This is a genomic window from Serratia sp. H1w (assembly GCF_000633355.1).
In the GTDB taxonomy this organism is placed as follows: Bacteria; Pseudomonadota; Gammaproteobacteria; order Enterobacterales; family Enterobacteriaceae; genus Chania.
Window position 1 is genome coordinate 1 of sequence record NZ_AYMQ01000042.1, and the last position, 45,996, is coordinate 45,996.

Below are 45,996 nucleotides of genomic sequence, written 5' to 3' on the forward strand. Positions count from 1 at the left end.
AAGAAAACCGGGGCGGTTCAGTGTTCAATGCCAGTCCACCCTGCAACGACTGATACCTGTCGGCCACAATACCGCCGGTGTAGACGGTCACCAGGTTGGATACCCCATGCTGCCAGGTACCTAACAACAGGCTGGGGACACTGTCGAGCGTGCTGTCGCGGTATTTTCCCACCGAGAGGTTGAAACGTGAAACTCTTGGCCGCAACATCTGGGGCACTGCCGCATACGCTACGGTAAAGCTGCGGGTCTGGCCGTCAGCTTCGGTCACCGTCACCAGTAAATCGCCGGAGTAGCCAGTGCTGTGGAGATCGTCGATGGCAAACGGGCCTGGCGGCACGCTGGTCTCGTGGATCACGTTGTTACCCTGGCGAATGGTGACCTTGGCATTGGAATTGGCAATCCCGCGGATCACCGGCGCAAAGCCATTCTCAGTATCGGGGTTCATACGAGTGTCACTGGTCAACTGCACGCCGGTGAACGGCACGCTGTCAAACTGATCGCCCGGCGTGAAGTATTGCCCCACCGTGAGCTGTGCCTTGAGTGGCGCGATAGAACGCTGAGCATAGGTGCTGATGGATTGATAGTGGCCAGAACTGTCGTTACCGTCAGTACGGGTATAGCTGCTGTTATGACGTAATCGCCAGGCCCCCAGGTTCACCCCGCTGTTAAAACCGCCAAAATACTGGGTAGTATTGCCCGCATCCCGATTATCGCTGCGGAAGGCGTTCAGGTTATAACCGACGAAACCAGCGGTGACGCCGTGGTCCCAGAGTTCAGGTGCCACCACGCCGCGGCGTGAACCGATAAAGGCTTGGGGGACGGTGATCTCCAGCATCAGTTCGCCGGTGTTGGCACTGAGCGTGAAGCCCGGAATGAATTTCTCGGCGTCAAAGCACTTCTCGCTCTTTAACGCCTGTTGGGCCAGCGCCGCCTCAGGGAGTTTGTTGGCATCCAGCCCCCATTGCCTTACCTGTTCAGGCGTAAAGCAATAGTTCGCCCGCGCCTCTGGGACGGTCAGGGTGACAGCGATTTCCTGACGGCCCACCCACAGATCATTAACGTACACATCAAAGCGGTACTGGCCGGGAGTCAAGGTGTTGCCTTTGCTGAAGCGCGAGAGATCGACCTCCTGGCCGCTGAGCCCGCGGAAAAAGCCGGGGTCGAATGCAACCAGCTCCGAAGCCGCATGGACAGTCGAGCTTACCGCCATCGCCAATAGGCTGGTCATGAAAATCCGCCGTGTCTGGCGCGGAGTCACTACATGTAGAAAGCCAGCGAACATGGCTAATTCTCCAAAGATTGGTGGGGTCAAGAGATAACCAGCAATGACCAAATTCCATTTTTCTAAGGGCACCCAATTACAGATGCCCTTAAAAAAAAGGGGATACCGAAACCTCAGGTATCCCCCAGGGGAATTAGTTGTAGTTCATAGAGAATTCAACGTGTGAAACCACTTTACCGGCAGTCGCAGCACCATCTTTAGAGTAATACTGGGCAAAGAACTTCAGCGCCCCGGTTTGGCTGGCGATGGGGGTAGACACGGTGTCTGACGCCAGGTTGAGTACGGTACCCGCAGCATTTAACAACTGAACCTCGACATTGGTTGCCGGGGTAACGGTAGCCAGGTTTTTCATGTTGCCATCAGCGCTGATATTGGTGCCGTTCTCAAAGGTGGCGGTCGCGGTGGAGGCATCACAATCGGTAAATGTGAAAGTGACAGGTACACGGCCAGCCCAAGAGGCTGCACCGGTCAGTGAAGATTTGGACAGGGTTGGCAGAGTGATGTTCTGGACTACCGGGCCGGTGGTGCTACCGTTGATTACGCAGGTGGTTTCCGTCAGTTCGCCAGTGATATTGATTTGCGCATCGTAGGCAAAGGCGTTGCTGGACAGACCAGCCAGGATCAGGGAGGCCAAGGTAGTTTTGATGGTGATTGCTTTCATGTATATATTCCTTGTTTACACTAGTGTTAAATAAACACAGCAAATCATTTGCTGTGCCTTCTTCATTTTTAAACGGACTTAGATTAGTAATGGTTAATATTTCGAACCATTGATTAGTGCGTGGCAGTCTTGACTTCTTATATTCGAGGAGAAAAAGAAAATAAAGGCATCCTTATTTTCACTTTACTACTTCCCTGTAATAAGCTGCAGTTCCGATAACGCAGGAAAATCCTAGCACGAGGCGCAAAATAAAGTCCAAACAATAAATCAAGATTAATCCTGCACGTGAAATCATTATGAAAAGGTAACAAAAATTAGAATGCTAATTATATTTTATTATGGGTTTTTAAAAACCTAATTGAGTCTAGTTATGTTTTTTAATAAAAAAATAGCGCCAGATAAGCTAAGTCATGAGCTGGCGCATTTCGATAATGTTAACCCTGAGCCTACCTAAGTTGCTGGCTTGATAGGACCCGAGCTGCTGCCTGGTTTGATCAATAGCGTTACTTAGTCTCCCCGTTGCTGAAAAACGAATCAATTTTCAGCTCGTGGTTAACTACCTCACCATTGAGAGAACGCACCAGCAACTCACTGCCTAACAGTTGCAATGAGAGTACCGCATCGGGTTTGACCCGTTTGATCTTGTTCATATTCTGGCTTTCATTGACCAATGTGATGGTTTTGGTCTCTGGCCCACCGACTTCTTTCGCAGCCAGGATGATAAATGCGTTAACCGCATCGCTTTCGGTCAGGGCAACAATGTATTTCGCCTTTTCGGCTCCGGCTAATGTCAGTGTTGCAACAGCAGAAGGATCACCCTCAACGACATCCGCATGTTCGGGATAATGCTGCTTGTTACCTGGCTCGCAAACAATGGTCACGTTGCCGCCGTTTTCAATTAATCCCTGATAGACGTTCTGTGCCAATGAAGAAGTACCGACAATAATATAATGATTTTTGCGAGTCATGTGAGAGAACCGCCCTTTGATTATGCGTTGAAGATTTTGGCTGATTAACACGCCAGCAACCGATGCCAGGGACGCGGCAAAAACCGTAATCCCGAAAATAATCACCGTAAGTGTAAACATCCGCGCGGCAACGGTATGCGGAATGATATCGCCAAAGCCGACGGTAGACATGCAGACTACGGCAAAATAAAACGCCGTAGGCAGATCGGTGACCGGAGGGGTGAATTGATCGCCCATATACAGCGTTCCCAACATGCTGTAGACAATCAAAGAGGCGACGCTGGTGACGGCAAAAAAGCTGGTACTTGCCAGTTTACGTTGGTCAAAACGGCGCCAGCAGATTAGCAGACCCACGATAGTGATCAGACAATATCCCACCAACACCGTGATCTGCTTATAGATAACGATATCAACAATGATGATACAGCTGAGCAAGAGTAACGAGAAAAACCAGGCAATACGCGTCTTTAACAGCAGCATACCCGCCATAAAGAACAGCACCGTGCCGATCATGAATCGGGGGATGTCCATGGTATCGAGAAATCCCAGCGCCTGTTGCCAGGAGCTAAATTTTTCTTGAAAATCATTAACATGCTGCAACCCGTTCCACAGGATCGGGCTAAGTATCAAGTAGCCGATATGTGCCACCATTAGCGCCAGGATAATGGTCAAGGGGACGTATTTTTCTATCTTTCTGACGATTTTCATTACGTGCATATTTCTCAACACCAATTCCTGAGTGATGACCTATTTATAGCTGACTATTCGCCAAGTTGGGCCAGCCAAACGGTACGCCCTCCGCAGTCGGGATCTTCGACTATCGTTTTCACCACGCTAAACCCCTGCTCCTGCAGTAACTGGCGATACTCTTCGGGGGCCAGGCTGGCATGATAAAGGGCTTCGCCTTCGAACGTGCCGATGGCTTCACCATTGCTGGTGCCACTGGTGAACATTAATGTGGCCTGACTATTGGCGTGTTGGCGGAAAACATTAAACATCTGACGTTGATCTTCACGCGCCAGATGGAAAAAACTATCCCAGGCAATCAGTCCATCAAACCTGTCCGCCAGTGCCAAGGTTCTCATATCTGCCACTGACCAGCTCTGCTCTGGGAAGCGTTGCAGGCAACGGTCGATCATCGGTTGCGAACTATCCACCCCGGTCACCTGAAAACCCTGGCGGATAAAATAGTCCGCTATCGGCATGCCGTTGCCACAACCAATATCCAAAATCTGTCCATTCACGGGCAGCAGCGCCAGGAAGCGGTCCAACCAAGCCTTCTCAAACAGACTGGTTGATCGTTTCTGCTCAAACGCCCCGGCATGCCGTTGATAAATACCGATGATGTTATCGGCTAGCGGATGGCTCATTAACCTTGCCTCCTCAGGATGAATGTTCTTCTTCATCAACCAGGTTTTTGGCTCGTTGCTTCATAAACACCACCTCTTTCGGACTGGAAAGATTGACGCTATGGGCACGCAACAGCTTCAAGATATTGAACAGCAAATCGCTCTTGGTGGACCCTACCATCCGTGGGCTGGCAACATAACCGGTCACGCTGAGGATAATCCCATCCGGCCCAAGTTGGCTAAAGCGCACATAAGGGGCTGGCGTTTCCAGAATGGAGTCGTGTTCCTGATAGGCACTCAGCAATACATTACGCACCAGTTCAGGGTCAATATCGGTGGGGAAAGTCAGCGCCACGGTGACCACCCCTTGGGCATTCCCCATGGTGGCGTTACGCACGTTCTGCGAGATCAACTGGGAGTTAGGCACAATCATGGTAGAGCGATCGCTGAGCTGGATTTCGGTGGCGCGCACGTTGATACGCCGGACATCCCCTTCAACCCCGCCGATGCCGATCATGTCCCCGACTTTCACCGGGCGCTCCGTCAGCAGGATCAAGCCAGAGATAAAGTTCTTGACGATTTCCTGCAAACCGAAACCGATACCGACCGAGAGTGCACTGACGATCCAGGCAAGGTTATTCCACTGAATACCCAGCGCCGCCAGCGTGATCAGGATCAGCAGCACATAGCCAACATTGCTGAACAGCGTGACAAGAGAGGCACGGATCCCAACATCACTAATGGTTTTTGGCAGCAGTTCGTGGCTTAACCAACGTTGTGTCACACGCAGAATATAAATGCCGATCACCAGGCAAATTACGGCATTAAGCAGATTGCTCGGCACGATATTCAGCCGTTTCAGCCCTTCACCACTCAGAATAGCAACGATCTTTTGCAGCAGGGAATTCGGTGTCGTGGTGCCAAAGGAGCCATTGATCAATGCGACAATCATCAACAATATCAATGAACACTTGGAAAATGCCGTGAAGATGACGGTCATCTGTTCAAGATGGCGATCTTTAAAATGAAAAGATTTCTTCAACGCCCTGCCGCTGGTGGTTTGCGGTGAGAAGATAGCAGCAAAGAAATCGGTAAAGAAGCTCACCAAGAAGTAGAACGACATCACTACCAACGCAACCCAAATCAGCTGATAGGTCAGGAAGCGGGCAAAAGCCACATAGCCGATCAGCAAAGAAAGCAGGATCACCGTTGCTGATACCATAATCACGATATGCACTATGCTGGCAATGGCTGAGCGCTTCTCAAGCTGCATGCCTTGCTGTTCAAGCTTAAAGCGGATACGGCGCGCACGCATCGGCAAAGCAAACAAGATCAATGCCATTAGTCCGGTGGCCAGCCCATTGCCAAGCACCGTGCTGCTCAGACTGGCGCCAATGACGTTATTGACCAGCTCCACCGTACCAAAGATCATCGCTAATCCAGCCAATAGCGGCGACAGGAAGCGAATGCCAGTCGCAATGGCATCATCCATCTGTGCCAGCCGCCAGGATGGACGGCTCAGTGACAGGTACGCTCGGCCTAGTCCGGCGATCAGCGCGCAGAATAGCCCCAACTGTTTAAATCCATCGGCAAAATCCTGGACCTGAGAGGTCATTGGCTGAGCACGAGAAAATGCCAATATCAGCAGGTTCAACGCCAACAGGGTGGTAAACAGCGTAATCAATACCGTAGCCAACGCCATAAAGCTGCGGCGCAAACGGCCATCGGGTAAATAGCGGATACTGATCCAGGCAAACAACTGTTCCAGCAAATAGCGCCCTATGGACCAGCAAGCTGCCGTCAGGATTAGAAAAACAATCGTCCCGTAGCGCCACTCCTCCTGCCAACTGGCGTCCAAGGTTTGCTGCAGTTGTTGATTGAAATCGCTTAAACGGGCCAGATCTTCAACCTGTGTAGCCGTTTCTGGCAACCAGAACGACGAGCTGAGAATACTGCCGGTATTCAACGCCAACTGGGACTTGAAGGCCACGCGGCGCAGATCGGTAATTTGCTGCCCCAAGTCGATCGCCCCGGTTCTGATAGCATGCGAGCGCTTTACGGCATCATCCAACTGCTTTTTGGCGTTGTTGAGCGTATTGCGTTGTTGTACCACGCTGGCGGTTTCGGTCATCGTCCCCGGTTCTGGCTGTGGGCCAAGCACATCCAACTGAGCCTGTAACTTCACCTGCATTGGTTGCAAGTCGGTGGTCAGTTTTTCTGCATCGCTGGCCAGTGTTTGCGTGGCCTCAAACAGTTTGTTCAACTGACCATCGGAGCCAGCCTTGGAAACCTGCTGCTTAATTCTATCTAATTGTTTTTGGTAGCTTTTAATCGAAGCGGCAATATCCTGCGCGCTAAGCTCAACCTGAGTACCCTGCTGTGCCGCATTGACCAACGGAGCCAGAGGTAAACCGAACAACAAAAAGGTGAACAGGAAAATCTGTAATGACTTGATCATAACGGTGAATGCTCAGCATGGGGTTGGCGATAAAACGCAACAGGCGCAACGATGGCTATCACTGCGCCTGAACAACAATAAGCGGCGATTATAATAACAAGCTATTCAGTGAAAAAGCGCATTAATCCGAGAAGGTTAGTAGAAATTTTGGCTGGCTGGGGGCGACACGATTTAATCCTTGGGCGCAGTATGCTCCGCCCCTACGCTGTGAGCCTGGTGAGATTACCGTTCCAGACGTGACAATGATCGATATTTGATAATTTATTATTGTTTTGCGATAATAAAAAGCTAAAGTCACTGCGACTTGTACTCAACGACTCGAGGTTTTTATGACATTAGATCGCCTTACTCGCTTCAGCCAACGTATGGCTACCGTCACGTTGTGCTTACTGCTCGCCATGTTGCTGTTGAATGCTTCCTATTGGCTATTCCCAAGCGTCGCCGCCAATGAGGGCTACGGATTTGAATTTTCCATTTCAAACAGTTTAATCAGCGGCCTGGGAGTCGACTTGTCCAGTTTCCCATGGTGGCAAACTGCCGGTGGCGTCATCATATCGAGCGTACCGCTGCTGGCACTGGCGCTTGGCTTGTATCACTTACGCAAGCTGTTCCAAACCTATGGTCAACGCGCCTATTTCTCAGACATTGCAGCCCACCATCTGGGAAAAATGGGCCAATATGTCGCCATTTGGACCGTGTTAGAGCTATTGTGTCAGCCGGTACTCAGCTATTGGCTGACCATGCAGGAACCTGTTGGCCAACGAATGGTGACGCTCGGCATTGATGCGGGGAATATTGTTGCCCTGTTTCTCGCGGCCTGCATTACCGTCATTGCACAGATCCTGAAGCAGGCCAACAAGTTGCATGGTGAAAATCAACAGTTCGTGTGAGGTAGCCCATTATGTCGATCATCGTTCGGCTAGACGTGTTGTTAGCCACACGTAAGGTCAAATCCAAAGATCTGGCTGCCGCTGCCGGTATCACCGAACAAAACCTCTCACTGTTAAAACAGGGCAAGGTGAAAGGGATACGTTTTGCAACGCTGGATGCCATCTGCCGCTATCTCGACTGCCAGCCGGGGGACGTGCTGGAACATATCCAGGACCCGGAAATCTACGCAGAAGATGAGTGATCGGCGCTAAACGTAACAGGGAGGTTAGCTTCCTGTTACGTCTTCTATTGTCAGCCAGTATCAATCCCCTCTATAATTCGCTCACCTATCAACCTATAACGATGAAAAGGAGGTCCCCAATGCTGTCTTGTGAATGGTTTATACTTTCACATCACCTTGGCGATCGTCGCTGCTCAAGCATTACCGGTATCGTGCTCCGATAACCCAAGCTTGAGCGAAGTGTACTCACATCAAAGTTCTTCCCTCCGGTTTACCGGGTTATCGTCGGCAATTTTTTGACGATAGGCATCTGCATGCCTGTAACCTTGAGTAAGCACCATGACGACATTACTTTCTGCACAATCTGTTGGTATTGATACCGCTTTCGGCCCGCTGCTGGCTGAGGTTTCCTTTAGTTTGAAAAAAGGCGACCGCATCGGTTTAATCGGCCACAACGGTTGCGGTAAAAGCACCCTGCTGAAAATCCTCAGCGGCGATATCCCTGCCAGCACCGGTAGCGTCACCCCATCACATCAATGCCTGATGGCACGCGTAGAACAACACCTGCCCGAAACCTTGTATCACTGCACACTGTTGGAAGCCGTGCTGACTGGTCTGGCAGATGGGCAACATCAGCCAGAACGTTGGCAAGGTGAAGTGTTACTCGCCGAACTGGGATTCGATCGAGCCGCGTGGGATCTGACGGCCGGAACTCTGAGCGGTGGCCAGCATACCCGGTTGTTGTTAGCGCGGGCGCTGATCCGCCAGCCTGATTTACTGCTGCTCGATGAACCCAGTAACCATCTGGATTTACCGACGCTGCTGTGGCTCGAGCAATTCCTCAATGGCTGGAACGGCAGTTTCATCCTGGTTTCCCACGACGGCCGGTTGCTGGATAGCGTCACCAACTGTACCTGGATCCTGCGTGACAAAACGCTACAGTATTTCCGTTTGCCCTGTTCGCAGGCACGTATCGCTCTGCAAGAGCAAGACTTGGCTGATGAACGCCGCCATCAGGCTGAACAAAAGGAAATCGACCGCGTAGAGAAAAGTGCCAAACGCCTGGCTGTCTGGGGCCAGGTCTATGACAACGAAGATCTGTCGCGCAAAGCCAAACAGATGGAAAAACAGGTGGACCGGTTGAAGGATCAGCAAACCACCTTAAGCGCAGGTAGCCAGTGGCGGCTCCGGCTCAGTGGTGAAGCGCTGCCTGCCGACCGGCTGCTAGCATTGGAACAATTAGCCATTCGCCCTGCTTCTGAGGCACCGGTGTTGTTCAACCTGGATCATCTCCAGGTGAAAAGTGGCGATCGCATCGCGCTGGTGGGCCGTAACGGCTGCGGCAAATCATCCCTGTTGCACTTCCTATGGCAGGAATATCAGCAGGCTAGCTGCCAGGGCGTGGTTTTTCATCCTCGCGTTCGCATTGGCTATTACGATCAGAGTCTGCAACAGCTCAACGATGAAGACTCGTTAAGCGATACCTTGAGCCACTTCGCGCCGCTGACCGAAGACCAGCGGAAAATGGCGCTGATCGGTGCTGGCTTCCCTTACCTGCGCCATCAACAAAAGGTGTGTACGCTGAGCGGTGGCGAGCGTTCCCGGTTGCTATTTGTTGGGCTTAGCCTGGCCAACTACTCATTACTGCTGTTGGACGAACCGACCAACCATCTGGATATGGAAGGCAAGGAGGAGCTTGCCGCAACGCTGCAACAATTTGCGGGAGCCGTGCTGCTGGTCACCCACGATCGCACGCTGATGGAACAAAGCTGCAATCGTTATTGGTTGATTGACGATCGTAAATTGAGCGAATGGCACGATCTGTTACCGGTCTACACCATCCTTGGGGGAAACAGTCGAGCTGAACTGGCGGTATCCCTTAATCAGCAGACAGTATCTGAACCGGCAATATCAACTAATGAAGATCACCTGCTGGCAACGTTGGTTGCTCTGGAACATAAACTTGAGGAGGATTTAACGCGTAAGCCCAAGCATCAAAAGCCGCAGTTGCAGCAGCAATGGCGGCGAGAGATAGCGGAAATTAATAGTAAGCTTGGGCTGATTTAACCCATGCAAGCGCAACCCACCTATGACCAAAATTCAGTTCGGTCGTAGGCGGGTTTCGCCTCATCCATTGGTGTTCTCTCCCCACAGGAATACCCATTACTCATCGTGACATAACGACTAAATTCCGTTAAATCTCCAGTGTGCCCACACTAACTTTCCATTAAGAATAATCTCGCAAAAACGCATAATTAGACCAAGAATAAACCTATGCTTTCGGATAATAAGAATATTCCTGCTTCTATTGCTTTATGCCATTTATTGTCGGGTTATCTTTTTTGCATCACATTATGGTCTAAAGCGATGATATAACTAGCCAAACCTTACCACTCAGTAATAATCACTCCAGGTGACTGCCCCAAAGATGTCAGGCTTAAAATCAATGTGATAATTATAGTTGATTGATAATTAATGACTTTAATTCATTCCTTGCAAACGTAATGATTGGTATTAAATAGGTTTTATTTGCCGTATAGCTTAAGGGTTTCTAATCAAATGTCTATAGCGGCAATATTTAACCATCAGTAAAGTTTAATTCCTGTATTTAATTCTTTGTGCTACGCTAGCTCCTATAATGACACACACTTAATAATGGATAAGCACAACCCCATCATCTTGGAAGCTACATCTCATGGAGAGCCACACATTGACCAGCGTCAGGGAATTTATATATAAAAAACATGACGGAGATATTAAAACCTTCGCACAACTGCATAGAACCAGTGTCTACAAAGTAAATGAGTGGATCCGCCGGGATGCGCACATCATTAATGGAAAAATCTGTATCCCTACCAGACATTCCGCCTGATAGCCGGCACGCGATTATGGGGCAGAACTTCCTTGGTATCACTCCTGCCCCTGCTTATGACTCACGGCAATCTTTAGGGCCGTCCCAGCAATCACGGCTCAACGACAGCTTTTATCCCGCCGTGGCTTTTTCGGCATCAACAGATAATCCACGACGTCTTCATCCACACAGTTGTTCACCCCTGTTAACACCAGCATATGGCCATCTCCCTCACGGGTAATGAGTGGGCTTTTAAAGTCTGAGGCCATCTCACGCGCATTACGGTAAGGCGTAACCGGGTCATAGCGTTGGGTAACAAACAGCAACGGTGGCAGTATTGCCGCAATCACCGGAGTATGCGGCTGCTCATGCCCAGGGTATGGCCAGAAATCACAGGTTTCGAGTGGATATTCTTGCAGCGGCAAGTAGTTGGGGAATGACGCTGCGCTATTGATTTGCTGGCGCTGTCGGCGCAGCAACTGCCAATCCGCATTCGGCTTTCCCACATCCGCACAGGTAATCACCGTTCGTGCATCATCAGCATCCGGGGTGTAACTTTCATCGATCAGATTGGTCACCACATCATCAGCCTTGCCTTCATCAATTTTACGCAAGGCGATGGCCAGCTCGGGCCAACGTTCACGTTTCGGCAGCAGATTGCGCGTCAGGGTGATCACATCATCGGCAGAGATTTCATAACCTGAAGGGGTAATAAAAGGGGTATCGTGCAATTTGCGTAGCAATGCGTGATACAGCTGGATTGCCCTGTTGGGTTCGCTGGTTAACGGGCATGAGCCGCTTTTCTCGCAATCATCGGCAAAGCGCAGGAAGCTTTGTTGAAAACCATGCTGCTGGTTAATACGCTGGGTAAAATCATCCTCCTTAAGGTTCACCACACCGTCTAGCACCAACGCGCGGGTTTTCTTTGGGAAACGCTCTGCATAGAGCGCCGCGACCTTGGTGCCGTAGGAGTAGGCCACGGCGGTCAACGCAGGTTCACCCAAGGCCCGTCGGATGGCATCGAGATCGTTAACCGCTTCATGGGTGCCCATATATTGCACCACGTCGACGCCTGTCTGCTTGATGCAGGCCGCCACCATATCCCGGGCCTGCTGCTCTGCCCCGGGAATATCGTTTTCATCCGGTGACGGTGTTTCCTCACTGGCTGTCAGTTGGCAGGAAATTTTGGGCGTCGATTGCCCAACACCGCGAGGATCATAACCGATGATGTCGTAAGATTTTTGCAGCCGCCAGGCGGGCCCCTGTTCGGCAATTTGCGGATTGATGCCAGGCGTTCCTGGCCCATCGGCGATGATCACCACACTGCCTTTTTTAGGGCCTACCGCAGGTAACCGCGTGAGGGCCAACCGAACGGTTTGCCCTGCGTTCTGGTGATTCAATGGCGCTTCGACATAGCCACATTGCAACCCCGCAGGCGGTGGCCCGTCGCTAAACCAATGCTGAAAAGCCGTGCTATCGCAGGGTTGCCAGTCAATAGAGCCTGGCAAGGCAACGGGGGTTTTGAACAAAGGCTTGGCATAGGCCGGCATTTGCGCCGCGATGGCCAGCAACAACAGAACACGAAACGCAGACATGACGAGTCCTTTCAGCAAACGGTTACTCGGAATTTTAACGCGGCTACATTAAACCGCCCGCCAACCGAATGTGGAAGCGATGTTTAAATGTTTTGTACCAAATGGCAGGAGGAGGTCGCTGAAAAGGTGACGTATAACCAGAACCGACGCCCTGCCCACCTAAGGAACGTCGGTTCCGTGATTTCGAGAAGACTAGCTTATGTTACCCACAGATGATGGCATGCAACTGCCCTCTCAAAACCTTTTTAGATATTGCTATTAGAAACGATAGCCGGCACCAACGGTCCAGGTACCTACTTTAAAGTCACCCAGTTTGGAATATTCGTAGTGTGCATCAAGTGCAATATTCGGGGTGACATTCAGTTGTAAACCTGCGCCATAGGCAACGCTGGTTTTGCTTTCGTCGGAGTTAGCAGAGTAACCCATCAGAGAGACATTGGATGTCGCCTTGCCGTGGCCAAAACCGATTAACCCATAGGCGCTGATATAGTCATTAAAACGATAGGCAGGACCTGCGGTCAGGGAGTAATATTTTAAATCCGCATCGCCCACTTTGTAGCTGCCATAATAGTAATCATATGACTGCGTGGTGTAGGTGAAAGAAGTGATAAAACCTAAATTGCTATCAATTTCATAGCGATACTTAAGGTTAAAACCTTTAGGGTTTTCATCCAGGTTATGGTCATCCACCTTCACGTGGCTTTGGGCATAACCTAAAGAAATGGTGCTTTCACCCGCAGCTTGCACACCGAAAGACAACGCCATTGCGCCAGCCAGAAGTACTGATAAATATGTTTTTTGCATTTTAAGCTCTTAGTCCATGAGTAGATAAAATTCGTCCTACCCGATAAATAATATACCTACCAGGCGACACAATGATCTAACCATAAAGTTTGTTGAATGTCTCTATCCAGGTTAACTATCTATGAAGTTTCACAGGGATATAATTTTTATCGCGCGTTAAACGTGAGAATAATCTCTTTATTAGTGAGATTAGTATTGGTTTTCTATGCAGCTACGCATTCTCTGCCAAATCCCCCCTTGCAAACTACCTCAACTGAACAACTTTGCGAACCGTGGTGTGTAATTTTTAAACTACCTATCACAGTCATAGCTAACAAATAAGTTTAGATTTCATTTGAAATCAGTTAGTTGCGATAGATTAAGATTATAAAACACACAACAAGTAGCGACAAATAACGACAATTCACGTCAATTAAATCAATTAGTTACGAACAATAGTGACCTCATTTTTTATTCGCATCACCTCTAACAAGAGCCGCTGCATCTCGGCATACCCCTTTATGAAGAGTGTTCCCTACAGCCCTACGTTTCGACTCCAACGCATTCACGATAGCCATTCTGTCGACAAGCTGGCCAGCATGGACCAGTTCAACAACCACTGCCCCGATTTCTGCGGCAATCATCCCGCATCTTTCATCATCCAGATCCATAGGCACCCCCAGTTATTTTTGCCCAAATTAGCATAATGATGGATGGCAGGATAGTTTGCCGGGATTTCTCCCGGCAGCGCTATTACTCCTTGTTCCCATCGACCAAAGAGGATATTTCACCTGGTGCCGGTTCTTCACCACTTTCCAGATCGGTTACATCGGGTTGCCCTGGTTCCTCTTCCCGCTTTGGCGCCATAGTCTCTGATTCAGATTCAGTTATCGCTGGTTGCTCAAGATCTGGTGCTGTTTCCTCTTCCGATATTGGATCTGGTTCCGGAACGTCGCTTGCTGGCATTTCAACACGAAGATCGATCCACCGGCCAGCAGGGATATCGATTGGCGTGCCGTCTGGCATCTCGACAAAAATCGGCTGCTTTTTCTTGCCCACTTCTCCACTGTCCATAGCTTCAATATTTCGAGCTGAGTATGGACCGGTATTGTATGTCCGGTGATACGTGCGGATCTCGATATCGCCATCGGGCAACACTTTTGATTCCACCCAGATTAATGGCCGTTTGTTGTCATCAACCGGGATTTCAATGCCATTCCCCGCACCGCCCCAAGCACCGTCACCGTTGAAGCCAAGAACGCCAGATACACGATAGACGCCCTCACTGACGCGCTCAGTAGTCACGCCCTGACTTTCGTCGTTGAGTTCGCACTGACCATCGCCGAACAGCTTGACGATCGGGGATGCTTTCTTAACAAAACCATTGGCATCAAACGTTGTATTACCAGTGGAGAGGAATTCGAAACTTTTGGAGTTATAGTGGCTTACAATCCCAACCTTTCCATTTGGCGTGATAATAATATCTGCACATTGGGTAGGGTTTGTTTTCGCCCTCATGATCCGCATACCAAAACCCCATGTGTTACCAACAACCCATGAGGGTACTGTTCCACCGTCAGCAATAGTTCCATCAATTGATGATTTTTCGAATGACAGATATGAGTTCGCTTGTGTCCCCGTCAACGAATTAAAGCGATAGGTACCGGCCCAATTCGGCCCAGGGGAAATACAATCTGCCATTACACCAAAAGTGCTCGGATCGGGAAGTCCTGCATCGTCCCATACTAAATGCCATCCTTGAAAAACCCCATTTCTACAGACGTTGCGGTACTGCCTGTCAAATGAGCTAGGGGCAGTAATGAGCGCCATGGCAAATACGACACCTTGGATACCGCCGGTTGTAGATGCAAGAGTCCAGTCCAGCATATATGCAGTATCAGTGCGAGGCATGCCCTCACTACCAGCCCACGCAGTATACTTACCGCTCATCATTAACTTTACTGCGTTGAGAGTGTCAACGAGAGGTAAGGCAGGCGCAGCGCCCCCTATGCCAAACTCGCCTTTCTTCACCGCGTTAGCTAACGTGGCTGCTGCATTGTTCTCGCTTGTTTTTGCCGCTGCCGCTGATGCAGCCGATTCGGCACGCATCGTATCTACTGTTCTTACTACTTCTGGGGTCAACTCGTCTGGCTTGGGCGGGCTAATGAGGAAATCATTCAACGTTCCATTCACTGAATCCGTCAATACTCTTATGTCGCCAACATGGCCCAAAGTAGAGACAGTGACTTCATATTCACCAGGGAACACTGTCATTGAATACTTACCAGCAGCATCCGTAACAGTTGATGAACGATTGGATGTTAATACCCGCGCAGTGGTTCCTTTTGCCTGCATCGTAATAATTACGTTAGGTTGGATATCACCATACGGGCCTCGTAATACATCACTAATTATTGACATTTTTTACTCTCCTATAAGCACACCCATGCTATACATGGCTACTTTGTTAATACAAATTCCATTTATTATTTAATTTCCAGATTATTTAACCTGTTTTTTAGCTCAGTAATTTGTTGTTGCTGCTCTTGAATTGCACCGGTTAGAACTGATATTAATGGGAGAATATTTAATCCCATTTGACTCGACGGGGTTTCGCTAGTCTCCTCTCCAAGTAAAACCTCACCATAAACAGCTTCTGGAATTGCCTTCGCTACTTCTTGTGCAATAAATCCCCGTTGCAATATTTTGTCAGACCAGACTCCAACATTTTTAAATCTAAATGTCACTGGTCGCAGCTTCATTAATTTTTCAAGATTACCGTCGGCCTCATTGATATCCTTCTTAATACGCTTATCAGATGTATTAAGCGAAACCAAACCAACCATTGTGTAATCAACCCACGCCTCTAGCCCACCAGAAGTCCAGTTAAAGTTAAATTGATAGCCTGTATGCGAGCCATTTACCCCCGGCTTACAACCAAGCGATTTAGCCCTAAACAGGCTTGTGCATGTCAATTTATCTGCAGCATCACAAATCAAGCGAGAAGAAAAATCACTGGTAGAGCTGGCATAATGGAAGTCAATAAAAGGTGTGGCAGCGCTTAGCTCAAGCCCGCCAAACCACGGAACGTTATCCGTTCCTAATTGTAAGTTTTTCCGTGCTGCTGCCTTATCACTTAAGTCAGATAGATTTTTATCTTTTGCTAGCTTACCAGCGGCTGTCTCCGCGACTGCATTAACATCAGTCCGAAGGGATGATAATTGTGCTGCGTAACTGCCCCACGCAGGCCCAGTGAATGTACTACCGTCCGGCAACTTAACGGTGATGTTGCCAGTCCCACTGAACAACTGTTGCCAGTTGTCTTTGTCATAGTTAAGTCCACGCAGCGCTCGTGAGCTTTCTGCTGCGAGCTGCGCGGTGATGGCATTGAGTGTTTCACGCGGTACTGCTGACCAGGCTGCACCCGCTTGTGTAGGGCCATCGTAGACTCGGGTCAGCGTCACCTGCGTCGCGTTATCAATAGTTTTCACTGGTAGCGTATAAGTTACGCCACCCACAACGGCAACAATAAAATCTCCAGGCCTCAGCTCTGTTGTGAATGCCGTCCCGGCGCCCTTAACTACTGCGGAGTTATTGGTAAGCGTGATAGTTCCTGCTGGCATAACCTACCCCTTATTTAAATACTAAAATAATCTGCGGCGTCCATCACAGGCAGATTGATTGTGGTCAGCCGATACTGAATATTGATTTTGCTATGGTCGTAACTGTTTATGTATTTCGTGCGCCAAGCCGTCACACCGCCGCCAGCCATTCGCATTCCGGCATGGCGATAATCAAGATAGTTATTCGATAAATTCATACCATCATGAATGCCGAGGCGGCAGAGTGGCACCAGAGGCTTTGCCGTTGCCATGACGGGGTATGCATAACTTCCCGGTATGCGCTGCGTATTTAACGAATTACCACGGTAAAGCATGGGTGCATTATCAGATGAGAATGTACACTGCCCTGCAGCATTCCATATTGCCAAGCCATACTGAGGCGGAGTCGGATAAGAACCATTTGAAAAGATGCATATCCACATCAGGCAATCTGCACTACCGTCACTGATAACATCATTCCCCGCTTCCCTATAAACATTAATGGTCATGTTTTCACGGTCAAAATCAACGGCACGATCACCCCGATCCCAGTAAGCAAAAACAAGCGCATTGGCGCGATCAGGAATGTCGGGGATTGTCCAGGCACCGAACACGTTAACCACCCCGCGCCAAACGCATTTTCCCGCGACTGCCAGATCGTTAATCTCACTGTAATCTGTTGCATCGATAAGCTGGAGCCCAAAGCGAGGGACACCGCCAGCGCCTGATACCTGAAAGGCATCAAACTCGATGGGCCGCCTGCCTTTATCCTGGCTAGAGTTAAATCCATCAAACCAGGCATGCACCGTATTTCCCGATATTTGCACACCACTGCATGATATTACCCTGGGAACCGCGCCTGTTTGAATAATCGCAACTGTTCTCCTGGGCACAATAAATAACGAAGCTCCAGGCGAAAGGACGGGGTACGACCATGTTTCTCCGTTTTGGTCAAATTCGGGGTCAAAGAAGCCCCGATAGGCGCAGGCTTTAGAACCATTGCTAATATCTACACCCGCACCGCCATCTTTGGGATAAACCACAAGTCCATATCGGCTCAATATATCCTCCCGAGCTTTGTTCTTATTTGCCCCATACCGTCGTAAACTGCCACACCATCGTTATTGACAACCGTTCGCCCAAGGCCTGGTACTGAGCCATTTATTTCAACATATCCATCTCTGAACCCCAGCCTCATACCAATGCTTCCCGGAGAGTAATTATCTGACTGGAGATAGTCCGTAATTTGAGCCGCGCCTATTGAGGCGTTTTTTATTTTTGCTGATGTAATGGATCCATTCTGAATGAATGCATCACTGATAAATACCTGCCCATTAACCACAGCAAAAGGAGAGTATTGGTTATCACCACTACCGCTCATCAGCACAAATTGATTCGCATTAAAACCAACACGAGTAATCACCGGCTGACCTGCTTGTGCCAGAACAGCAATAGACATCCCGGCACTGTAATACACGTCATTAATACGCACACCGGCTTTCAACGTGTGCACCGCTGTTGCGCCAGTAGCATCAACAGTAGCTGTTAGCTTATCTTCTAGAGCTGCGGTAACGTCACCGATCTGCGCCTGTACTTGCGTGGACATTTCAGCAAACGCTTTATCAACCTCTGCTATCGTGGTTTTTACAACCAGAATATCTGCGCGCACTTCGCCGTATTGCGCCCACTGATGATCAACCGTCGCATTGTTGGCCAGGGCGTTCTGCAGAATGGCATCAATGTTGGTATCGATCTGACCAGAAAGCCGATCACCATCGGCAGACGACATAAAACCATCGCCAATCACATGGAGATAGTCGTCAGCATCGCCGTTAGACTGCCCGCGCACCCAATCAATCCAATCACCCTGGTTGCCGGTGCGATCGACGAGCCGCGCACGATACCAGAACTCTTGCCCCGCCTGTAACCCGCTCTGCGTATAGCTACGTTGCGGGTATGGCACATCTGAAAGCAACATGGCGTTATTGCCTGCGGCATTATCAGCATATTGAATTTCGGTTTTCAGTGTGTCCCCGGCTCCGGCAGGAAAATTCCATGAAAGCCCTATACCCCACAATAAGGGCGTTGTTGCGAACCCCACCGGCTTAGGTGGTTTCCCTTCCTTGCCATTTAGCCGAGTTTCCTTTGATGTACCCCAGATAGAGGAAACATCACTGCCATTTATGGCCCGGACCCGCACTAGGTATCGCCCGGCAAAAATATTCTGCACTTCGAATCCCAGGGCCGATGTTCGCGCCACAGAAACCCAGTTGCTATCGTCTCGCCGCCATTCGGCTTCATACGCCACAGCATTATCAACAGCATCCCAGTTGGTTCGCATCGTTGTGATTGCAATCCCTTGGTTAATCTGCGTAAAACTGCTGACCTGAATATTGGTTGGAGGCGCTTGCACACCAGGCGGGATCACTGATATCGGCCGCTCATCCAGTCGGGCACCAGTATCGATCGCATCGTATTTCCCCGGACTATGCCAAACAGCAGAAATGGTAAAAGTGCCGTCATCATTATCAGTAACGTTTGAAACCCGATACTGTTGGACTGCCAGATCACCAGCATCGACGGACCACACGGCCTCCGGTTCTGGATTTGGGTTATAAGCCGTGCTGACCGTGACATTGGCCCCACTGACGGCGGAAACAGTGCGTGCCTGGGAGCTGCCGTTCGGTAAATTGACAATCAGCCGATCACCCGGCGATACATCGGCAACCCGATCCAATTTAATCACCCGGCCATTAACTGCCGATATGCGGCCGCCTAACACACGCCCAGCCAACATCTGATCTGCAACGCCAATGATGCGACCAGGCAATGGAATGTAACCATCCAGCCCCGTTGAGAACGATATTGTGCGGTCGTTGCTATTCGTGAGCAGCGCCCAGCGCCCGCGCCGGTTTGCCTCCGTTTGCCGCGTGCAACCTATGGCGGAGATTTCCGTCTGGTTGATGCCATAGCGTTCAACCAGTTCATTTTCCATAACCGATTCGACTTCATCTTGATAATGATTGTCAGGGTTTGACCAACTCACCATCGCGCTTGAATAGCGGTTTCGATAACTGCCGCCTTGGTAGTGAAATTTTCCATCAATGACGTTTGCACGAGTGTATGTAAAATCCATATCCCTCGGCATATCAGCCAACACGCAAACTTGGTTATTTGCCCAATACGTCATGCCACGAAAAATCGAAGCCAGATCGCGCAGAACGGTAAAGGCTTCATTCTGAGCCTGAATATAAACGTCACATACAAATCGTGGCTCTGTACCGGAGCCGCCACGCCCATCGGGTACAAGTTGATCACAGTATTGTCCTATACGGTACAGTTCTACCTCATCAACTTGGGTTGCATCTAAGCGATCACCAAGGCCAAACCGCTTATTCAGCAAAATATCGTAGAATACCCATGCAGGATTGTTGGAGTAGGCCCATTTAAAACTGCCGTCCCATGTGCCGTTGTATGTCCGGCTTTCCGGGTCGTATGTAGTCGGAACGCGAATAACCCGCCCTTTCGGCTTACAACTGATCTGCGGAATGTTTGGGAACTGTTTCGCATCGAACGAAACAAATAACAGCGCCGTGTTGGGATAACGAAGCTTGGCATCGATCACTTCAGTAATCGCCATCACCCGCGTAAGATCCACAACATTGCTGGATGTTGAATCAGGGGTGATCCTGCGCAAGCGGATTTGCCAGCCTGTTGTTGCTGGCGGCAGATTCACACGGTGACTACGCTCAAAAAGTGACGTAGTTTTGTCGTTTATCACACCGTTTAAAACGGTCTGATATGCGCCGCCATCAGTAGAGAGATCGATCGCATAATCAACCCGCGTTCCCACACGATCCCCATTATCCTCTTGCCTTACCAACGTCTGCCAGCCAAGGCGAACTCTGACAGCAGATAACTGAGTATTATTTATCGCTCTCACCCACGGCTGTGTGGCTTTCAAGTCGACACCCACACTGATCTCGTTTTCTGCACCGGGCATTCCCTGAATATAATTCTGCATCTGGGTGCCTGGCCTGAAATCCCACTCAAAGCCGGGATAGTTCAGGGTTCCATCTGGCGAATAAACCGGTGTGCCATCGAGAAAAATATTTTGCCCATCCAACCCGCCAGCAAATTCACCCTCACCCAGCGCCAGTAAAATCTTCGCCCTCGCTATCGACTGGATGCTGTCCGGGGACTCTGTCGGGGTGTGGCTACTGCCACCGCCACCTTTGCGACCTTGGATCACGTCTGTCATGGTTTCACCAATAAAAAAAGCTCGCATGAGCGAGCCTGATTGAACACTGATATTTTTACTGCTGGTCTTCTGCGTAGATCCCCGCCGATATCACAGCACCGCCGATTTCTCGACTGCCATATAGGACACCAACTGGATTGCCCTGGGTCGTCGAGTTAACCGGGCCACCAAACGCGTATGAAGGTTTGTTCTCAGCGTTCTGACCGACCGACAAGCCACCTGGCTGGGGAGATAACATTTGCACTACTCCACCAAACATCATCGATGCACCGGCCATCCGAAGATAGGGAGATATAGGAGCCAAATACGGGATAAACGAAGCTGCGATAAGGGCGGCACCAAGGACAGTTTGAAAAATACCACCACGCTTACTACCAATTATGACCGGGATAATTCGTATATCGCCATCGCCCTTAGTCATGTCGATCTCTTCTTCACTGACATTCTTACGTCCGACAAAAACAGCAAAAGTCAGCCCCCGGATTTCAGCCTCGTTCATAAAGCGTTCGAAGCCGGGTAACTGCCCCTTTAACGCCCTGATAGCGTGAGGTATATCTCGGGCACGATAAGTAAACTCCTTGACGAACTTCTTTCCGAGAATGCCACCAAGCCTGATTGTTCTGATGGGAATGTCACTCATTTGAATAAATCCTTATACCGCAAGATCCGCTCAGTTCTCTCTTGGAGATACCCGCCATACGGCACCCGCTGACTTAACTGACCGTAGAAATGGTGTAATAGCGTGTTCCCTTCAAGCAAGATCCCCGCGTGATTGGGTACGGACGCTGATATTTGCATAATCACCATATCCCCGGGTTGTGGTGGCCCGTAGAACTCCCGGAAGCCGCATTCAAACCAGTTGTCCATATACAGGTTTTCGCCTTCATCCCACCAGTGGCGCTCCACGCTGTAATTAGGCAGAGTAATGCCGTGCTGTTGCCGGTAATAATCCATAATCAACGACCAGCAATCGGCATGCCCAAGTACGAACTGGCGACCTTCCAACGGGCGATCACCGCGTGGGTTAATCGTCCTGATATCACCCTCAGGCCACGAAGCGATCACCCACGGCAATTCCGTTACGTCACATTGCAACATGTCCAGTTCGCTGGGTTGCGTCGTGGCCCCATCGCCAGTGTGGCTATGTACGATCGCCACTACGGTTCCCCACTCTTCGGCTTCCGCATAGTCCAACGGGGCCAACTCAAAATGTTCTGTAGGCTTGAGGGAAAGATTGGCACAAGGAAAATAACGCTCTACACGTCCCTTTTGTGCAATTACGCCACAGCATTCAGCCGGGTGGCAACTTTCAGCATGAGCCAAGATTGCATCGATAGTTTTTTGTCGCATGGTTACCTCCGAACCAAGGCAGAGCCAGGGAAGCCACCGAAATCCAGCTCGTTATTTTCCCCATAGCGTTTTTTGCAATCCGTCAGCAGTCCCCCACACTCATCTTGCGAAGGATCCTCAGTAGGGTTCCCCTTTTTATCAAACCAGCCGTTCTGCCCCGCGTATGAGCAACCGTCGCCGGTTTTATACTGGCCGCGCATGCACCATGTACAAAGCGCGGTGATCTGCCGCGTTGGGATCCGCCGTCCTTGCAATGACATTGGATCGGACAACGTAAACTCAATAGCCTCGTTGTCTTCCGCGCTTTTGCTGTCGATGTAGAAAACCTGCTTAAATTCTTGGGCTGGGTCTGCTTTGGGGTTTCCGCCGGCAAAGTTTTTGGCATCGAGGTAATGTGCGAAAGTATCGTGGATGGTTACCTTGGCCTGGAGCATATCGTCAAACCGCAAACACAGCGCGGTGATCAGGCTGTCGATATTTGATACCGCCAATTTCGGTGTTGCACTGGCCCCGTCGCTGGATGATTCTAGCCCCTTTAACTCATACGGAAATGCGCCGTATTCCTTTCCCTGCCACCAAATGCTTTTTGGCTTTAACTTGGTTTCATCGCCATCAGACGCAGCAATCTCCGTTGGCGTATGAGGTATGGTTTCATTGTGAAAGCGCAGAACGTCGGCACCAAATTTTGTACCGTCGACTTCGATTAACCGGACCCGGTTACCGGGTTCCAGTTTTTGCACGTCATTTGTGATTGCCACATGGTCTCCTCATGGCGCGAACGCTTGTTCAAATGTCGCAGATACCGTCATAACCGAGCCGCCAACCGGCGTTGCCTTGATGGAGTCAGCAACCACGCGATATAGCCCCTTTACCCCGTAAGGTGGTGTCCAAAAGAATGATTTGGTGGTGTGGGAGCGGGCGAACTCTAACAGCGGAAGCATCTGGGCTTTTTGGCCGGTGAATGACAACGGCCAGGTCTGGGCTTCTATGTTGAGACCATTACCTGCCACCTGCTTATAGCCATCACCGAACTGTGCCGTTCTCACCCGCTGGGCATAGCTGCCCTCTGGCTGCCCATGAATGCGCCAGGTGAAAGTGTCGACTGCCATGTTTTCTCCGTGAATAAAATTAAGTGCAATGCCCGCGGAATATCGGACATTAAAAATTCCTCAGTTAACGGGTTAGCTGACGTCCACAAATTAAAAAGCCACCCGAAATTAGGTGGCTGAACAAAATCAATCCGGTTATCTATTTACAGTCAATAACGGCTCTTTCAATTTTATTGCTGGTCATAGATGGCATACGCTCAAATAAGGAGTAATTAGTTTTTCCTGCCTGTTCCCTTACATCAAGAACAGCATCCGCGCCTGCACCACCGCTGCTCAATATTTGGATGGAAAAGCCATCAGCTAATGGAACTGATGTTGCATTATAATAAGTCTGGTTCCATTTCTCAGCAACGCACGCAGACATGACCTGTGCCGTTTTTTGTGACTGTCCAGTTGATACAGGTTCCCCTTCCCGTAATTCTTGTACTGTAGCGCAACCTGCCAACGCAACCATTATCACGAAAAACCACAGTGCTTTCATTTGATTATTCCTTTTAAAAGAAGTAGCAATATCCAATTATCACGCCTCATTGTTTTTTAATGATTCGGAGCATTCCCTCAAGTTCTACTTCAAAATTTTTCCTGAGGTTTTCCGGGAGACCATCTCTAAGTCGGCGAATCACTGGCTCGTGTGTCACCATTACCGAAAGAGCTGAGTTTTTCGGCATTTCATTATGTAGTTGGTTCGCAAAAGCTTTAATGCCATCATAATTAAGAACAACATCACCGTCCTGGTCTTCAGTAACAAAATCACTGGCAACAAGCGCTTTTGCACTTCCAACCCCCCTCCCTGCGCTTAGAGCACTAACGTCACTCCCACAATGTTTACATTTGATTGCTTCAGCTCTAATTAACTCAGCACAAAGTGGACACCGTACCATCCCTTGGTTTAGTTGTATGTTTTCAATTTCCTGCTTGCTGCCACTGAGGCAAAGAGAGTGGATTAAAGCGACAATGAACAGCAAGAAACCATACAACCACCACGCCCCGAATGACCTACCCTTGCTTTGTGCAATAAAAGCAGGTATTAGACCAAGAAAGGCCGCAATTATCAGAATCTCCACACCGACTTCTCCGTGAATTACAAGTGGCAACATCCTATCACCACTTACAGTCATCAGGCATATCAAGACATCACATTTTCTGATGGTTACCTTGGATTCTGTGCATACCAAATCTGTCCACCCGGCCTCAATTCCCTCGCGATCCCCTCCCTAACGGATAGGTCGATCACCTGCTGATAGGCCTTAGCCACGACATCACCATTCCCTGATTGGCTTTGCTGCTGCCCTTGCTGATTGATGGTTACAGGAGCATTGATCGTTAACTGAGAACCTTCGGAATTGCGTAGCCCATGCATCGGCGCAGAACCAGAAACCGTATTTCCGACCAATCCGCCAGTGGCATAACCGCGCATCATTGCATACAGATTATCAACACCAATGCGATCCGTAGCTTCTTTGGTCATCACAAACTCACCACGATGCACGACGCCGGCTGGCTCGTATTTCCCCCCATCGCCGGTATAACCCCCAGTATCAAAGCTGAAAATTTTACCCAGAGCGGAAGTAATCGAACCACCACCCTCGCCTTCTCCCAACATGCTCTTGACCGCGTACGCAACCAATAGCTTGTTGATGATATCAATAATCATCTTGAGGATTGACGTCGTGAAGTCGCGGAATGATGCTTTGCCGGTAGTTACCAAATCAGTCATCATGTTGGAGATGCCACTCAACGCACTCATAGCCACGTTTGACACCGAGCTATATACATCAGTGGCTTTCTCCAGATACTCATTCAGACCATTGAGCGCACCAGCTTTCCAATCCTGTTCTAACCTATCTCGCTCCGCATAAGTCTCCTCAAGGGACGACAATACCTGCTTTTGTGCAACCGGGTTATCCGCATATTCAGTGGTGAGTCGGTCCCTCTCGGATTGCCTCTGGGAATCTCTGGCTGTAGCCCCCGTTGCAAGAAAGGCGATCTCGGCACGCTTTGACTGCTGCTGCCGATCAAACTTTTGAGCAGCATCCAGCAATTTGTTGAGTCGTTCCTGCTGTACGACTTCATCACCGAGAACCGCCAGTCTTTCCTTATGTGCCAGAATACTGTCTTTACTAGTGAGAAGTGATTTTTCTTGAACCTTTAATTTGCGATCTTTTGCCGCCTGCTCCAAAACAGTAAAATCGGCTTGGGCCTTCCAAAGATCCTTTCGCTGCTGGCTAATTTTGTCGTTTACACTGACATGATTACGCATCACAGCCAATTGTGACTCAAGTGCTAAAAGATCAGCTTGCGCTGATTCATCGGCACTATCACCAGCAGGGGGCTGATATTTTGGCCCCTTGGGAACTGCCGGGTCTTTATACTTCCTCTCAATTTCTGCCCGATATTCTTTATATTTTGTATCTGTTAAGGCCCATCGATCCGCCTCAAGTTTTGCTAATTCCTCTTGTCTTTGCGTGGCCTTACTCGCGTATTGCCGATTGTACCTATCGCTTACTTCTATCCTGTTTTTGAGTCGTTCTTGCTCGTCTCGCTCCTGCTTTTTCCGACCGGCAGCAAGCCCCTCGTCAGTCAGGGTTGCTTGTAGTTTTTCGTATTCCTTTGTAAGACTGCCAACCAACACTCTTTGATTTGCCAGCGCCTGAACTTGCTCTCTGGAAGAAAATGAATCATTTGGCCGCCCATACCCATAGCCAGTGGTATTTACAGCAGGTGCGGCCTCCATTCGCTCGAGATTTTTTTTGGCAATTTCGAGCTGTTTCCTTACAGACTCGACCTTACTATCAAGACTCCTTTCTCGCCCAACATCGAGCATGGCATCCCACGCCCCGGAAGCGGCATCCTTCACGTACTCCCATGCAGTCTCCAGTGTACCTAAACTATTTTTTACCTCCGCAGCCCTAGCGCTCATGGATGTTGAATAAGACTCCATGGCAATTCTTGCAGCATCAGCGGTGCGTCCCTGCTTTACGAGGGAGATAATTTGCTCAACTTGAGTGGCTGTAAGAAAATGGAGGGTTCGATCCAACTCCATTACCGCCTTGACTGGCTCATCCTGTAGGCGCTTGAAATGCTGGATCGTTGTATCAATTGATTGTCCGGTAGCGTCTTCAATTTTTGCGGCAACCCTCGATACCATACTGATCGCACCAGAAGAGAATTCCCCGCTGCCGACCACCTTTGCAATCGAACTTGCGAATGCACGTTGTGTCAGTCCATTTTGTGATAGGGAACGAGCCAAATCCTGCAACTGAGAGGCTGTTTTTCCAGCATACCCGCCTGTCAGTATAAGCTGCTTGTTATACTCCACGGCTTCTTGCGAGCCTTTGTGCCATGCGGTGACAAGTAGTCCAGCCACACCAACAAGCCCTATGATAGCCAAAGTTGTTGGCGTCAGTAATCCGGCAAGCCCCTTCGCATGTTCAGCGTTTTCGGCCAACGCATTGGCATTATCTGATAATGACTCTGACGATTCATCAGAAGCATCTTTCATGCCAAGCAGTTCTTCCTTGATATAGCGGAAGATCCCACCCAGCCCACCGAACGAGTCAGCAATCTGCCCGCCCTGCTGGAAAAGCGAAAGCCACACCGGCATCCCACCTGCGATCGTGCTAAATATGCTGGTGAATTGTGTAGGCAACATACTTAGTGCTTGCCGATACCGCCTGGCAGATATCGAGCCAACCTTCCACTGATTATCTTGCTCACGTAGCTTGGCAATAAGAGGGGCTGACTCTGCCGTTACACCCAGCTTGGCCGCTTTTAGCTCTAGCAACTGGGTGCGCGTTTTACCGATGGCGTTTACCTGCTCTTGCAACGAATCGACGAATGATTTACGCGTAGACTCTGCACGCTTGGTTTCCGCTGCTGCTGATCGTTCTGCCGCCTCTTGCTCTTTGAGGGCATCTTTCAAGCCTCTGGAAGCGATCGCTGCGGCCCGTTTCTGATCTGCCTCGCGCCGGGTGGCTTCTTCCTGCTGGCGCATTGCGGCAATCAGCGGTGCCGCCTCCTGGCTTATCCCTAGCTGCGCTGCTCGGTATGCAGCCGCATCAGAGGCCGATGCCTTATAAAGTGCGCTCTGTGCTTGGAGTTTTGATAAAAATGCCTCTTTAGCTGCTGCAGCAGCTCGCTCTTGTTGCGCAGCAGCTGCGGCAGCTTTTCCTTCCTCCGTTCTGGCTGTAGCTGCCCGCTCCAACTGAATACGGGCCTGCTGGATAGTACGAGAAGCCTCGGCAAAGGATTCTGGATCAATTATCCCTTTTGCGTTGAATTTCGATAACTGGCTTTCCATGTTATCGAGTCGTTCGAACGCCGCTGTAACCGGGTTAATCTGCGTCAGTAAATCACGCAATTCTTGCCGTTGCTGTGCCGTCGCCTGCGAATGGTTTTTCGCTTCTGTCTGCGACTTATTCAACGCTGCAGCATATTCAGCAACACGGCGATGGGTATCTTCAATCTCTTGTGCGATCTCCTTCGATACCTTCGCAGTATTCTTCCCGGAAGCATTGAAACCATCTGCGGCACCGGCCGCACCGGTGGCTTTCTGCTGGAATTTATCCAGCTCATTGTTACCCCGCTGCAAGTCGCCTGTATCGACGCGCAGGGAAAGCGATGCAATGTCAGTCATGCTGTAACTCCATGCAAAAAAGCCAGCACAAGGCCAGCATGATCAAATATCAGGGTGTTGTTGGCTGAAACTAAAGGTTATCTTGAGTGTTCAGCTCGCCCATGTAGGAGCATGGGCGTTTACATCAAAGGGATGGCTGAAAAATCTCTGGATAAGGAAAAAATATGGTATTTGAAAAACGTACAGATCTAGAAATACTCCAAGAACGAGTCGGCGCTACTGAGGTTTTACTCAGGCTGCTTTGCAAAGAACTCTCGGCTGGTCAAAAGTCAAGTATTGCTGCGACCTTGGACATGCACATTGAGAAATGGAAGGGCGAAGGACTCCCTGAGGAAATATTTAAACGATCTAAAGACCTGTTAAACAAAGATATTTGAGTACTAAGCGGCCTAGTTGGCCGCTTTATTGGTAATGCCTAGTGATTCACAGTACTCTTTCGCAAATTTTTCAGCACGTGCATAGAAATCAGCAAACGAGCTTTCCGGTCTGTACTCTTCAATATAATGAAGCTTAATGATTGAATCTCCCCCGAGGCACGGTGATGGCATACCAGAAACTGTGATGTGGGTATCGATTGCTTCGATAAACTCATCATGAAATATATTCACACCTTCCAGCATACCTTTCATCTGACTTTTTGAGCGCAGGTTGTGCCTAATAGCTCCGACTTCAAATTTTAATTCCATAACTATCTCCAGATATTTTGTTAAAGCCCCAGATAGAAAGGCCTGTAAGGGGATCATACTCAATTTAACTTACTGGCCCTCTACTGCATTGCTTTATGCTATGTCGTAAAGGTAAAGTTTTCACCGCATTGACGTTGTACTGATGGCGACACAACATATGCACCAAACAACATATGGCCCTAATTTTTATGGATAACTGAAAGCGCCGCCGCTTCCATCACCCTGATATCAGTTAAGGCGGTTGCCTCATCCTCTACGCCGTGCAGCTTCATTACCCAGGGCAAACAGTTGTAATCAAGCCCTGTGACGCCGCTCATGCCAGTGCGCCACTGAGTCGCCATAGCTCTGAACGCTTCAAACGCTGGCCAAACGTCTGGGAGCACTTCTACCGGGTCTGATTCAACGTCTTCCGGTGTTAGCCCAAAGGCGGCCAGTTCTTCCGGTGAGGGTTCAGGCGTATAGAATGCCGAGGCAACCGCTGTTAGTTTTTTTCACGAATAGCCATTAATTCGCGGGTATATGCCAGTGCGATTGAGTCAAACGCTCGCGGGTAGTTTTCCAGCAGCACCATAACGTTTTCTTTCGTGAATTTTTCCGGCAACGCCCAACCAATGGCAATTTCGCTGACAAAATCCACCATCGGCGCATTGCTGTGCTTGCCTGCTTCACCCAGTTTTTCAGACTCTTCACGCAAGTTTTTTTCCAACACCTCCAGATCGGCACGAGTTTTATGCTTGAACGTGAATGTCAGAACGCCATCCTCGGCCCCGGCACGGGGAATGGTCACATCGATTTTAAAAGTTGGGTTAGGGGTAAGAGTAAATTTCATGTCGACACCTGTGATTAGTGGGGCGCAACTGCCGCCCCAGTGAATTATTTGTCTTTGTAGAACGTCATGGTGCGGGATTGCACGGCGAGTGAAACCTGCACTGTTTCAACCGCGTTCACTGCGGTAGCCGGCTGCGGGTCGAATGAAGAAATAGCAGACCAATAGCGGGTTTCTTTCGCCTTTGGCACATACATGTAAAACGGCAAAATATCGCCCGAACGATCGCCAGCAAGCAGAACGCTGTAGATCGCCAGCGTGGAATCATGCGCAAAGGTGAACGTCTGTGTTTTCGCCGCTCGGAATGTGGCCAGATTGCGTTGGCGGTCATCTTCCAGGAATTGAATCTGCACATACTGCTGATCACCACCTGATGCGGCTACCTCGGTAATCTGCGGGATCTGCGTCCATTCAGTGACTTTGGTCAACGAGCCTGCACCAGCACCCGCTGGAAAAAAGTTAACGTCAGAGGTATCAAGTGATCCGATAGTGACGGCGGTTGTTGTAGCGGTGGTGACCTTGGCAACCAGGTTATCGATCAGCCCCCACCCTGATTTGATTAATACAATGTCACCAGCGGCCAACGTGCTGCCAGCGACCGTGAATACAGCCCCTTTTGCGTTACTGACAGCAGTTGTCGGCAACGCGGCGGCCATTTTGGAACCCGCAAATACAACGGCCCCATTCGGTAATGCAAAAGCCATGATTATCTCCAGATAGAAAAAAACCGCCGCAGCGGTCAGTGAGTGATGATGTCAGCGCGGTAACTCATGCTGACCGGGATTACATAGCGGGTATCTGAGGGAATGCCCCGGTAAACGGTCGGCGGGGTGTGTATGTAACAGGATAAAGGGCCTTCGGTCAGTACCATGCCCAAGGGGAACAACGCGGCGATCTGGTCGGCTAATTCCCTTGCGGGGCCTGTACCATCACCAGCAGGCGCAACAACGTTGATCTGCCAAACACCCGGCAAAACATGCAGCTTTTCCGCAAGGTCGATTGCTGTTGTCGTTGCAGGCATGGCGTAGGCTTGCAGATACAGACCATCGGGTGGATCCATTACGATATTTTCCCAGGCAACAGGAATGTTGTGTGCGTCTGCCCATTCGCCCAAACGGGCCTCAAGCAACGCAGCTATGCGGGTGTGGCTCACGGTTCAATCTCCGATACGGCGGCGCTGAAATGCCGCTGGAAGTCTGCGGCAGTGATACGGACCATGCCGCCTGGCGTTTGAGTGGAATGCCCAAATTCCAGCCGATAGGCATAAGGGACGTTATTCACGAAGTAAATGGCCTGCATGCCAATGCGGAATTGCTCTATCAACAGGTTGCCAGCAGCCAGCGTCGCACTGCCTGATTTATCGATCCGCCCTGTTTCGCCATCAGTTGGCGAATCAAAGGACACCTGCCAATTACCGCGAAACCGGCCCCCGCTATAACCTGGTGGTGCCCGGATCCCCATACTGTCAGAAACCCGAGCACGCTTTTTTAATTTCCCGGTGGGGGTGAGGTTGGCTGAGTCTTGTCGTTGGGCCTCGTTGTGATCAAAAACAGCCTGGTTGTAAGCTACCGCAGTGCTATTCACGTCCCAAAGTTCAGGATTGCCAACAGGCGACATCTGCACGAGTTGCGCCAGTATCCGGATACTGGTCGCCCGTACCACCTGCGCTTGATTGGCCTTTGCCTTATCGACAAATGCCGTTATAGCCTGCAAAAATGCTTCATTTTCGGACATCTCACGCCCTCAGTTGCGCCCGGTAGCAAATCAGGATGGGTCCAGGCATTACCGGATGCGGATGCACTACTCGGTATTTTTTGCCGTTCACCTCGATCCGGTCATCGACACGGATTTCGGTTTCGTATGTGGCCACGAGTAACACATCACCACCCAGGATTAACGAGCCATCGATCTCACTCGGTTTGTATTCGGTTATTACACCGATCACAGTACCGTTTTGCTCTGCCTGTCGAACCTCCTTGCCTGCCTCACGGCTTACTGTAGCGCCGCGAGTAAATGGGTGTTCTGCACCATTCTCTTTCAGTAAGCGGGTCGCAGTCGCCCGCATACGGCGATAATCGATAGCCATATCACCCCCTGACAACGGCTATTTGGCCGGAGCCGATGCAAAGCCCACGTAACAACGCATTGACTGCGGCGAACGAAGGTTGAGCCTTACGGGTTCCCTCCGCATAACTGACGCTGACCGCCCCACTTACCGCTTCGGAAAGAACCTCGGAGCCGCTTTCCGTGGATGGCTGCAAATCCATTTCTTGTGCCTCGAAAGCCAACCGGCACTGCGCGTGCTTTACCTGGATCGGAATGCTATTGCTGGGCAGCCGGTGGTAATCACGAACTACACCAGCGCGGGGCCATGCCAGATTCTGGCCGAAAACAGCCGGCACACCTTTCCAGCCTTTCCCCTCAAGATAATCCATCGCCTGAAGCATCAACGTTGATAACTCTTCATCCTCTTCAGGCAACTTAAGCCCACGCCCAGCAGCGTAATCTCGGCATTCATCCAGCGAGGCGTAACTGTTGAATCCGTCGGAGTGAATTTCAGTATCCAGCATGGCCTACTCCGCTATTCCTCGGCCAATTGCCAGCCGTGAGAAATCCAATCTTCGATTTCATCAGCGTGCACGTCAGCAGCGACAGGGCCACCGGGAAACGCTGGTTCATCTCGAACCATTGCGAGCAGTTCTGGCTGCTCAGGTGGCTGCTCAGGTGGCTGCTCAGGTGGCTGCTCAGGTGCAGCCGAGCTTCCATTGGCATTAGCAGCAAGCAATTTCCGCTCAGCCCGCTGCGCTTTAGTTAATCCCGCCATAACGACCTCTCAATAAAAAAGGAGCCGAAGCCCCTTATTTTCATTAACCCATCAGAACAGCGATATGCTCTGACTTGATCGCGCGGTAACCCCAGGCCAGTCGCACGTGATATACGACTTGCAGGAATTGGCGATAAACAGCGATTTCGAATGACAACCCGGTTTTAGGGTCAGTAACAATCATCCGATCGTCAGCTGAGTCGCCACCTTTTGGAAGTGCTGGCGCACGAGTAGCAAGCACGATCGCAGAACGTGCAAATGCCACGTTTGGCGTATATCCAGCACCCAGCGTAACCGCGACATTATCAGCCAGCGGCAAACGCATCCCCGGTCGCCCGATAGATACTGTGCCACCCGCCAGCCCCTTGTTGACAACATACTTGTTAGTATCACCGGCAAAATTCAGGATCCCGCCAGGAAGAATGGTTCCCGTACCGGTATCCAACGCAATGTTGGTGCTTAGCGGGTCAAATGCACCGTTGGTCAGGTAACCCGCGCCAGTACCTTTATTCACAAAGGTAATAGGGTCAGAATGACGCAATGCCATCCCCATCACGCGGTCTGTCATGCCATTGCGCAACATGTCGGAAGAACCGGCCTCATTGACTTTAAACAGGCCAGATTGCTTTCCGCGCAGGTTGCCGATTGCACCATGGCCTAGCACCAATTGCAGATCGGTTTTTGGTGCACCGTTTTCTTCCAGTACGCGCAAAACGCCCGCAAAATCGGTCATGTCGGCCGCATTCGCAAATGGAGTCGTGCCAGCGGTCCCATAGGCTCGCGAAGCATTCGTATAGGCTTCCACCCAAAGATCCGATTCCATTTCGTTAACCAGCGTTCTCATCGCCTGGTAAAAGCGGTCTGCCTGGATGGTGGAGAAGGTACCAGCATTTTGTAACCCACGCGTTTCCTCACCGTTCCAACGAACAGGAACGTGCTTCGACTTGGAAATGGTCACTTCAACGTGATCAACAACATCGTCGCCAGAGTCCGGGGCCGTTACTCCGGGGGTGTTGTCAGCTGATTTTGCTGGATTGGTGACCGGCACAAGTACTGGCTGGTGCAATGCAGCACGTTCAATGCTGGAGTCGCGGGATACTGCAGGAATGAAACCCGTCATCTCACGAGAAACAACGTCCAGTGCCTCGTAAAAATCAGGGATTAGGCCCGTAAGAGTGTTAGCCATTTAAATGTTTCCTATAAAAATTGGTTAGGGATGGTTTGAGATTTTGGCTATCCAGCCATGGCACCGATCCCTATCCAGGTCTCGGCAAAAATGGGTTAATCAACGATGGTGATCTTGTCTTTTGCAGCGGCTACACGATCCGCAGGGGAAAGTGCATCGAACGCCGCCCGTTTCATGGTTTTCTGGCCTTGCTGGAATTGTGATGGTGGTGTGCCGTTTCCATTGTGGCCAGTACCTTTGAGAATGTGGTCTTTCTGCGGGTATTGTTCGACAAGGTGCTCAAGTGCCTCGTCAAACTCAGCAAGTTCGCCTGGCTTGGCGCGTGAAAACACTTTGTTGCCCGCCGCGTCATAGGCCACAACTTTCCCATCCTCAATTTTGAAGGACTGACCAAAACGGGCTTGAACGAAATCAGCCGGGATCGCCAATTTATCAGCGATATATTTGGAGCCATTGAAGCGCCCGCCGATCATCTCGGTGTTGAGCATATTCGACAGTTTTTCGTTTTCCTGCTTTGACTCATCGAGTTTTGTCTGGAATTCCTTGGTGATCGCCGCTTTCACCTGATCCACTTCGCCTGCATCAATGAGTTTTTTCTGGTCAATTTTCAAAACTGTTTGCATCGCTTCCAACGCCTTGACTGGATCGTCAATACCCGCAAATTTTTTCAACTGGGTTTCCACAGTCTCTTTCGCTTCACGATGCGTTTTAGCCTCAGCGTTGAGAGAAGCAATTTTCCCTGTGGCCTGTGCAGCATCAAAAGGGATTTCTTTGCCGTCCGGATGGGTATAAACCGGGTGGCCGCTTTCAATCACTGCATACGTCACGCCATTAACTTCAACGGTTTTCAATTTCATTGTGGTTCTCCAGCCTTCCGGCCATCAGTTAGGCTTCCGCCCGTTCGCCATATCGCATCCGCTAAACGGCAGGTATAAAAAAGCCCTGGCGATTAATCCAGGGCTTATGGGTTGGTAGCCAATACGTCTATTTTTGGCTATTCACCAATAACATCGTAGGTTTCATGGAAAATGTCAGGCTTGCAGGGATAAAACTCCCCCTTTACCCCTTTAATGATGTAATCACCTTCCGTAGCAATGTGCTTACATTCATTGTTTCGGCCATCTTCAAGTGTCTTGATATGTGCCTCCGCTTTAGCTTCCGGGTGCCGAGCTTTGACTACGTCACCCAAAGCGCTTCCACAGAACGCATGGAGTTGTTTTAAAGCCTGCTCTGAGTAAATAAACTGGATTGCATCTACCACTACAGCTTTTTTTCTGCACTTCATAAAGTTAGCCTCTCATATTCCAGCGTCCAAGAACGCCTGTTCGTCAATTTCTCGCAACTGCTGTAAGGTGAGCCTTTCCCCCTTATCGCTGAAAAAATCTGCGGGGTGCATGCCGCCATCTCGCAACAACCTGGCGCGAATCTCTCCAAATACCTCAACTTGCCGCTTGAAGGGTTGCCGTAATATCCAATCACGATAATCGGTATTTGCTGGCACCTGACCATCCATGCTGGCGCGTGTTCCCTCCGGCATGTCATCAGCATCAATACCCAAATCCGTCCACGACTTCACCACCAGGGTTTCAGTAGAACGGCAGCAGAAATGGATCCGCCCTGGCCCTGCACCGTACGGCACCTTATGCCCTATTGGCTTGTTGTCGAGCGTATAGCGCAGGCGATCACGAATGATGCACGTTGGTGTCGTGTGATTATCGAGGGTGCTGCACCACTGCTTACAGTCAATAACATCTGAGTTGGCCGTGGCGAACTCAGTACGAGCCACGGCGGCCAGATGATTCACCGCCGTTTTTATTACACTGGTTGCATTGGCCCGCCCAAACTGCAAAACACCATCCTGATAGTTTCGGGAACGGGTACCACGAACACGCCGATAAATCTGGTCGACCGTTTCCCCTTGCAGGTAACCCATGCTCACTGCATTGGTTATCTTCTGCATGCGGTCAGATTCGAGTTTATCCGCCCATTCACTCAACAAACGCCCCTGGAACGGCCGCGCCATGGTGGCCGCGTATACCTGTTGAGGCGTTATCCCCATCAGTGGCCAGCGCTGCTTTACCACATCAGGCAACAATGAATCGAACAAACTCAGTTGAAAACCAGCCTCGTGGCTGCTGAAATCGTTGAGTTCATCAGCAAGCGAAGCGTAGAGGGTTCGATAAATCTGCTGGTTGATGTCCTTCACACCACCCAGTAACGCCTCCAGGCGGCGAATAGTGAAGCTATCTGGCGGAAGGTCATCAAGGGCCATGATTAGCCGAGAAGACAATTCAGCGTCGGCCTGGTTGAGTAATTTCACCATCCGAGCAGAAACGCCAGTTGCGTATCGAGAAACAAAAAGCGTGTGGGCTACCGTTTCATCGAACAATCGCTGATTAATCGTCTCCATGGTTACTCCATGAAGTCAGGTGCGTTGATCAACTCATCAATGATCGCTTCAGCCTTAACATCAGGGTCAATAATACCAATCTGCTGATAAGCCCTGACAGCGTCAATCCGGCGAATATCCCCACCCTGGCGCAGTGCTTGAATTGCCAAGGCTGATTGTGGGCTAAATGTATTCCCTGCGGTTTCCAGCTCTGTACGCACATCGATATTGCCGCCATCGGGAAGACACAGCCATTCGGCCATGTATTGCAGGATGTTATCCAGGGCATCCTCTAACGACGAGGACATAGTGAACAGTGGGCTATCTTCCTGCATGGTTTCATGCTGGGTCTGATCAACCGATTTTGTTGATGTGTTTTCTTTGCGCAGGAGTTTTGCTCCGGCCATGCGCATCTGTTCAACAAGATCATCGAGTGAATCCTGCCCTGTTTTTATACTCGCCCCAGTATGCTCGGTGTATTCGACACCATGCTTAGCGCGGTCTTCAAATCTCATTGCAGAAGAAGCACCCACGGTAAGTTCTTCCCCCTCTGCAAGCCCGTACACCGACAATATCGGCACTCGGGCAACGTGCAAGATGGTGTCCTGATCACTTTGGCTCTGCCAATGCTTGACGTTGAGGTGCGCCAAATCAAGCATTGGCGGCTCAGCCGTCATAAATCCGGTTCGGTTGGTGTAAAACGTTATCAACGGGATCCGTTTTGCTGTTGTCTCCCATTCTTCATGTACAAACCAAACGTTATCCCCTTTTTCATCTGCCTTTTTTCGGTATATACCGCAATAGCCGGGGCGTAATAATCGGATCTGAGTGACTTCCTTTTCTCCCCACTCGCCATCCTCTTCAGTGATGACCTCTTTAATGCGCAGTTCTGTGAGAACCTCTGCACCGCCTTTTTTCTCGGACTTCCAACCGATCACCTGACGCGGACTAATAATTACGGCGTAAGGGCGCGCACCGCTGGCTTTTTCCTCGGCCACAGTTTTTGCCCCTTGGGTCTTCGGGTAATCCACCAGCGCGTGGATCAATCCGTAACGTTCCCCCAAAGCGAAAAACTGTTGTGCCCAAACGTCAAGCTGGTTGCCGGCCATATCAAAATCGTGAGCATAGTCTTTGATTGGCTCTGGTGTTTCATCACTGAGCACCGAGGGTTCGCTGAACACACGGCCTACATGGTTGATGATGGTTTCCTTGAGTACGGGTAACAGCGTTGCCACCGCGAGGCGGCATTTATGATCATCTACCTCTTCATTGGGCCAGCGAGGCATGTACGTTTCGCCAGCGTTCCTCATGGCTTTGGTACCGCCCATCAAGGCATCTACCAAATCCCAATCAGCTTCCATCGCAGTAACGGCTTTGAGCGGGGTTGAAATATCGGCCATGGTTTACATCCGTAGTTTGGTAACTTTGCCTTGCGGCTTAATGATGGGGAACTGCTTGATGATGTAATATCCGCCGCCATCGTTGGCGTGGTCTTTACCAGATTTTTTATCCGGTTCGCCTGTTTTTTCATCCCAAACTTGCTGCTCCAGGCATTCGGTATAAACCGGGCAGCGTTTCACGTTAACCAGATAGCGGCGTTCGCCCTTGGAATTGCAAAACATGGCGTTTACGGAGTTGATCCGGTCTTTAACAGGCGGATTAGCATCGTTGACCACCACGTTGAATCCAGCCTGCTTAAGCTGGGCAATATCGGTCGTGCTGGCGTTGCTGGATTTGCGAGAATCACCGGAAGCATCGGGATAAATATAAATTTCCCGCACCTTCCGGTAGTCATTGCCGTCATAGAGCCAAAAGCGCTCTTTGATGATGCGAATTATGTCGGGTGTGTCATAGGCGTTGATGATTTCCGTTACAGCTCGTGGCAGGCCATCACGCAGAACGTGGACGATACCGACCATCTTTCCAACGTTGAAATCCATTCCGATATATAGTGATTCACCTGGCTGCTCCTCGTCGCCACAGTCGTTTTTCTTGCGGTCGAACTGATGATAAATCGTGCCGCTCGTCAGGTTGGCAAACCGACCGCGAAGGTATGCCGTGATTAATGGCCCTGGGTATGAGGCAAGCAGCGACGGGATATAGTCAGCAGGCAGGTTTTTTTCATTATCGTAGGTGCTGGCATGAATAAGACCATAGAGCGTAGCCAGCTCGGGCTTATCCCGCACCTCTTTAACGAATTGCTGCCATACAAACTTAAAACCTTCTGGCGTGGTGGTGACCGAAATCCCGTTGAGTAACCCGTCCACGTTGTAACGCATACGCGCAATGATCTTCCGCCATGCCACCGTGGCCTTTTCAGACTTCATGACGTCCATTTCATCCACCAGCGCATTACCGATCTTGAAACCGACAATCGTTGATGGCTTTTCCATGGAACGGCAAATTGTGGTGCCCCGGTACTGACGGCCAGAATAGAAATGCACCTCTTTGTTGCTTTCGTTGAGGCGTAGCTTTAGCCCCCAATCAAAAGCCACTTCCTCAATCGTCGGGTAGAAAATATCCCTGATCTGAGGATATGTAGGGGCAAAATACCCCTGGTTAATTTTGGGATGTTCCCAGTAGTGTTTGCACATCGCTGCACAACCGGCCCACGTTTTCCCACTACCAAAGCCTGCTACGTAAGCCTTGAATTTATGCGGCATAGTCAAAAAGCGAGCCTGAGGAATATTAAGCGTCGGGTTCATCAGTATCGCCTCGCGCATCAACAACATTGATGTTTATTGCCACCGGCTGCGGCTCGTCGTCATCGTCACCAATTTCAGCAGCAAGCTTGGCATTAACCAGACGTTGGTTTTCTATCTGCAGTTGCTGCAATTTCTCCGTGCGTTGGAATGTCAGGAGTTGTACCAGTTGCGCACGTGCCGCTTTTTTATCTTCTGTAAGGATCTCAATCCCGAATTTGCTTTCCTTTACCCCTGCAAAATACTGAAGCGCATGGCCTTGAAGATCCCGCACATCAGCAAAGAACGTTTCCCCAACGCCCTCACCGTTACAGCGTGGGCAATCAGGGTTAGGATCCGCATTCTCGACAAAACCCACACCGCCATATTGAGGTTTAGGTTTGTTTTCTGCCGTTGCCTTAGCATCAGCAGTGTCGTACTCATTAATATCGATCCATTGGTAAAAAAAGTTCTCTCCCCAACAGTGACGACAGTTAACTCGGCGGAAATGAGATAACTCTCTTGGGTCGGCATTGATGATGGAAACCAGTTGATCAACCAGTTCATCGAGATTGGCCTGATAACGTTTCGAAGCTTTTGCTTCAAGGTCACGAATTGCTTTGGAAACCTTAATATTTCTGTATACCTGCGATGCGCCAAAGTAGGCATTCTTTCCTTCGCATCGATACCCAGCGCGTCTGTATGCCTCAACCCTGCTCTTGGTTACAACGAACCAGTGAGCGAACCAAGCTTGTTGCAGTGTTAATCCATAATCATCAGGGTCTATCGATAAATCCGTGTCGCTATTCCCTTGTTCTGATCCCGTCCGTTTTTCCGACCGTGAAGCCTTTGGTTCGACCGTCCGACCATTTTTGTGTTGGTCGGTTTTTTTGGTCGGAGTTTTGGACGGTTTTTTTTTACGTTCCCATCCGTGCTTCTTTGCCATGTCGATTAACGTGGTTTTCGCTATACCGTGCTTTTTTGCCACATCTTGGATTGAAAGCAGACCAGCACAATAATCACGTTTCAGTTCGCCCCCATCCAATTTGCTCATGCGGCTTACTCACTTCGGTTTTAAATGCTCCAACAAGAAAATCATGGCTCGCGTGTCGCCTTTCTTGGCCTTGATGTAAAGTGCGTTCGATAAGTCAGCAACCCCCTTAGCTTTCCCCCTTCGTACTGCCTGGCGGTAAGTGGCGATCGCTTCCCTATCTGTGCGCATTTCTTCAATGTCGATATCCAATGCGTCGGCTATCTGCTGCTCTGATAATCCACGCCCGGCCAATGCCTCGATTTTGTCGAGCGTCGGCTTATCCATGGCTACACCCTCTTGGGATATGGCTTATGGCGAGCGATGAGGATTTTTTTCATTTTCTTGTCGAGGGGCATAAGGTATTTGTGTTTCCCTGACGTTTTAAATTCTTGCGCGTTGGGATCCAGGTGCTGACGAACGGCATCAATGCTTTGCTTTACGCCCTTTGCCGCTACGCTGCGCGGATGGACTTTTTTACCTTTGACGATGAATGCGCCCAGCGTTCCTGCGCCGACCAGACCTTCATAAATCCAGTTGGTCGCCTGATAGATGCCCCCGTGGTGATTTTGGTCTTTGTCAGCGTAGGAGACGATCAGCCGCAGGCCCGGACAAACCGCAGCCAGGAATTTAATCGCCTTTGCCAATATCTGGCTGACTGGTGATTGGTGTTCCCTCAGGGCTACGCGGGTCAATTCGCATACTTGGTCTTGCTTAAGGCTATAGGGCTGGCCAATGTGATTGTTGGCACCACGGCTAAATATCACCACACCAATAAACTGGCCATCTTCCCATGCGCCGACCTTTACCAACTTTCCGACCGGTACCGCTTTTGCGTAATGCCAATTCAGGCAAGCATGCGCAGCTGCTTTGTGGGTTGCCCAATCCACGGTGAGAGCAGTCATAAGACACCCCCGCAGTGTGGACACAGCTTTTCTTCCAGTTGGTCGAGCTTGCCTTGGTCGCCTTCATCACCCGGAGAGAAATCAACATTAAGCATGTCGTCGATCTCTTCTGCGCTGAATCCGGTCAGAGTTAGGTCGAATCCTTCCGCCAGCAGATCACCCAATTCCATTGTCAGCAGGTCAATATCCCAACCGGCATCCAGAGGTAATTTGTTATCCGCCAGGCGGTAAGCTTTTTTTTCTGCATCCGTCAGACCAAACAACGTGATCGTGGGTACCGGATCAAAACCGATTTTTTCCGCAGCCAGCAATCTACCGTGGCCGGCGATCACCTCCCCAGATTCATCGAGCAGGATCGGATTGGTCCATCCGTACTTTTTTATGCTCCCGATTATTTTTTCCACCTGCTCCATCGAGTGGGTTCTCGCGTTTTTCGCATAAACCATCATCGAATTGAGTGATTTATAAACAATTGCAAGTTTTTCCTGTTTTTTTACTGTGGTCATTTGCGAGGATCCAATACTATGGCCCTGCTTGTACAAGCAAGTGGGCCTTGGTTCGTACTCATGACCTCCGTGTGGGTATGAATGATCGTCAGTAGCTCCAACTACTGGCGGTCGCCCACCTTCCAAATAGAATTTTCTGCTAGCCTCTTCGATACCAGCCCCGAGAATTTTTTAATCACCACTATTGAAAACAGATCGTTTGTGCTGAATTCCCGCTCGGCCAACTCAAAAAAGCAGAAGAAAATAAAAAAGCCACTGGCAACCAGTGCCCAGGGTGGGCCGGATGGGTGTTGCCTGCAGCTTTGCTCGCGCATTATCGGTGACACTCAGTGAATGCCACCTGTAATGCTTAACAGCCCGTTGGTTGATCCACTGATCGCACCAGCGCCATGATGCCGGTTTGAATGTCGGTCTTGCCGATCGCAGCCCAGCGCTGAGGTTCTGCCGACATGTAGCGCCGGAATTCTTGCGCCTCATCTGACGTGCCTTGATATACATCGAAGCCGGTACCGCGCTGCGCATCGCACGCAGCGGCCAACTTAACATCGTAATCAGTGCTCAGGCGTCCAGCCAGTTCGGCCTGTAGAGCCAGCAATTCAGCTCCTTTAGCCTTGATCCGATTCATCAGATCAATTTCTTCCTGACTCAGCTCACGATAGCCTTTAATTTTGCGGTGTTGGTTTTCCATTTTCTTTCCCGATTGTTTGTTGCCACTTAATCAGCCCCTCGATACGAGAGGCGCATATATCCAGCTCACCCTGGGCCACCTGTAGTGCAATGACAGCATCGCCGAACGTTGAGCCAGTGAACGGGGTTTTCTCGCATAACTGCGTATATACCGCTGGCGGGTACACGTAGATAATCTGCGGGGCCGGTGCAGGCTTAACCCTCTCGGCGCAGGATGCCGATAGCAGAATCAGGCAAACGCTGATTGCCACAGTCGCTAGACTCCAACGTTTTGCGTAACGTTCGGTTTTCAGCATCGGCTTTTGCCCTCTTCTGCTGTTCGATTTTCAGTTGCTCTTCGGTAGCACGCCGGTCAGCGTCGATTGACCCTTTCAGCGCAGTGATCGTTTCATCACGATCTGCCACCGCTTCATTGAGGTCTTCGTTAGCCTTGCTAAGCGTCTGGTTAGCTTCATTGGCATTATCGAGCCTGTGGTTCAGTACAGCGCTAATCCCGCCCAGACAGATAGCTACCAACAGCGCACCGAACAGGCCGTAGCGTGTGAGCTGTATCATGCTGGCAACTCCACATGCGGCGCATCCAAGAAGCGGGACGGTTTATCGCGTGGGTTATCTGCCCACGTCACACCAAAACGCAGCTTTACGCCAAGTTCTTTGCCTGCCTGGTGCATGGCATCAAGTACCGGTAGCCAGCACTTATAGTTATTCCAGTCACCACCAACGGGGAATAGGTCCACCGCGTGACCAGTTAGGTGTCGGCTGTCCAACGTCTTGCTAGCTCCCGCAGCCTTCAGCAGTTTTTGCCGTTCTGCGGTGCGGAACCCCTCGATAACAATAAAATCGACGGTGGTGATCTCCAGCGCTCGACGCACAACTTTGACCAACGCTGGATTCACGTCCACGAGGTTCCCCTCGCTGCGTTTACTGAATCTGAAATTATTTGTCTGCATTTGAATTACCCCCGCCAAACCGATTACCCACGTAACCGGATAAAAACGCGCCCAACTTCTTCACACCAACAAAACCGATAAAGCCGCCGATCCCTACCGTTAAAGCCTTTGGAACATCGAAGAAGTCCAGAACCGAATAGATTGTGAGGACTACAGCGCCGCACATAAGCCCTTCTAAAATTGTTTCTTTCCAGCCACTGCCAGAGTAGGCCATTCGCAAAACAGCCATTACAATAGCCATTACAACGCCGCCTATCGGCACATCGCCGCGCCACCATGACGCCAACACTTCGTTTAAATCTGCCCAGTTATGGGGATTACTTGGCATTTGCATAATTCCTTACCCCGCTGGGCGTTAGAAATGAAAAAGGCCACGCATTAGCGCAGCCTGAAGAGGACCGATATCACCGGCCATATTACGGATTTTCTTTACGTCACTACCAACGGCGTTTTTCTGCCTCAAACTTTTCACTCAGTACGATGCTATCCGGCAACAGCGCCCATGCAACGTAAAAATCATGGGGTGTCATTTCATCCATCATGAAAGTGTAAATGCCAACGTGATAAACCTCACCGTCTTCCTCACAAGCTCGAATGTGTCCCTCATGCCAGCCATCACAGGGGTTGAGAATTAACACGTCCTTTCCATCAAGGTCAGCGGTTGGTAGTTCGCTGGCGGGTCTGAATACAAGTTGCTCAATGACGCGTGGTGACATAACTATGCTCCAGAAATGCAAAAACCCGCTCATTGGCGGGTTCTTATAACTTTGGCAATATATCAAAAGTAGGCTTAAATATGGCATAAAGTGTCAGGTTTTACAATATCAATCCTCTGCGTAATGACTACCAACCTTTCCTTGGGTATCAATCAATGCCTCTTCGTCTAGGTTCGTTGCGATCGCTTTTAGTGCCTGCCAAGGTGCTGCATAAGTTTGATACCAAGTTTCGCGGGTTATCGACATCAAACTCGACAGTGTCGATGCGGCATACTCTCGGTACCCATCGTTCCAGTTTTTCGCAGCTACATCTTGCACTGCCAGCCAGACCAGCGATATTAACCGCAGTTTAACCCGCTTCTGTAGTCTTGAGCCCACCAGCTGCTTTTCGTAGATTTCCCAGACATGTTGGCAAATCAGGGTTTGTAGTTTGAAACTCAAATCCCATCCATAGCAGTATTTGAGCCAGGCTTGCTGGGGTTCGTTAAGTTGGTGAACGGCGCGGCGCCATGCGCAATGTGCATACGCAAATTCATTCATCGGAGGAAACGGCTGGCGTCTGCTGCGCGTTTCCATAACATAAACTGCGGTATTCTCTGCCTTTACTTTACGGCCTCCTTCAAGTTCTACAACATGCAGTCTTTGCCTTACATGACCATTTTTATCTACTGGGGGATGTTCTCTGAATGCTTCCAGTTGCCCTTTTGTTCCTCCGGAATCATCTAGCAGCGCTGATCGTAGCCGTATACGGATATATTCAAGTTGTTGTTCGTTCATCCGATAAAACCTTCTTTTTTCCAGATTTCAAGCGTGCGAAATACTCCCTCAGCGTGCATTAGCTTGAGTTCTTCGCGAGTAAATTCAGTTTTAATTCTTCCGTCTACGGCGTCGTGGCACCGGTTGCAGCCTATTGCTGCCACGTAATCATTGGGTTTGATTCCCGTCCCGCATAGCCCTGCCAGTCTGTAATGTGTAAGCACGCTGGTATCGGGATCGAAACAACACACACCAGGCACGCGTATAGTACATTCGCGGCCTTGTGCTGCTTTTCGTAGGTTCACAGGTCGAGACATTGTTGACCTCCTCCCTGTTCTATCCTTAGGCTTTTTTGATAGTCGTTTGAGTACCCAGCCCAATGGGCTTCGCGTATTGTTTTCGCTTGTTCATGAGAGAAAATCAGGCGGCGGTTGTGTAACGGGTATGGGGGCAAAACTATGATGCAAATAGGGCAGTAATCAATCGTTTCAACAATGCATCCATGCCTGCGGCGGCAAATATGCATTTTCCCTTTTTGCTCTGCGCAATTGCTACACATCGGCGCATCACATGTATACGGATGAAGGGGATCGATAAACTTTTCGTCACTAGAGTGTGGCGGAAACCCAAGGTAACCATCGCACAGCAACGTCGATGGCGAGCCACAGAACATGCAGATAGTTTTTTTCATCATGCATACTCCAGCAAATGCAAGGCGACGTTTTCGGCTTCCTGGCGGGAACGGAAACTGCGGGAGAGAATGAAATTCCACAAGACATTGAAAACAGACTTATAAAGCCCCTGGAATGTGTCCTCATCCATCTTTGCGAACGAGATTGATTTGGGTATTCGCTGGCGCAGTCCGTTGGGTAGGATCACTTCATCGTAGTAACCGGCTTCAACGGTGGCCCAAGCCCGATATGGTTCGAACGATTTTAGAACGGCTATCTCTTTGGAACGCAGTTGGCCCACTTTGAATAGATAATCATCAGCCACAGCGCTGATTATTGCGCCATGTTGACCTGACATTTCAATGAGATAATTAACAAAGCCGTCGATAAGTAGCCGTTCTGGCAACGTCAAAGTACCACCTACTGGCGTCCAGTAATCGAAGCCAAATTGCAGGAGTTTGAAAAAACGCTTGTGAAATTGATAGTTACGTACGCGCCTGAACTCGGCCTGTATCCACTCGCCGAGTTTCACACGTTGCAAAAAATCGCTGGCCTCGTTCGTTGCCGGGGTCAGGATTGTAGGTGCGGATTTCACTAATTGTATTAACTGCGCCATTTCAACCTCTGGAATAGCGCAGTGCTCAGGTTGCCAGATGTTCAGGCTGACTTGAGTATTATAACACTATTCGGCGGGCCGTTTCCCCTGTTCCACACCAACCTGCGCTAACAATTCTGAAAGCTCGGATGGCGATAGCCGCATGAGTTCCAAGCTTAAAGCTATACGTCTGTTGGTCTTGATATCGCTGACATAGATACAATCTGTGATTGAATCCACACGAAACTGGCCACTAAAGCAGAGAGCCTCAGGCAAAAAGTTTTCATAAATCATATTTCACCTCAATAAGTTAGAATATTTGTCGAGGCGAAACACCATGGAATTAGGATTCACATGTTTCAGTAAAGACGCTGGATTTGCCTTGTCTAATAGGTAACGTAGATCGATATTGCAACTTCGATCGTTTTAACCGATCGATGGCACACTATGTCTATGGCTAATTGTGATATGTAATTGATTAGATACAAAAAAACCCGCCGGGGCAGGTTTGGTATGATTGGGTGCTTGAGAGCTCATACTCAACAACAGAGTGGCGGGGATTACTCCCCGCC

At 49.9% G+C, this 45,996-nt stretch carries 51 protein-coding genes; 4 read left to right on the forward strand and 47 right to left on the reverse strand.

What is annotated here, in order from left to right; translation table 11 throughout:
* The 5 genes from U869_RS0108060 to U869_RS0108080 form a co-directional block, all read right to left on the reverse strand.
* The coding region (locus U869_RS0108060) for a fimbria/pilus outer membrane usher protein (RefSeq protein ID WP_232785341.1) at positions 1-1,282 on the reverse strand (1,282 nt) is incomplete at its 3' end.
* Positions 1,283-1,415: 133 nt separating this feature from the next.
* Complete coding sequence (locus U869_RS0108065) at positions 1,416-1,943, reverse strand: fimbrial protein (protein ID WP_025118769.1); 528 nt, start codon at positions 1,941-1,943, stop codon at positions 1,416-1,418.
* 503 nt (positions 1,944-2,446) lie between these two features.
* Positions 2,447-3,619: a voltage-gated potassium channel protein gene (kch, locus tag U869_RS0108070; protein ID WP_025118770.1), complete on the reverse strand. Its 1,173-nt coding sequence runs from the start codon at positions 3,617-3,619 to the stop codon at positions 2,447-2,449.
* 53 nt (positions 3,620-3,672) lie between these two features.
* Positions 3,673-4,281: a class I SAM-dependent methyltransferase gene (locus tag U869_RS0108075; RefSeq protein WP_025118771.1), complete on the reverse strand. Its 609-nt coding sequence runs from the start codon at positions 4,279-4,281 to the stop codon at positions 3,673-3,675.
* Between the two features lie 13 nt (positions 4,282-4,294).
* Positions 4,295-6,718: a DUF3772 domain-containing protein gene (locus tag U869_RS0108080; RefSeq protein ID WP_025118772.1), complete on the reverse strand. Its 2,424-nt coding sequence runs from the start codon at positions 6,716-6,718 to the stop codon at positions 4,295-4,297.
* 329 nt (positions 6,719-7,047) lie between these two features.
* On the opposite strand from U869_RS0108080, the gene U869_RS0108085 reads away from it, so the two are divergent.
* The 3 genes from U869_RS0108085 (at position 7,048) to U869_RS0108095 (ending at position 9,896) form a co-directional block, all read left to right on the forward strand.
* Entirely contained in the window at positions 7,048-7,608 is a 561-nt protein-coding gene (locus U869_RS0108085) for a DUF2975 domain-containing protein (RefSeq protein WP_025118773.1), read from the forward strand.
* A gap of 11 nt (positions 7,609-7,619) precedes the next feature.
* On the forward strand, positions 7,620-7,850 hold the full coding sequence (locus tag U869_RS0108090; RefSeq protein WP_021804454.1) for a helix-turn-helix transcriptional regulator: 231 nt from the start codon (positions 7,620-7,622) through the stop codon (positions 7,848-7,850).
* Positions 7,851-8,168: 318 nt separating this feature from the next.
* Positions 8,169-9,896, forward strand: a complete 1,728-nt coding sequence (locus tag U869_RS0108095; protein WP_025118774.1) for an ABC-F family ATP-binding cassette domain-containing protein — start codon at positions 8,169-8,171, stop codon at positions 9,894-9,896.
* Positions 9,897-10,799: 903 nt separating this feature from the next.
* Here the strand turns inward: U869_RS0108095 and U869_RS0108105 are convergent.
* From U869_RS0108105 to U869_RS0108170, 14 genes are all read right to left on the reverse strand, one after another.
* Positions 10,800-12,275 carry an alpha/beta hydrolase gene (locus tag U869_RS0108105; RefSeq protein ID WP_025118775.1) on the reverse strand — a complete coding sequence of 492 codons (1,476 nt, stop codon included), beginning with the start codon at positions 12,273-12,275 and terminating at the stop codon, positions 10,800-10,802.
* Positions 12,276-12,533: 258 nt separating this feature from the next.
* Complete coding sequence (locus tag U869_RS0108110) at positions 12,534-13,079, reverse strand: Ail/Lom family outer membrane beta-barrel protein (RefSeq protein WP_025118776.1); 546 nt, start codon at positions 13,077-13,079, stop codon at positions 12,534-12,536.
* Between the two features lie 443 nt (positions 13,080-13,522).
* Positions 13,523-13,729: a hypothetical protein gene (locus U869_RS0108115; protein ID WP_025118777.1), complete on the reverse strand. Its 207-nt coding sequence runs from the start codon at positions 13,727-13,729 to the stop codon at positions 13,523-13,525.
* 82 nt (positions 13,730-13,811) lie between these two features.
* Positions 13,812-15,479: a prophage tail fiber N-terminal domain-containing protein gene (locus tag U869_RS29970; RefSeq protein WP_025118778.1), complete on the reverse strand. Its 1,668-nt coding sequence runs from the start codon at positions 15,477-15,479 to the stop codon at positions 13,812-13,814.
* A gap of 65 nt (positions 15,480-15,544) precedes the next feature.
* Positions 15,545-16,681, reverse strand: coding sequence for a tail fiber domain-containing protein (locus U869_RS31400; RefSeq protein WP_025118779.1), 1,137 nt, complete (start codon positions 16,679-16,681; stop codon positions 15,545-15,547).
* A 14-nt stretch (positions 16,682-16,695) separates the two neighbouring features.
* A complete protein-coding gene (locus tag U869_RS0108130; protein WP_025118780.1) occupies positions 16,696-17,721 on the reverse strand; it encodes a DUF6453 family protein in 1,026 nt (341 codons plus the stop codon).
* On the reverse strand, positions 17,718-20,921 hold the full coding sequence (locus U869_RS0108135; protein ID WP_025118781.1) for a host specificity protein J: 3,204 nt from the start codon (positions 20,919-20,921) through the stop codon (positions 17,718-17,720). Before U869_RS0108135 ends, U869_RS0108130 begins: the two co-directional genes overlap by 4 nt.
* A gap of 55 nt (positions 20,922-20,976) precedes the next feature.
* A complete protein-coding gene (locus U869_RS0108140; protein ID WP_029987167.1) occupies positions 20,977-21,561 on the reverse strand; it encodes a tail assembly protein in 585 nt (194 codons plus the stop codon).
* Positions 21,558-22,271, reverse strand: coding sequence for a C40 family peptidase (locus U869_RS0108145; protein ID WP_025118783.1), 714 nt, complete (start codon positions 22,269-22,271; stop codon positions 21,558-21,560). Before U869_RS0108145 ends, U869_RS0108140 begins: the two co-directional genes overlap by 4 nt.
* 2 nt (positions 22,272-22,273) lie before the next feature.
* Entirely contained in the window at positions 22,274-23,029 is a 756-nt protein-coding gene (locus U869_RS0108150; protein ID WP_025118784.1) for a phage minor tail protein L, read from the reverse strand.
* 9 nt (positions 23,030-23,038) lie between these two features.
* Positions 23,039-23,380 (reverse strand): phage tail protein, encoded by a 342-nt coding sequence (locus tag U869_RS0108155; RefSeq protein ID WP_025118785.1) that lies wholly within the window; start codon positions 23,378-23,380, stop codon positions 23,039-23,041.
* A 139-nt stretch (positions 23,381-23,519) separates the two neighbouring features.
* A complete protein-coding gene (locus tag U869_RS0108160; RefSeq protein WP_025118786.1) occupies positions 23,520-23,861 on the reverse strand; it encodes a hypothetical protein in 342 nt (113 codons plus the stop codon).
* A gap of 46 nt (positions 23,862-23,907) precedes the next feature.
* Positions 23,908-24,477, reverse strand: coding sequence for a zinc ribbon domain-containing protein (locus tag U869_RS32520; RefSeq protein ID WP_232785342.1), 570 nt, complete (start codon positions 24,475-24,477; stop codon positions 23,908-23,910).
* A 53-nt stretch (positions 24,478-24,530) separates the two neighbouring features.
* A complete protein-coding gene (locus U869_RS0108170) occupies positions 24,531-28,016 on the reverse strand; it encodes a phage tail tape measure protein (protein WP_025118788.1) in 3,486 nt (1,161 codons plus the stop codon).
* A gap of 164 nt (positions 28,017-28,180) precedes the next feature.
* Between U869_RS0108170 and U869_RS0108175 the strand changes: the two genes are divergently transcribed.
* Entirely contained in the window at positions 28,181-28,393 is a 213-nt protein-coding gene (locus tag U869_RS0108175; RefSeq protein ID WP_025118789.1) for a hypothetical protein, read from the forward strand.
* A 12-nt stretch (positions 28,394-28,405) separates the two neighbouring features.
* On the opposite strand, the gene U869_RS0108180 is transcribed toward U869_RS0108175, so the two are convergent.
* The 28 genes from U869_RS0108180 to U869_RS0108315 form a co-directional block, all read right to left on the reverse strand.
* Positions 28,406-28,702, reverse strand: coding sequence for a hypothetical protein (locus tag U869_RS0108180; protein ID WP_025118790.1), 297 nt, complete (start codon positions 28,700-28,702; stop codon positions 28,406-28,408).
* Between the two features lie 179 nt (positions 28,703-28,881).
* Positions 28,882-29,136, reverse strand: a complete 255-nt coding sequence (locus U869_RS0108185; protein WP_071998216.1) for a DUF1799 domain-containing protein — start codon at positions 29,134-29,136, stop codon at positions 28,882-28,884.
* A 47-nt stretch (positions 29,137-29,183) separates the two neighbouring features.
* On the reverse strand, positions 29,184-29,531 hold the full coding sequence (locus U869_RS0108190; RefSeq protein WP_025118792.1) for a phage tail assembly chaperone: 348 nt from the start codon (positions 29,529-29,531) through the stop codon (positions 29,184-29,186).
* 44 nt (positions 29,532-29,575) lie between these two features.
* Positions 29,576-30,232 (reverse strand): phage tail protein, encoded by a 657-nt coding sequence (locus U869_RS0108195; protein ID WP_025118793.1) that lies wholly within the window; start codon positions 30,230-30,232, stop codon positions 29,576-29,578.
* A gap of 35 nt (positions 30,233-30,267) precedes the next feature.
* On the reverse strand, positions 30,268-30,681 hold the full coding sequence (locus U869_RS0108200) for a DUF4128 domain-containing protein (RefSeq protein ID WP_025118794.1): 414 nt from the start codon (positions 30,679-30,681) through the stop codon (positions 30,268-30,270).
* A complete protein-coding gene (locus U869_RS0108205; protein ID WP_025118795.1) occupies positions 30,678-31,262 on the reverse strand; it encodes a hypothetical protein in 585 nt (194 codons plus the stop codon). Before U869_RS0108205 ends, U869_RS0108200 begins: the two co-directional genes overlap by 4 nt.
* Position 31,263: 1 nt before the next feature.
* A complete protein-coding gene (locus U869_RS0108210) occupies positions 31,264-31,614 on the reverse strand; it encodes a hypothetical protein (protein WP_025118796.1) in 351 nt (116 codons plus the stop codon).
* A 1-nt stretch (position 31,615) separates the two neighbouring features.
* A complete protein-coding gene (locus U869_RS0108215; RefSeq protein WP_025118797.1) occupies positions 31,616-32,098 on the reverse strand; it encodes a DnaT-like ssDNA-binding protein in 483 nt (160 codons plus the stop codon).
* Between the two features lie 11 nt (positions 32,099-32,109).
* The gene (locus U869_RS0108220; protein ID WP_025118798.1) at positions 32,110-32,352 is read right to left on the reverse strand and encodes a hypothetical protein; all 243 of its coding nucleotides are present in this window, start codon (positions 32,350-32,352) and stop codon (positions 32,110-32,112) included.
* Between the two features lie 43 nt (positions 32,353-32,395).
* Positions 32,396-33,538, reverse strand: a complete 1,143-nt coding sequence (locus U869_RS0108225) for a P22 phage major capsid protein family protein (protein ID WP_025118799.1) — start codon at positions 33,536-33,538, stop codon at positions 32,396-32,398.
* A gap of 95 nt (positions 33,539-33,633) precedes the next feature.
* Positions 33,634-34,395, reverse strand: coding sequence for a DUF6651 domain-containing protein (locus U869_RS0108230; RefSeq protein WP_025118800.1), 762 nt, complete (start codon positions 34,393-34,395; stop codon positions 33,634-33,636).
* A 137-nt stretch (positions 34,396-34,532) separates the two neighbouring features.
* Complete coding sequence (locus U869_RS0108235; RefSeq protein WP_025118801.1) at positions 34,533-34,823, reverse strand: hypothetical protein; 291 nt, start codon at positions 34,821-34,823, stop codon at positions 34,533-34,535.
* A 12-nt stretch (positions 34,824-34,835) separates the two neighbouring features.
* Positions 34,836-35,948, reverse strand: coding sequence for a hypothetical protein (locus U869_RS0108240; RefSeq protein WP_025118802.1), 1,113 nt, complete (start codon positions 35,946-35,948; stop codon positions 34,836-34,838).
* Between the two features lie 2 nt (positions 35,949-35,950).
* Positions 35,951-37,327 (reverse strand): DUF4055 domain-containing protein, encoded by a 1,377-nt coding sequence (locus U869_RS0108245; RefSeq protein ID WP_025118803.1) that lies wholly within the window; start codon positions 37,325-37,327, stop codon positions 35,951-35,953.
* Between the two features lie 3 nt (positions 37,328-37,330).
* The gene (locus tag U869_RS0108250) at positions 37,331-38,638 is read right to left on the reverse strand and encodes a terminase large subunit domain-containing protein (protein ID WP_037408080.1); all 1,308 of its coding nucleotides are present in this window, start codon (positions 38,636-38,638) and stop codon (positions 37,331-37,333) included.
* The gene (locus U869_RS0108255) at positions 38,616-39,662 is read right to left on the reverse strand and encodes a terminase small subunit (protein WP_025118805.1); all 1,047 of its coding nucleotides are present in this window, start codon (positions 39,660-39,662) and stop codon (positions 38,616-38,618) included. Before U869_RS0108255 ends, U869_RS0108250 begins: the two co-directional genes overlap by 23 nt.
* Before the next feature lie 9 nt (positions 39,663-39,671).
* Complete coding sequence (locus tag U869_RS0108260; protein WP_025118806.1) at positions 39,672-39,926, reverse strand: hypothetical protein; 255 nt, start codon at positions 39,924-39,926, stop codon at positions 39,672-39,674.
* A 2-nt stretch (positions 39,927-39,928) separates the two neighbouring features.
* The gene (locus tag U869_RS0108265) at positions 39,929-40,543 is read right to left on the reverse strand and encodes a hypothetical protein (protein WP_025118807.1); all 615 of its coding nucleotides are present in this window, start codon (positions 40,541-40,543) and stop codon (positions 39,929-39,931) included.
* Positions 40,540-41,049, reverse strand: coding sequence for a ParB/Srx family N-terminal domain-containing protein (locus U869_RS0108270; protein ID WP_025118808.1), 510 nt, complete (start codon positions 41,047-41,049; stop codon positions 40,540-40,542). Before U869_RS0108270 ends, U869_RS0108265 begins: the two co-directional genes overlap by 4 nt.
* A 349-nt stretch (positions 41,050-41,398) precedes the next feature.
* Positions 41,399-41,737 carry a hypothetical protein gene (locus U869_RS0108280; protein ID WP_025118810.1) on the reverse strand — a complete coding sequence of 113 codons (339 nt, stop codon included), beginning with the start codon at positions 41,735-41,737 and terminating at the stop codon, positions 41,399-41,401.
* Positions 41,712-42,032, reverse strand: a complete 321-nt coding sequence (gene lysC, locus U869_RS32870; RefSeq protein ID WP_369795027.1) for an Rz1-like lysis system protein LysC — start codon at positions 42,030-42,032, stop codon at positions 41,712-41,714. Before lysC ends, U869_RS0108280 begins: the two co-directional genes overlap by 26 nt.
* Complete coding sequence (locus tag U869_RS0108285; protein ID WP_025118811.1) at positions 41,932-42,291, reverse strand: DUF2570 family protein; 360 nt, start codon at positions 42,289-42,291, stop codon at positions 41,932-41,934. The genes lysC and U869_RS0108285 overlap by 101 nt, the downstream gene beginning before the upstream one ends.
* Positions 42,288-42,686, reverse strand: a complete 399-nt coding sequence (locus U869_RS0108290; RefSeq protein WP_025118812.1) for a M15 family metallopeptidase — start codon at positions 42,684-42,686, stop codon at positions 42,288-42,290. Before U869_RS0108290 ends, U869_RS0108285 begins: the two co-directional genes overlap by 4 nt.
* Positions 42,673-43,020: a phage holin, lambda family gene (locus tag U869_RS0108295; protein WP_025118813.1), complete on the reverse strand. Its 348-nt coding sequence runs from the start codon at positions 43,018-43,020 to the stop codon at positions 42,673-42,675. The genes U869_RS0108290 and U869_RS0108295 overlap by 14 nt, the downstream gene beginning before the upstream one ends.
* Before the next feature lie 103 nt (positions 43,021-43,123).
* Positions 43,124-43,402: a hypothetical protein gene (locus tag U869_RS0108300; RefSeq protein WP_025118814.1), complete on the reverse strand. Its 279-nt coding sequence runs from the start codon at positions 43,400-43,402 to the stop codon at positions 43,124-43,126.
* A gap of 108 nt (positions 43,403-43,510) precedes the next feature.
* Positions 43,511-44,179, reverse strand: a complete 669-nt coding sequence (locus tag U869_RS0108305; RefSeq protein WP_025118815.1) for a bacteriophage antitermination protein Q — start codon at positions 44,177-44,179, stop codon at positions 43,511-43,513.
* Positions 44,176-44,475 (reverse strand): DUF1364 domain-containing protein, encoded by a 300-nt coding sequence (locus tag U869_RS0108310; protein WP_029987172.1) that lies wholly within the window; start codon positions 44,473-44,475, stop codon positions 44,176-44,178. The genes U869_RS0108305 and U869_RS0108310 overlap by 4 nt, the downstream gene beginning before the upstream one ends.
* A 373-nt stretch (positions 44,476-44,848) precedes the next feature.
* Complete coding sequence (locus tag U869_RS0108315; RefSeq protein WP_025118817.1) at positions 44,849-45,445, reverse strand: DUF1367 family protein; 597 nt, start codon at positions 45,443-45,445, stop codon at positions 44,849-44,851.
* Positions 45,446-45,996: the final 551 nt, after the last annotated feature.

What these genes read in the sequence shown, in the direction of transcription:
- lysC (WP_369795027.1), bottom strand. Translation starts at nt 42,032, where the DNA reads ATGCTGAAAACCGAACGTTACGCAAAACGTTGGAGTCTAGCGACTGTG.
- U869_RS0108245 (WP_025118803.1), bottom strand. Translation starts at nt 37,327, where the DNA reads ATGGCCGATATTTCAACCCCGCTCAAAGCCGTTACTGCGATGGAAGCT.
- U869_RS0108090 (WP_021804454.1), top strand. Translation starts at nt 7,620, where the DNA reads ATGTCGATCATCGTTCGGCTAGACGTGTTGTTAGCCACACGTAAGGTC.
- U869_RS0108265 (WP_025118807.1), bottom strand. Translation starts at nt 40,543, where the DNA reads ATGACTGCTCTCACCGTGGATTGGGCAACCCACAAAGCAGCTGCGCAT.
- U869_RS0108170 (WP_025118788.1), bottom strand. Translation starts at nt 28,016, where the DNA reads ATGACTGACATTGCATCGCTTTCCCTGCGCGTCGATACAGGCGACTTG.
- U869_RS0108220 (WP_025118798.1), bottom strand. Translation starts at nt 32,352, where the DNA reads ATGGCGGGATTAACTAAAGCGCAGCGGGCTGAGCGGAAATTGCTTGCT.
- U869_RS0108315 (WP_025118817.1), bottom strand. Translation starts at nt 45,445, where the DNA reads ATGGCGCAGTTAATACAATTAGTGAAATCCGCACCTACAATCCTGACC.
- U869_RS0108155 (WP_025118785.1), bottom strand. Translation starts at nt 23,380, where the DNA reads ATGGCAGTCGACACTTTCACCTGGCGCATTCATGGGCAGCCAGAGGGC.
- U869_RS0108115 (WP_025118777.1), bottom strand. Translation starts at nt 13,729, where the DNA reads ATGGATCTGGATGATGAAAGATGCGGGATGATTGCCGCAGAAATCGGG.
- U869_RS0108085 (WP_025118773.1), top strand. Translation starts at nt 7,048, where the DNA reads ATGACATTAGATCGCCTTACTCGCTTCAGCCAACGTATGGCTACCGTC.
- U869_RS0108305 (WP_025118815.1), bottom strand. Translation starts at nt 44,179, where the DNA reads ATGAACGAACAACAACTTGAATATATCCGTATACGGCTACGATCAGCG.
- U869_RS0108285 (WP_025118811.1), bottom strand. Translation starts at nt 42,291, where the DNA reads ATGATACAGCTCACACGCTACGGCCTGTTCGGTGCGCTGTTGGTAGCT.
- U869_RS0108280 (WP_025118810.1), bottom strand. Translation starts at nt 41,737, where the DNA reads ATGGAAAACCAACACCGCAAAATTAAAGGCTATCGTGAGCTGAGTCAG.
- U869_RS0108230 (WP_025118800.1), bottom strand. Translation starts at nt 34,395, where the DNA reads ATGAAATTGAAAACCGTTGAAGTTAATGGCGTGACGTATGCAGTGATT.
- U869_RS0108260 (WP_025118806.1), bottom strand. Translation starts at nt 39,926, where the DNA reads ATGGATAAGCCGACGCTCGACAAAATCGAGGCATTGGCCGGGCGTGGA.
- U869_RS0108160 (WP_025118786.1), bottom strand. Translation starts at nt 23,861, where the DNA reads ATGAAAGCACTGTGGTTTTTCGTGATAATGGTTGCGTTGGCAGGTTGC.
- U869_RS0108255 (WP_025118805.1), bottom strand. Translation starts at nt 39,662, where the DNA reads ATGAGCAAATTGGATGGGGGCGAACTGAAACGTGATTATTGTGCTGGT.
- U869_RS0108270 (WP_025118808.1), bottom strand. Translation starts at nt 41,049, where the DNA reads ATGACCACAGTAAAAAAACAGGAAAAACTTGCAATTGTTTATAAATCA.
- U869_RS0108065 (WP_025118769.1), bottom strand. Translation starts at nt 1,943, where the DNA reads ATGAAAGCAATCACCATCAAAACTACCTTGGCCTCCCTGATCCTGGCT.
- U869_RS0108310 (WP_029987172.1), bottom strand. Translation starts at nt 44,475, where the DNA reads ATGTCTCGACCTGTGAACCTACGAAAAGCAGCACAAGGCCGCGAATGT.
- kch (WP_025118770.1), bottom strand. Translation starts at nt 3,619, where the DNA reads ATGAAAATCGTCAGAAAGATAGAAAAATACGTCCCCTTGACCATTATC.
- U869_RS0108110 (WP_025118776.1), bottom strand. Translation starts at nt 13,079, where the DNA reads ATGCAAAAAACATATTTATCAGTACTTCTGGCTGGCGCAATGGCGTTG.
- U869_RS0108145 (WP_025118783.1), bottom strand. Translation starts at nt 22,271, where the DNA reads ATGCGACAAAAAACTATCGATGCAATCTTGGCTCATGCTGAAAGTTGC.
- U869_RS0108210 (WP_025118796.1), bottom strand. Translation starts at nt 31,614, where the DNA reads ATGGCTATCGATTATCGCCGTATGCGGGCGACTGCGACCCGCTTACTG.
- U869_RS0108240 (WP_025118802.1), bottom strand. Translation starts at nt 35,948, where the DNA reads ATGGAGACGATTAATCAGCGATTGTTCGATGAAACGGTAGCCCACACG.
- U869_RS0108290 (WP_025118812.1), bottom strand. Translation starts at nt 42,686, where the DNA reads ATGCAGACAAATAATTTCAGATTCAGTAAACGCAGCGAGGGGAACCTC.
- U869_RS0108205 (WP_025118795.1), bottom strand. Translation starts at nt 31,262, where the DNA reads ATGTCCGAAAATGAAGCATTTTTGCAGGCTATAACGGCATTTGTCGAT.
- U869_RS0108180 (WP_025118790.1), bottom strand. Translation starts at nt 28,702, where the DNA reads ATGGAATTAAAATTTGAAGTCGGAGCTATTAGGCACAACCTGCGCTCA.
- U869_RS0108235 (WP_025118801.1), bottom strand. Translation starts at nt 34,823, where the DNA reads ATGAAGTGCAGAAAAAAAGCTGTAGTGGTAGATGCAATCCAGTTTATT.
- U869_RS32520 (WP_232785342.1), bottom strand. Translation starts at nt 24,477, where the DNA reads ATGTTGCCACTTGTAATTCACGGAGAAGTCGGTGTGGAGATTCTGATA.
- U869_RS0108190 (WP_025118792.1), bottom strand. Translation starts at nt 29,531, where the DNA reads ATGAAATTTACTCTTACCCCTAACCCAACTTTTAAAATCGATGTGACC.
- U869_RS31400 (WP_025118779.1), bottom strand. Translation starts at nt 16,681, where the DNA reads ATGCCAGCAGGAACTATCACGCTTACCAATAACTCCGCAGTAGTTAAG.
- U869_RS0108225 (WP_025118799.1), bottom strand. Translation starts at nt 33,538, where the DNA reads ATGGCTAACACTCTTACGGGCCTAATCCCTGATTTTTACGAGGCACTG.
- U869_RS0108175 (WP_025118789.1), top strand. Translation starts at nt 28,181, where the DNA reads ATGGTATTTGAAAAACGTACAGATCTAGAAATACTCCAAGAACGAGTC.
- U869_RS29970 (WP_025118778.1), bottom strand. Translation starts at nt 15,479, where the DNA reads ATGTCAATAATTAGTGATGTATTACGAGGCCCGTATGGTGATATCCAA.
- U869_RS0108295 (WP_025118813.1), bottom strand. Translation starts at nt 43,020, where the DNA reads ATGCAAATGCCAAGTAATCCCCATAACTGGGCAGATTTAAACGAAGTG.
- U869_RS0108140 (WP_029987167.1), bottom strand. Translation starts at nt 21,561, where the DNA reads ATGAGTGACATTCCCATCAGAACAATCAGGCTTGGTGGCATTCTCGGA.
- U869_RS0108215 (WP_025118797.1), bottom strand. Translation starts at nt 32,098, where the DNA reads ATGCTGGATACTGAAATTCACTCCGACGGATTCAACAGTTACGCCTCG.
- U869_RS0108135 (WP_025118781.1), bottom strand. Translation starts at nt 20,921, where the DNA reads ATGACAGACGTGATCCAAGGTCGCAAAGGTGGCGGTGGCAGTAGCCAC.
- U869_RS0108195 (WP_025118793.1), bottom strand. Translation starts at nt 30,232, where the DNA reads ATGGCTTTTGCATTACCGAATGGGGCCGTTGTATTTGCGGGTTCCAAA.
- U869_RS0108095 (WP_025118774.1), top strand. Translation starts at nt 8,169, where the DNA reads ATGACGACATTACTTTCTGCACAATCTGTTGGTATTGATACCGCTTTC.
- U869_RS0108300 (WP_025118814.1), bottom strand. Translation starts at nt 43,402, where the DNA reads ATGTCACCACGCGTCATTGAGCAACTTGTATTCAGACCCGCCAGCGAA.
- U869_RS0108105 (WP_025118775.1), bottom strand. Translation starts at nt 12,275, where the DNA reads ATGTCTGCGTTTCGTGTTCTGTTGTTGCTGGCCATCGCGGCGCAAATG.
- U869_RS0108075 (WP_025118771.1), bottom strand. Translation starts at nt 4,281, where the DNA reads ATGAGCCATCCGCTAGCCGATAACATCATCGGTATTTATCAACGGCAT.
- U869_RS0108080 (WP_025118772.1), bottom strand. Translation starts at nt 6,718, where the DNA reads ATGATCAAGTCATTACAGATTTTCCTGTTCACCTTTTTGTTGTTCGGT.